This window comes from Streptomyces sp. DvalAA-43, assembly GCF_900091725.1.
In the GTDB taxonomy this organism is placed as follows: domain Bacteria; phylum Actinomycetota; class Actinomycetes; order Streptomycetales; family Streptomycetaceae; genus Streptomyces; species Streptomyces pulveraceus.
This window is the reverse complement of sequence record NZ_FMBW01000064.1, coordinates 1-55,835: the sequence shown is the minus strand read 5'-3', so window position 1 is coordinate 55,835 and position 55,835 is coordinate 1. Positions and strand designations below refer to the sequence as shown.

The following is a 55,835-nucleotide window of genomic DNA, read 5'->3' as shown; positions in this document are numbered from 1 at the left end:
GACCAGGCCAGGGTCACGTCGGCCGACAACCCGGGGGCCTTTCCGACGCTCGCGGCCGGTGGCGCCCCGTCGATCTGCGCCAGCGGTCCGGCCCTGGTGATCGCATCCACGGACGGAACACTCACCCGTCCCCGGGATCCGGTGCACCGCATCGCCGACGGTCACGAACCGCACGCGGTAGTCGGTGCCGTCCTTCGCCGTGCCCGGTATCGGCACATCCACCGGCAGCGACTCACCGGGCTGCACGGTGGCGCCGCGGGTGGGCGCGATCACCCGCTTCTCGCCGAACTGCGCTGTGACGGCGCTGAGCCGCGTCGGGCGGTCCGTGGTGTTGGTGTAGACGGCCCGCACCGCGTGCTTCCCGCCGGTGGTGAGTACATGGCCTGCGGTACCCGTGAGGGAGGAGCCGGTGATCTCGGCCACCGAGGGCGACGCCTTCCGACCACCGAAGTCCGCGCCGACCCGGAGCTCGCCGCGGACGCCCATCACCGTGTCGGGGCCTGCGCTCACCTTCACGGCCACGGCCACCGACGACATCGCGGGATCGTCACCTGCGGCTGCGCGATCGCCGTCCGCCATCCGTTGTCCGCGTCGGCGTGCAGGGAGCCGGTCATCGGCACATCGTTCAGGTTGTACAACTGCACGTCGACGGTGTTCGCCCCGTCCCCGGACAGCCGGTACCCCTGCGCCTTCGAGCCCGCACGCGCGGCATCTCCGTAGTGCTGGGCCACGACGACCCGCTGCGCGGGTGTGAGGGTGAGCGAGGACCGGGTCGACTTCACGGGGCGCAGGGCGGACTTCCCGGTCACCACCTGGGCGCCGTGCACCCTCAGATACGTGGGGTCGGGCTGGGCCTTGAGGTGGTACCGGCCGTCGGTCGAGGCGAGCTGGTGCTCGTTCCGACGATCGTTGTACGCGTCGCCTTGTCGGCACCGAGATCCAGGGTGACGTCGGTGGGATTCTCCGACCACAGCGCGATCACCTGGTCGTCGCCGTCGGCGAAGGCGAACGCGGTCACGCCTGCGGGAAGGCCGGGCAGGGTGCCCACGTAGGCGGCGTGTCCGAGGGCGGCCGTCATCGCGGACTCGGCGGTGAACGCCGCGTTGGGCGCCCAGTCACGGGTGAGCAGGCCGAAGAAGGTGCTGCCCTCGTTCAGCGGCGGCAGCGAGAAGGCGAACGGTTTGTCCACGCCCTGGCTGAGTGTGGTGAGGGTCGCGACCACGAAGCCGCGGGCCTGGGCGCGCTGTTGTTGCGAGGTCATCGGCTTGTGGCGTGGGGACCTGGAACTTGACCCCGCCTTCCGTGATCCACCGCTTCGTCGTCGCCCTGCCGTACGTGTTCACGAGGTCGAGGTGGGGCGGGATGCCGCCCCACGCGTTGGGCACCTCGGAGCCGTCGTCGGTGGCGTACAGATGGAAGGCGTGGATGTCGGCGTAGCTGAACACGTCGTTGCGCGCCCTCAGATCGGTGTACGGCTTGCGCTGTCCGGCGGTCCCGGCATCGGAGATCAGCGGCTTGCCCGGGGAGTCGTGGAATCCGATCGCGGCCGCCTTCATCATCGCGGTGTACTGGTCGGCGCTCTCGTTGCCGGAGCTGAAGGCGTTGCTGCCGGGAGCGTCCGCTTCGTTCCAGATCTCCCAGGCGTCGGCCTGAGGGTAGTTCGCCGCCGCCAGCGCGTACTTGTAGGCCGCCATGAGGTCTCAGGGCATCACGTCTTCCGGATGCTTCTTCGTCCACGCCGGGGCCGAGTGGTAGGCCGCCAGGAGGTTGATCCTCAGCGCGTCGACGCGCTGGTAGAAGTCCTTCATCGCGGACTCCCTCGCGAAGTCGAAGACGCCGGGCGACGGGTTGGTGCCGTCGTTCCAGGTCGTCCTGGCGCGGACCCAGGGGATCCCGCTGAGGCCCAGCCCCGCCGCGACCTCCTCCTGTCTGTCCGCGGGGATCGACCAACTGCCGACGGCGATACCGAAGGACGAATCGGTGAGTTCAGGGCGGTCGGCACGAGGTACGACCACGGCGAACTCGTGAACGAGGGGCGTTCCGCCGACGATCGACGCCTTGATGCGGTAGTGGCCGATGGGCAGTTTCCCGAGTGCCACCGGAACCCGGTCGGAACCGTCGGGGATGGCGACGGCCCCGGACGCCACCTCGGCGTCCCAGTAGTCGAGGACCTGATAGTCCACCGACGCCGACGTGTTGGGCCCGGCGTTGAGCCGGAGGTCCAGGGCGACGTCATTTCCCTTCTGGAACATGTCCAGAGGAGCCGTACTGTCGATCGAGGTCACCCGGAACGTCGTGGCCTCGAATCGGAGTCTGTCGATGTAGGTCATGTAGCGGGCGTCGTCGGCTCGGTGGCCGTCCACCGAGAAGGTGACCTTGTTGTCGCCCTGCTTGAGCCACACCGCACCGAGCGATGCCTGGCGGATCTCCGGGATCGAGGTGTTCGCGTACGTCGGGGTCGTCGCGTAGGGCTTGTCGTTGACGGTGACCGAGACGGCGGATGCCCAGGAGGCGTTTCGCAGCGGGCTCATGTCGGCTTTGAAGGTGTACAGCCCCGCGGACGGCGCGGGGACCGGGTATGTGGCGGTGTAGTGGCCGCCGGTGGGTTCGTCGGCCGTGAACGCTCTCAGGTACTTCCCGCCGGACGCGCGGGCATCGGTGAACACGGCCGGGAAGTTGGTCGATGCCGGGCTCTCCCCTTCGACGGAGATCACGCTGTCGGCCTGCGCCGGTGGCGCGGGCACGACCACCGGGGCGAGCGCCGCGACGGGCGTCAGCACCACCGCGAACGCTGTTCTCCGTGGTCTGGTACTTGGTCGGCTCTTGAGCGAGATCATGCTTCATCTCCTCGCTGGGGGAGGGACATTGATGGATGCCGCGACGGTACGAGAGCGTTCGACAGCGTCACTAGGGCCCGGTACGAGGTGGTTGCTTTCGATCGTCCGGGGGCGTCCGCAGTGGTGGCAGCAGGTCCATGGTCACCGTGAGCTCGGCTTCGGTGGCTGTGCGGGAGAGGTCGAGGACGTGGACCGGGACCGGCTCGCCCTCGGTAGGCCATCCGGTGCACGGTCGCTCTCCACCCTGTTCCGGCGAAGGTGAGGCGCAGCCCGGATCGGCTCCCCCGGATGACGGTTCCCTCGCCGTCGAGCTCGATGGGGAAGAAGGACACCAGCCGGTCCACGATCGCGAGCGGTCTGGATGCCGCGAACCGGTCGCGCAACCGCAGCGACGTGGCCGTCAGCCGGAGTTCGCGTTCGGCGATCTCCAGTCCTTCGACGTCGTACGCCGGGGAGAGGTCGCAGCGGAGCCGGGTGAGGCCGGGCTCGGCCAGCACGTCCCCGAGCCGTCGGCAGACCGCACACCGCGCGGTGCACGGCGAACCCGGCGTCCTCCAGCAGCACCGCGAGCCGCTCGGCGGCGCGGGTCTCGCCGAACGACGTCTCGGGATCGTCGTGCAACCGGTGGCTGAGCTCCAGAAGCCTGTCCTTGTACTCGTCGAGACGGGCGGCGACACGGTCGCGCAGCGACGGGTCGGTTGCGGGCATGGGGATCCTCCACTTGAAGCAGGCAGACCGAAATGGAAACTATTCGTTTCCTAAATCGCTCCCATGTCTACCCGCCACCCGGGAGGTGTCCAGGGCCCCGGTGCGTCTCAGGGGTGGTCGGCAGCGTCACGGCCGGACAACTCCTGCCGGAAACTCTCCGTTTCCCATTGACGTGAGGGGGTCGCGTGCCCCGAAATAGGAGGTCATGGCGAAGAGCACTCAGCGGCCGGTCGGCCGGCCCCGCAGCGAGGGCGTCCGGGACCGGGTCATCGGCGCGGCCGACGAGCTGCTCGCCGAGACCGGCTACCTCGGCATGACCATGGACGAGATCGCCGTACGCGCGAAGGTCTCCAAGAAGACGCTCTACCGCTGGTGGCCGCACAAGGCCGCGGTGACCGCCGAAGTGCTCGTCGCCCGTGCCGACGTGCGCGCCATTGCGGACCTCGGCGACACCCGCGCCGAACTGCTCGTGCTCTTCGGATACATCGACGACTTCACCCGCGCCCGCGACACCTTCACCCGGCTGTGCCTCACCGAGGCCGCGGCCGATGAATCCGGTGTCCTCCAGTCGTTCCTCGATGTCGTACTACGGCGCCGGGACCAGGCGCGAGCCGTCATGCAGCGCGGTATCGCCCGTGGTGATCTGCCCGCCGACATCGACGCCGACGCACTGCTCGACCTGTGGAACGGCTACTTCGTCTACCGGCGGTCCTTCCGCCCCGCGCCCGTGCACGAGGACACGGTGCGCCAGCTCGTCGACCTGGCTCTCGCGGGGCAGGTGCCGCGCCTGCCCCGCGAGGGCCGGGGCCCGCACGCCGTGGGCGGCTGACCCCGGCGCAAAGAGCGGAAGCCGCGGTCGGAGCCGGGCGGCCCGGCCCGCTGCGGCCGTGGCCGCCCGCGCCGCCCTCGATCAGCTCTCCTCGTCCTCCGCGCGACGCTCGCCCTCAGCCTGGGACGGCTGGGTGCGCCGGGTGGCGGGGTGTCGCTCCTCGGCCGGATCCCTGTCCTCGTCCAGCCTCTCGCCCTCGGCCTGCGACGGAGTCGAGTATTCGATGTTCTCCCTCATGGCCGCCTCCGTGGTCGGGATGCGTGCCTACAGGTCGAGCGTATCGCTTCCGTCCGGTCGGTGGTCCGGGCTGCCCGCGACGCCGGGGACCGTGGAAGTCATGTGCGCCTCGGCGTAGTGGGCGCACCCACCGCACCTGCTTGTCTATTGGTCGTACACTCAATAACATCGGGTTCATGACGTCAAGGGCTCAACGGCCGCGAAACATGACGCTCGCAGCCGACTGGAGCGGTTGACCCGTGACCGTAGGGGCGGCGGCCACTTCCGTACGTACCGCGACCGCACCCGCCGGCCCACCGCTCTCTCCGTATCGCCCACGACCCGCTCAAGGAGTACGCCCGTGCACCCCGGCCTCGTCCTGCTCTCCGCCCGCCTCCTCGATGTCGTCACCGGGGAGCTGCTCCCGCAGACCGCCCTGGCCGTGTCCGGGGGGCGGATCTCCGCACTCGACGACGACCAGCGGATCCGCGCCCTCGCGGGCCCCGCGACCACGGTGATCGACCTCAGGGGCGCCGTGGTGACCCCGGGGCTCGTCGACGGCCACATCCACCCGGTCATGGGCGCCGAGCTCACCCGGGGCCTGGACCTGTCCGGGTGCACCACTCTCGACGAGGTACGGCAGGCCCTGGCGCGGGAGATCCGGGCGCTGGCGCCCGGAGCATGGCTGCGCGGCTGGGGCCTGGACCCGAACGTCTTCGGGGACCGGCCCGTCGCGTCCGCCGCCCTCGGACCGGTCCTGGACGGCGTCCCCGCCCTCCTGCTGCTCTTCGACGCCCACTCCATGCTCGCCGGCCCCCGTGCGCTGGAGCTCGCCGGCGTCGACGGGCCCCGGCGGTTCGAGCAGTACGCGGAGATCGTCTGCGACGGAGCGGGCCGCCCCACCGGGCTCCTGCTGGAGGACGCCGCCTGCGAACTGGTCGAGCGGGCGGCACCGCAGGCCGACCCCACCGAGCGCCGCGCCGGCCTCGTCTCGGCGCTGCGCGAGCTGGCGGCCTCCGGGCTCACCGGCGGCCACGCCATGGACGCCAACGGCGACAGCCTGTCGCAGTACGCCGAGCTCGACGCGGCGGGCGAACTGCCGCTGCGTCTGAGGGTCGCCCCCTGGTGCCAGCCCGGAGCCGACGGCGGAGCCGTGGCCGAGCTCATCGAGCAGCAGGGCACCGGCGGCCGGCTGTGGCAGGTGGCGGGCGTCAAGCTCTTCATGGACGGCACCATCGACAACGGCACCGCCTGGCTGGAACGGCCCGACTGCCACGGCGAGTCCACCCATGCCTTCTGGCCCGACCCCGCGTCCTTCACCAGGATCATCGGCCAGCTCCACCGTGCCGGAGTGCCCACGGCCACCCACGCCATCGGCGATGCCGCCGTGCGCCATGTCCTCGACGCCGTGGAGAAGGCGACGAGTGCGGAGCACCGCGGAGTCCGCCACCGTGTCGAGCACATCGAGACCGTCCCCGACGACACCCTGCGCCGCTTCGGCGAACTCGGTGTCATCGCGTCCATGCAGCCCACGCACTGCTGCGACTTCACCCGCGCCGACCACACCGACAACTGGTCCCGGCGGCTCGGTGACGAGCGTGCCGCGCGGGCCTGGCGCTGCCGCGACCTGTGGGACTCGGGCACCACCGTCGTCCTCGGCTCCGACTGGCCCGTCGCCCCCTGCCACCCGCTCACGGTGATGGCCGGTGCCCGTCACCGCCGCCCCACCCGCGACCTCACCCAGCCCCCGCACGGCCCCGGCCAGGCGCTCACCGCACTCGAAGCGCTCCAGGCCATGACCCTCAACCCCGCCTACGCGGCGGGCGAGGAAGACCAGGCGGGGCGCCTGGCCATCGGCCACCGCGCGGACCTCACCGTGTTCGCCGAGAACCCCCTCGCCACGCCCGCGACCGACCTGGCGGGCCTGCCCGTCCTCCTCACCGTGGTCGACGGCCGCACCACCCACCGCGACACGGGCATGTGACGGCGCGAGGGGCGCGGCATTCCTCCTGATGCCCCGCCCCTCGCTCCGCGCGTTCACCCATTCGCCGCGGGCACACCCTGCGGGCGTACGGGACTTCATGGGCACGGACTAGCCGGGACGCCGTACGCCGATACGGTCGACGGCGCACGTCCCCGGGACGGAGGTGCTCTCGGCGCGTTGCCCGAGGTGGGTCAGACGGAGCGTGTTGGTCCCCGCCCGCAGGGGCACCTGGGCGAACTCCGGCTCGCCGTACGTCGCCACCGGGCTGTAGAGGTCGAGCGGCTCGCCGACCGTGGTGCCGTTCACCGACAGCCGGTAGACGCCCCGGGAATAGTGCCGCTTCACCCGCAACCGCAGGGTGCGCAGACCGGGTCCCGGCTGCTGGAACTCGACGGTCAGCGCATCACCCGTCGCGGCCGGAGTGAACAACAGACCGTGTCCGGCACCGCATTGGGCGTCGTCGAAGACCTCGGCGCGGCCGCCCGAGACGGTGTACGCGAGCTGCTCCGCCTCCGCCACCCAGTCCAGGGGACGTGGCGTCCAACTGCCGCCCGAGTCGCAGAGCACCACACGGGTACGGTCGGTGGCGGCCTCCGTGTCGGTGTAGGCGACCAGGCGGCCATCGCGCGAGAAGGCGGGATGGGGATGGCCGGGGTGGGCGGATCCCCAGCCCACCAGGCCGAGCGTACGCGGCGGGTGAACACCCGTCAGATCCACCAGGGCCACCGAGCCCACCTGCCCGCGCGCCGAACCGTTTCGGCCGTTGGTATCGGCCACGGCCCAGCGGCCGTCGGCGGAGATGTCGCAGTGGTTGTACGAGCCGTTCGCGCCCGAGGTGCCCGGCGCCAGCAGCCGGTCCGGCCGGTCGTCCGGGTGGATCAACCACAGCCCCGACGCGCTGCCGCCGATGGCCACGGCGAGGCAGCCGGTGTCGGCACCGGACTTCCACACCTCGTGGGTCCCGACCGGCACGCCCGAAGCGGCCTGGTCCCAGATCATCTTGCCGTGCGGCGCGTGGACCGGGTGCAGTGCCCAGGCGCGGATGTTGCCGCCGAGCGCATAGCCGATCCACTCGGGATCGTGGGCGCTGTACTGGAAGTGGGTGGCGAACACGCTCCCGGAGAAGACCTCCCGGACCCGGCCGCCCGTCAGTGCGATCTCCACCGCCGTGGTCGGTCCGGCGGTGATCGGTGCCGGGTAGTGGCTGCACAGAACCCGGTCGCCCGCGGGATGCAGATTGACGACGACGCTGAGCGCGCGGCCCGGCGGCGGTGAGTAGAGCTTGACGGGCGAGGGATCGGCCAGGTCGATCAGCCAGATCGCGTTCTCCGCGCAGGTGACGAGGCGTCCGGAGTGGATGTTCCACCAGACGAACGGGTTCCGGTCGTCAGCCGGGGTGGCGAACCGCGCCAGGAACCGCTCCTCGCCGGAGCGCAGATTCACCTCCCACAGGCTCGTGGCTCCGGTCTCCCGCTGGCCGAGAACGATGCGGTCGGCATCGACGAAGCCGTTGTGGGTGGGGTAGGTGAAGTAGCGACGCTGGTCGAACGAGCTGAGATGGCGCGGCTCGAACGATTCCTGGGCCGTGGCGGCACCGGCGGCGGCTTCGCTCACGGTCTCCGTCCCGGCGGTGAATCCTGCGGCCAGCACTGCCAGCCCGGCCATGCGGCCGAACCCTCTGCGGGTGATCTCACTCATGGCGTCCTCACTCATGCGTGCTCACGTGGGTGGCGCTCAGCTTCGGACCCGCCGATGGAGGAAGTCAAGGTACTAATACGAATTAGTAGAGGCAGGGGGTGGAGGCGGGGGTGTGCTGCGTGCCCTTGGCGGAGGCCCGATGTCACAGGTGGTGGATAGCCTTCGACGTATGGATCTTGGCCTGGCGGGACGACATGCGATGGTGACGGCGAGCACGGGCGGAATCGGTGCGGCGATCGCCCGGCGGCTCGCCGAGGAGGGGTGTGCCGTGCTGGTGCATGGCCGAAACCCGCTGCGTGCCGAGGAGGTTGCCGCGGAGCTGCGGGCCATCGGCGCGGTGGCCGATGTCGTGCTGGGAGACCTGGCCGATGACGAGGCCGCGGAGATGGTGGCCCAACAGGCCCGTGAATGGGGTGTGGACGTGCTGGTGAACAACGCCGGCCCGTTCGCCGAACACGACTGGGAGTCCGCGGAGCCGGCTGCCTGGCTGGCGGCGATGAACGGGAACGTCCTGTCCGCGGTGCGGATGATCCGGGCCCTGACGCCGGGGATGAGGGAGCGGGGGTGGGGGCGGGTCATCAACGTGGGCAGCCGCGCGGCGACGACTCCGCTGCCGAACATGGTCGAGTACGCGGCGGCGAAGGCGGCCGTGGTCAACATGACCACCAGCCTGGCCGGTCACCTCGCCGGGTCCGGGATCACGGCCAACACGGTGAGCCCCGGGGTGATCGTCACCGACGGCCTGCGGAAGATGTTCGAGGAGGGTGCGGCCGACCGGGGCCGGCCGGGGGAGTGGTCCGAGCTGGAGCCGCTGGTGGTGGCCGAGTACGCACCGAACCCGACGGGGCGGCTGGGTACCGCCGACGACATCTCGGCGGCGGTGGCGTTCCTGGCCGCCCCGCACGCCGGCTACATCAACGGGATCAACCTGCGCGTCGACGGAGGCATCGCCCTGGTCCCGTAATCGATTTGTACCGCCTGAGGAGTGGTCCGGCCGTGACGCCGGTGGTCGTGCTCGTGCGGGGCGTCCGTGGAGTCGCGGTGGCGCGGCGGGTGGATCTCGCCGCCTTCGCGGATGGACGGCCTGGCTGTAGCGCGGGTGTCGACTGTGCGCGGCGCCGGAGAGTTCGTCGGTGTGCGGGACGGGTCAGGGTGTGAGGGGGGACCGCTCCGGGGTCGCCCCGGATACTCGGGGGTCTGTTCCTCGGCAGTGTGGGGGACATGACTTCAACGCGCCTGTCACGAAGGGCCTTTACGGGCATCGCCATGTCGGGGGCGGCCGCGCTGGCCGCCGCCGCGGTGCTGCCCGCCCCCCGCGCCACCGCCTCTCCCCCGACCCTCCCACCGCTCGACCCCACGGCCCTGCGGGCGGTGATCGAGGAGCTGGAACACCCGCCGTCGACCGCGGCCCAGTTACGAGTCGGCGGCACGGCCGGCCAGTGGTACGGCACCTCCGGCGTGGCCGACATCAGGACCCGGCGACCGGTGACCGCACACGACAAGGTCCGGGTCGGCAGCATCACCAAGGCCTTCGTCGCCACGGTGGTGCTGCAACTGGTGGCCGAGGGCCGGATCGGGCTGGACACACCGGTGCGGCGCGTCCTCCCGGGGCTGCTGCCGGACCGGTTCGCCGCCGTCACCGTGGCGCACCTGCTGAATCACACCAGCGGGTTCCCGGACCACGTCGGCATCCCCGAACCGGCGACGGCGGAGGAGGTGTTCCGCCACCGCTTCGACCACTGGACCCCGCGGGAATGGGTGGCGACCGCGACGTACGGACCGCTCAAGTTCGCCCCGGGCACCTGCCAGGAGTACCGCGGCATCAACTACGTACTGGCCTCACTGATCATCGACAAGGTGACCGGCCGCCCGTACGACGAGGCCGTCGAGGCCCGTATCCTGCGCCCGCTGGGCCTGGCGCACACCGTGGTGCCCGGCGACGACCCGCGCGTCCACGGCCGCCATGTGCACGGCTACCTGGCGATGGCCGACGGCAGCCTGCGGGACATCACCACCTACGATCGGTCCCCCGCCCGGGGCGAGGGCGACATCATCTCCACCACGGGCGACGTCGACGGGATGCTCGCCGCGCTGTTCTCCGGCGAACTGCTCCCGCCGGAGCTGTCCGAGCTGCTGTTCACGCTGCCCCCGGACGACGTGCGGATGCTGGACGGCTCCCCGGCCCGTTACAGCACCGGATTGCAGCAGGCCACCGTCAACGGCGTCACCCTCTGGGGCAAGACCGGCGAGACGTACGGCTACAAGAACGCCGCGTTCTCCACCCGTGACCAGCGGCGTCGCTTCGTGCTCATGTACCACCCGACGTCCGCCCGCAACGGCGAGGAGAGCCGGATGATCGCTCGGGTCGCCGCCCTGCTCACCCGCGGGCCGGGCACCGAAGGCCCGTGACCAGTACACCCGATATGTCACCTGATCCGATCGCCGGTCGGCGCACGTGTCGGCGGGAGCGCCGCGCGGTGATCGTTACTCTGTTCTGCCCCGCCACATGGCGGGGCAGAACAGGGGTGGGACATGCACAGAAGAATCGCCGCGGTGGGAGCGGTTGCCGCCGCGGTCATGGTGGCGCCGGCCGCGCATGCGGAGGGACGCGGTGACATCCGGGTCACCAAGACCGTCGTCAATGACGGCGGCAATGTGATCGTCGGGGTCAAGGACGTCAAGCGATTCCCGATCACCCTCACGATCAAGGACAACTCGGGGGTGCAGAAGGTCAGTTCGGTGTCCGCGTTCAACCGGACCAATGGCCACGGACCGGTGGACCACCTCGGTACGACGTGCAAGAAGGTCAGCACGGCGACCTCCGTGTGCACCGCGACGATGCAGATCGACCCGGCGTGGATCGACTCCTACGGAAGCGGCAACAAGGGCTGGGACGCCGACGCCGTCGCGGGCGACTGGACGGTCAACGCCACCGTCCACGCCAATGACGGGGACTACTGGATCTCGGACAGCATCGCCTCGTTCAGGGTGAAGCGCGCCGCGACCCTGACCACCGACGCCTCGCCCGAGCCGGTACGGAAGGGCGGCACGCTCAGCGTCACCGGAAAGCTGTCGCGGGCCAACTGGACGGACCTGAAATACCACGCGTTCACCAAGCAGGTGGTGAAGCTCCAGTACAAGAAGCCGGGCGGCAGGTACAGCACGGTGAAGACCGCGACCACGGACAGCAAGGGCCACCTCCGTACGACGGTGAAGGCCACCGCTTCGGGCAGCTGGCGCTGGGCGTTCCTCGGCACGAACACGACCATGAAGGTCGTCTCGACGGGTGACGCCGTCACGGTGAAGTGACCTGGCGGCGGGCCGGGGAACCGGCCCGCCGGCGAATCACCGAACCACGGCGATCACGCGATGCGCCGTCGTTGTCGCCACCACGCCGCGTCCGTCCGTCAGGGCTCGATCGTCAGTACCTCGGTCACCGGACGGCGCGGCGTGCACGGCCCCTCGGGTCCGAAGCCGAGGCGCACGATCATCTGCGGGTATCCCGTGCCGAGGGCGGGGCCGCGCAGCCGGTGCCGGAGTTCCGGCCATTCGAGGGGCTGGGTCGCGAACGAGGCGACGAGCCCGTGGGGTACGGCGGTGAGCAGGACGCGTTCCAGGGCCTGACCGGCACGCAGCCAGTCCGCCGGGCGGTCGCGCGCGGTACGGAGCAGGGCGAGCTGCGGCCGGTCCTCGAACAGGGCATGGGCCCGGCCCGGGACGACGTCCGTGCCCGCGAAATCCCGGTTCATCGCTCTGCCCGACGCGTCGGTGGGGCCGAAGGCGTAGTCAGGGACGCCGTCGACCGGTGCCTCCGCCCTGGTGTCCCGGGTCCAGTAGCGCTGTTCCGCCTCCCTCGCCGGGTCGCTCAGATCGAATCCCTCGGCGTCCCGGATCAGCACGAGCACACGCTCCAGATGGTCCGGCGGCAGAAACGTGAATTCGACGCCCTCGCAGTGAGCCGCTTCGGTGAGGAGTGCGCGGACGTCGTCGGGGATCATCCGGTCGTCGAACGGATACCGGCTGGTGTGACGGCGCCGGATCGCGGGGTGCAGCGCGGCGAGGGCCGCATCCGTCGGCGGCACGGGTCCACCGGGGCCTTCGTCCAGGCGCACCGTCGCCACGAGGTCGGGATCGGCGGGGACGGGAAGCAGCGTGGTCACCGAGTCGAGGCCCCGGTGCGACGCCGACACCCGCAGATTCAGCAGCGCCGCGCCGCACCCCACGTGCAGGCCGCGAGTGGAGGGGTCGGCCTCGGGCATCTCACGGCCGAACTCCGCCCGGAGCGCGAGGGTCCGGTCGGCGTGCCGGTACCGGAACCGCCAGGGCTGGGCGTTGTGCATCGACGGTGCGGCGATCGCATCGGCGACCAGCGCCTTCAGCATCGTGTCGTCGAGCGGCTGTGCGGGCATCGCCACCTCCCTTATCGGAGCGCGCGGTTGTCCCTCCACCGTCGCACGTCCGGCAGGACCCGGCCCGGGACGTCCGGCCGGTCCGGTGCGCCGGCGCGGGAGGCGGCCAGCGCGGCCTCCGGGACCGGCGCGAGGGGGCTGGCCGCGTACGCGTCGGGGACCGTGCACGCCCGCAGATAGGCCGCGACGAAGGTCGTCGTACGAGCTCTCCAGCCCGGGGCGGTGCCGTTCGGGGTCCCCATCAGAGCGAGCCCTTCGCGTGCCGGGCCGCGGCCTCCGCCAGTCCTGTGATCAGGGGGTGCGGCCGGGTGCCGTCGCCGTGCAGCTCGGGCTGGAAGAGGGTGGCGAGAAAGAAGGGATGGGTCGGCAGCTCGGCTATACGGACCTCGCCCGCGTCGTCGGTGCCGGTGAAGCGCAGCCCGTGCGACCTCAGCAGGTCGAGATGGCGCGGATTGGGGCCGTAGTTGCAGTAGTAGCGCTCCACCGTGCGCTCGGCGCCCAGGAGTCGGGCCGCCCACGAGCCGTCGCCGAGCTCGATCGCACCCTCATGGCCGACCAGCGAACAGGCGAGCGGAATGAGCACCGCGTCCTCGGCGGCGGTCAGCGGCGCGTTCTCGCTGTGCCCGGCGTCCGCCAGGCCGCACACCGTACGGGCGTACTCCAGCAGGGCGTGCTGGAAACCCCCGCAGGTACCCAGAAAAGGAATGCCTTCCTCGCGGGCGGTACGGATGGCCGCGAGCGCCCCCGCCTCGCTGCGGTACGGGCTGCCGGGCAGCACCCAGACCGCGTCGAACCCGTCGATGCCCTCCGTGGCCTCCTGTGTGGGGATCCAGTAGGCGTCCAGGTCCAGGCCGTCGCGGGTGCGCAGGGAGTCGAGCAGAACGGGAACACGGGTGTGGGAGCGGACGGCCGGATCCCGGTCGCCGACCAGGGCGATACGTGCGGTGTGGGTCATGGCACCATCGAAGCGCAGCTTCCGCATCGCGTCCAACGATGATCAGTGCATCTGGTATCAGAGATACTGATACTCATGGATCCGCATCTGCTGCGTACCTTCGTCGCCGTCGTCGAGCACCGCTCCTTCTCCGCCGCGGCCCAGGCGCTGGGCTACACCCAGTCCGCCGTGTCCCAGCACATCGCGGCCCTGGAGAACGATCTCGGCACCCGGCTGGTGGAGCGCCGCCCCGTCGGGCCGACCACGGCGGGCGAACGGCTCATGGAGCACGCCGCACCACTGCTGCTCCGCCTCAACGCCGCCCGCGCCGATGTCGCCCGAGCCGGCCGGACGCCCCCTGCCGGGCTGACCCTCGCCTGCGGCCCCGTGGCCCTCACGCCCGCCGTCGCCGGGGAGCTGGCCCGTCTGCGCACCGACACCCCTGGACTCGCGGTGGACGTCCAGGTGCTCGGACGGGCAGCGGTGGCCCGAGCGGTGCTCACCGGCACTGCGGACCTGGGCCTGATCGACGGCGCGGCAGCCCCCAGCGACCCGCTTCCGGTGCCCGACGCGGCGCCCCTGACCGGCCTGGCCGTGGCCGAGCAGCCCCTCGCCGTGCTCCTTCCCACAGGTCACCCGCTGGAGCGCCGGGGCTCCCTGCGCCTCTTCGACCTCGCCGACGCCCACTGGATCGACGCCCCCGACACCGCCGTCCCGCTCGGCCAACTGCGCGCCGCCGCCAACACCGACGGGTTCCGCCCACGCGTCACGTACGGCGGAACCGATGTGCACGGCCTGGGGACGCTCGTCGCCGCGGGGCACGGACTGGCGGCGCTGCCCCTCTCCCTCACCGCCGCGCTGCCGGGCACGGCCGGTATCCGGCTCTCCGCCCCTCGCCTGGTCCACCGCACCGAAGTGCTGCACCCCGGAGCCCCGGCAGCCGCCGTGCGGGAGCTCGTCGCCAGGCTCACCGGCTGACGGCGCGCGGACGAACCCACGGACCCACGGGCGCGGACGCGGGAGGGGCGGGCGCCCGGACCCGGGTCAGCCGGTGCGGTCGATGAGGAAGGGGAGCAGGGCGAGGATCTCGCCGAGCGCGGCCGGAGCGAGCGGAACGCTCTCCAGGCTGCGCCGGGCGCTGTCCAACTGCCGGTGGGCCTCGGCCAGGGTGGCGGAACGCCCGCCGGCCTCCTCGACGAGCTCGGCCGCCCGCCGGGCGCCGGAGTCGTCGAGCGGGTCCCCGGAGCTCAGTAGTGCGGCGAGGCGGCGGGCGGCGGGGTGGTCCGTGGCCAGGGCCGAGAGGACCGGGTACGTCTTCTTGAGCCGGCGCAGATCGCTGTGCACGGGCTTGCCCGTGACCTCGGGGTCGCCCCAGATCCCGAGGAGATCGTCCACCGCCTGGAACGCCACCCCGAGGTGCCGGCCCGCCCGGCCGAGCGCGTCGACGGTCGTGGCCGGGGCACCCGCGAGTACCGCGCCCAGCCCCGCCGCGCAGCCGAGCAGCGCACCTGTCTTGTGCTCGGCCATCCACCGGTACTCGTGCGGCTGGACCGCCTCGGGCCCGTCCCACGGCCGGGACTCGAAGAGCAGGTCGTCGGCCTGGCCGCGGACCAGGTCGGCCAGCGTCCCGGCGAGCTGCCGGACCGCCGTCGCGGAGTACTGTCCGGGTGCGTCGGCCAGGGTCTGCACGGCCAGCGCGAAGAGCGCGTCACCCGCGAGGATCGCCGGGCCCGTTCCGTACGCCTTCCACACGGTGGCGCGCTGTCTGCGGGTCTCGTCGCCGTCCATGATGTCGTCGTGGAGGAGGGAGAAGACATGGATCAGCTCCACGGCGACCGCGCCGACCACCGCGTCGTCGGCCGGTGCCCCGGCGGCCTCGGCGCTGAGCAGGGTGAGGGCCTGGCGGACCCCCTTGCCCTGGGAGCCCGCGGCGGGGCTGCCGTCCGCCGCACCCCACCCGAAGGAGAAGGCGGCCATCTCCGCGTGCCACGGATGCAGACGGCGTACGGCCTGTGCCAGCGCCGGGCGTACCAGGTCGCGGCAGCGGGCGAGCACCTCCGGCGCCTCGGCCCGCTGGGTTGTGGGCGGTGGTGTCATCGTCGTCCGCTCTCCTCGGCCGTGTCGCCCGCGACCGGCGCCACACCGAGTTCGGCGTAGGCCTTGTCCACCATCTCCCGGGCATTGAGCAGACCGATCCGGTCGAGGGTGTGGCGCAACTCGTCGAGATCCGCCGCGGTCTCGGTCCGGTCGCGGCCGAGCCGGGCGAGCGATTTGACGAGACCGAGCCGGGCCAGGGCCTCGCCCCGGGGTTCGGTCATGGCACGGAACTCCGCGAGCGCGCCCTCGTACATCTCGCGCGCCTCCTCGTAGCGGCGGGCGCGGAAGAGGACGTTGGCGCGCATCTTGTGGTTGTAGGCGAGCGCACTGGACAACTTCATCTCGCGGCAGGTGAGTTCGGCCTCCGAGAGCAGGGCGAGGGCCCGCTCCGGGTCGTCCCGAAGGGAGATGATGTCGGCCATGCCGCGCAGGGCCCACGCCCGGCCTCGACGGTCGTCCGCGTTGCCGGCCAGCTCGGCCGCCTCCTCGAACATGGCCAGGGCCGTGTCGAGCGACCCCGTGTTGCGGTGGATCTGCGCGATTCCCTCCAGCGCCCACACGGTGTGACGCGCCTCGCCGCGCGCCCGTGCTTCGGCGAGCAGTTGTTCGTGCAGCGCGGCGACGGTCCGGTAGTCGCCCTGTATTCGGCCGGTCTCCGCGAGGCCGGCGAGGGAGTAGCCGCGGGCGACGATGTCCCCGCCGCGCTTGCCCATGTCGGCCGCGAGCCCCAACAGCCGGAAGGCGAGCCTGAGTTTTCCGCGCTGCCGGGCCAGCGTCCCGCCGCTCCACAGGGCCCAGGCCATCGCCCCGAGGTCATCGGCCGAACGGGCGGACCGATAGCTGGCCTTCCAGGCCAGATCGGCTTCCGCCACATTGCCGAGCCTGCGGTGTGCCTCGGCGACGGCGAGCCCGCAGCGGGCCACTTCCTGCGGTGAACCGGAGAGCTCGGCTTCCCTCAAGTGGCGTACTCCTTCCGCCAGTACGTCGGTGAGAGAGGAGTTCACCGACATCTTGGTGAGGGCGCCCTGGTACTCGGGCGCCAGTGCCTTGCTGTGCATGGGGGGCCTTTCGTGCGCGGCCGGATCGAGGTGGGAAGCCACCACTATGCACCCAATGTATACATGGGGTGCATAGTTACCTGGTGGGCGGACCCGGGTGCTCGTGGGGGTCGGGCGAGGCTTGTCGCTTGTGGCGAATCGCCTTGTTGTGGATCAAGACGACGGTCGTGCGTCCGAGGTTGCTCCATGGCCAACAGAAGTCGACATCGTCGGTGCGGCCGGGCTGCGGTCCGGCGGCCAATGCGCAGCCATCCGGTCAAATCCGACCCGGCATCGCCAACTCCACCCGAAACGCCACTGGATGTTAGCGGTTACTGTCGTGATCGACCGTCCTGGCCATAGTAAAAGACAGAAACATTTCAAGCCCCCTTGCGGCTCATAGCAATCGCTTACATGCTGGCGCGCAGCCCCGCAGTACCCCGATTCCGTTGATCCTCCTGGGAGTTTCCGGATGCGTCCTGCCCGAACACCGTTCACCACTCCGGCCCGTTCCGCCGCCGCTTCGCCACCCGTACGGAACGTGGGCCCGGCCGATACCGCTTCGGACGGCCCCGCCTTCCGTGCCACGAGCCGCCGGACGATCCTCGGCGCCCTGGCCGGTGCCGGTGCCGCGACCCTGCTCGGCGCGGGTTCCGCCGCCGCTCGGCAGACCGGGGACCAGGCCGTGGACCGGACCGGACGCGGCTTCGGGGACACCCTCCTGGTCAAGGCGTTTCCGGACGCCGAGACGGAGCGCATGCGGCTGGCCCGCGCCCTTCGGTCCAGCGATCTCGTTCCCACCGGCCGATACGCCCCGCCCGGCAGGCCCCTCTCCGTGACGGTCCGTCCGGCAGGCGGCCGCGTACCGGTGCTGCACATCGGCACCTTCGACTACTACAACACGGAGACCGCGCTCCAGGAGCCGCGCGCCATCCCGCTGCGTCCGGGCCGCAACACGGTCGCCGACGCCCACGGCGGCCCGGTCCATCTGAGCTTCGCAGGACAGGGGGAGCGTGCCGAGGTCACCTTCGGCTCCCGCACTCCGCGCATGGCCGTCTTCGAACTCGGCCGCACGAGCGAGGCCGCGTTCCAGAAGCAGCTCGACGAGAGGGCCGATGTCCCCTGGGTCGAGCTGATCACCGACCGGGCCATGCTCACCCTCACCCGTGAAGGCGCGCTGCTCTATCGCGACGAGGACCACGCCGCACTGATGGGGCTGTTCGACACCGTCATCGACAGCCATGCGCGCATCAGCGGTCTGGACGGCCGGGGGCGGATCAACCGCCCCAAGGCGGGCCGCTACCACTTCAACGAGGTCAGTGTGGTGCCCAGCGGGGTGGGCGCCTACGCCTGGCACGGATACAACGGCTTCCCGCGCGCCTACATGGACCGGCTGTGCACCGTGGCGGGCCTCGGCACCCGGGGCTGGGGGCTGTACCACGAGCTCGGCCATCTCCATCAGCAAGGCGCCTACCAGGCGGACCAGCTGACCGAGGTCACCGTCAACATCTACTCACTGGCCGCGCAGCGCACCCTCGGTCAGCCCTCCAACCTGCTGACCGCCGACCCGAAGACCGGGCTGAACCACTTCCAGACCGCACTGCCGAAGCTCGGCGCCGGCGGGGTCACCTACGAGAAAAGCTTCGGGGCGTACGAGAAGCTCGTCCCGCTGCGGCAGCTGGAGCTGGCGTTCGGCGAGGACTTCTGGCCGAGGCTGCACCGGCTGGTGCGCAGCGAGCACCAGCGCGACGCCCCGGTCGACGACTACACGCACGATCCCGTCATCAACGCCCGCCAGTACCTGGCCCTGGCGTCCTATGCCGCCCGTACCGCCGGATACGACCTGACCGACTTCTTCGTCCACCGGTGGGCCTTCCCGATCGACTCCGCGGGGGTCGCCGCACTCGCCGCGCTGGGACTGCCGAAGCCGCCCGTCGATCCCAGCACGCTCACCGGCTGATCAGTTCCGGCCCTGCGGCCGAGTCGGGCCGCAGGGCGTCAGGGGCCGAAAGACCGCATCGCCGTACACGTCACCAGTCGCAGTGGACCAGCCATAAGGAGATGACATGCGCACTGCAAGCACACGTCCCGGGACCCCCGTCCGCAGGCATCTGCGCCGCCTGACACGGTCGGGCACGGTCCTCGCCGCCACCACGCTGCTCGCCGTCGGCGCGGCGGGGCAGTCGTGGGCCTCCACGCCGATCCTCCGCTGGACGACCAACGCACCCACGCCCGTCACCACACTGACGCTGCCGATGGCCGTGGACTCCGCGCCGGACGCGTCCGGCATCTACTTCGCCTACTACACCACCCTGGAGAGCGGCACGCGCCCCTACGCGGGTTTCCAGCCGAAGCCCGTCGACGCGAACGGGACCCGCGTACTCCAGGCGGTCTTCAGCTCCTTCAACGCCGACGCCACGACAACCGACGACCACTGCACCTACGGGGCCGACGGCGGCGCCGGAGTGAGCTGTGCGGTCCGTTTCCCCTACACACCGGGGACGATGTACTCGCTGGTGCTCAAACGGGCCTCGGTGAGCGGAGCGACGCAGCTGATGACCGGGGACGTCGTCGAGACGGCGACCGGGGCGCCGGTGGCACACATCGGCAGTTTCGGGCTTCCGGCCGCGTCCGGCCGCTTCAAGAACGCCGACCAGGGATTCATCGAGCCCTACCTCTCGGCCGGCTGCGGCCAGCGGGTCACCGTCACCTACGGCAGACCGGTCGGTACCGAGGCAGGCGTGGCGCATACGGGCAGCCTCCCCACGGTCACCGATCCGTCCTCCGGGAGCTGTCTGAGCACCACCTCCCAGACCACGAGCCGGGGGCAGCAGGTCACGGTGGTGGGCGACGCGGCCGCGGCGGCACCGCCCACGACGGGCTGAACGGCCGAGTCCGGAACCACGACGCGTCCGATCCCCTGAACCACGACGCGTCCGATCGCCCGGAACCGGCCCCGGGCGGGTCGAGCCAGGGCGGGCCCGGCGGTCGGAGCACCCCCGGGCCCACGGCCGTGGCTCTTCCCGTGAAGCGGCATCGGCACCCACTGGCTAAGCTCGACGAGGGGTCCAGTACGGGACGGAGGCTCCCATGACGACGTTCGAACCGCGTGATGTGCCCCCTCGCCTCACCATCGGTGCGTTCATCCTGAACTCCGGCTTGGGCAAGCTGAAAGCCGACGCCGAGACGGCCGAGGGCGTGCACGGCATGGCCTGTGTCGCCTACCCGTTCCTGAAGAAGATCGAGCCCGAGCGGTTCACCCGGCTGCTCGCCTGGTCGGAGATCGCGGTCGGCGGAACGCTGCTCTCCCCCTTCGTACCGACCCGGCTGGCCGGGCTGGCGCTGACCGGTTTCTCCAGCGGCCTGGTCGGTCTGTATCTGAGGGTTCCCGGGATGCGGGAACCCGGAAGTCTCCGGCCCACCCAGAACGGCATCCCGCTGGCCAAGGACTTCTGGATGCTGGGCATCGGTCTCGGTTTCCTGGGCTCCGGGGGCCGCCGGTCACGCGCGGGCGCCTCCCGGTGCCCGTGGCACCGGCGCCGGGGCTGACACATCGGCCGGGACCGGACGGGCGCCGCCCCGTCCCAGGGCGGGCGGGTCCCGCACATCCAAGGAGGGATCATGAGCGAGTCCGACGAACTCCGCAGTCGCGTACAGCAGATGCGGGCCAAGGCGAAAGACCTGAAGGACGAGGCCGAGCGCGCCGCAGACCCCGACGAACGTCGGCGCCTGAAGGAGAAGGCCCGCCGGATCGAATCGGAGAGTGAGCAGGTCAGCGGCATGGCGAGCGGTGACATCTACCCCATGAAGTGAGACCGGCAGAACCCGGTCCCGTACCCCCGGTCCCGTACCGTCACGACTGCGTACGGGACCGGGGGAATGCCGACGGGTCCCGGACGTTGAACAACGGTGTGAGCTCAGTGATCGCATCCACCCGGTTCTCCGTCCTCGACCGTTCCCGCACCCGTGAGGGGCACGACGGCCCGGAGGCGCTGCGCGACTCGGTACGCCTCGCCGAGGAGGCCGAGGCGCTCGGCTACCACCGGTTCTGGGTGTCCGAGCACCACAGCGTGCCGGGCGTCGCCGGTTCGGCCCCGACCGTGCTGGCCGCAGCCGTCGCGGCCGCCACGTCCACCATCAGGGTCGGTACCGGCGGTGTGATGCTGCCCAATCATCGACCCCTCGTGGTGGCCGAACAGTTCGGTGTGCTGGAGTCACTGTTTCCCGGCCGCATCGACATGGGCCTCGGCCGCTCGGTGGGCTTCACCGACGGCATCCGCGGCGCACTCGGCCGGGACAAGTCGGCTGCCGAGGACTTCGCCGGGCAGCTCGGCGAACTGCTCGGCTGGCTGGACGGCACACAACGGGCCCATCCGCAGGTCCACGCCCTGCCCGCCGAAGGACTGCGGATACCCCCGTTCCTGCTGGCCACCGGCGAGGGCGCGGGCATCGCGGCCGCAGCGGGCCTGCCGCTGGTGGTCGGGGACCTCCGGGGCCGGGAGAAGCTGCTGAGCGCCGTCGAACGCTACCGCCGGGAATTCCGCCCCTCCTCCTGGGCCGCGGAGCCCTATGTGGTCGTGGCGGGCACCATCGCGCTGGCCGGGAGCGCGGCCGAGGCCCGCCGGATCCTGATACCGGAAGCGTGGTCCCTGGCCCATTCCCGGACCCACGGCGTCTTCCCGCCGCTCGCCCCCGCCGAACGGATCGAGGCGCGGACCATGACGGAGAAGGAACGCCGCCTCTACGAGAACGGGCTGCGCGGCCACCTCCACGGAACGGAGGAGGAAGTCGTCACGGAGCTCGAAACGGTCATCGGGCGGACGGGTGCCGACGAGGTGCTCGTCACGACGAGCACGTACGACCGCACGGCCCTGGTCGACTCCATGCGCCGACTCGCCCGGATCGCGCGACTGACCCCTCGGCGAGGAGCGTCCGACGTGTTCCTCTGAGGGCCCGGTCGGGGCTACGGGCGCCGTCCCTGCCGGCCCAACAGGGTTGTGGCGATGGCGATCTGGGCCGGTTCCAGAGCGGTCTTGCCGTCCTCGACGTCCCACAGCGCGTTCTGCAGGACACGGCCCAGCGTCCAGCCCGTCGCCCGCTGCCGGTCCAGGCCGAGCACCTCGGTCAGCTGGTCGAAGCGGCGGAGCACCGTGCGCGTCACGTCGCCGCTCGCCACCACCTCGGCCCAGCGGTTGTCCAGCGCGGGCAACAGCTCGAACCCGGGGTCGCCCGCCAGGGGTTCGGGGTCGATGGCCAGCCACGGTTCGCGCTGTCCGGCGAGGACGTTGTCGTAGTGCAGGTCCCAGTGCAGCAGACGGTCGCCCGGCTCGGGGAGGAGCTCGGCCACCGCGGAGGCGCAGGTGTCCACCAGTCGCCGTTCGGCGGGGTCGTGCAGCTGCGGTACGGCGCGAGGCGTCGCGTCGAGCATGGCCGCGGCGATGTCGGCCAGCTGCCGGAAGCCCGGTGGCGCGGCCACCGCGACCAGGCGGGCCATCAGCTCGGCGAGGATCCGTACGGCGGCCGTGTCGTCGGCCACCGTCGACAGCGGCCGCGCCGCGTCCAGCCGTTCGAGCAGCATGGTGCCGGTGTCCGGATCGTGGTCGAGCAGGCGCACCACCCCGACGCCGTCCCACACCCGCAGGCCCGGCGCGGCACCGATGTTGTCCTCGGTGACCTGCTGGAGCTTCAGCACCGCGGGCATCCCGTCGGCACGGGTCACCGGCAGCACGAGCGAGGCCATGCCGTGCGCTGCGGGACCGTCCGGCCGGAGGGTCCAGCGGTCGAGGAAGTCCGCGGCCAGTCCGGGCAGCGCGGCGATCCACGCCCGGCCGGACGCACCGCCGTTCGTACCGTAGGACGCGGCGAACGCGGCGGGGACATCGACGGGCATGCCACCACCCTACGCTGACGCCGAGACGCGGTTGCGGCCGTGGCCGGCGACCGGGGCGGGTGCGGGGCGTGGTGCGTGTCGATGGCCGGGGACGGGCCCGGCAGCGGCGATGGTGAAGGCATGAACAGTGCTGACCTTTTGACCGACGCGTTCACCCGCGTCCGGGAGACGGTGCACTCGGCGGTCGAGGGCCTCTCCCGCGCCGACCTCCACGCCCGTCTCGACGAGGACGCCAACTCGATCGGCTGGCTCGTCTGGCATCTCACCCGGGTCCAGGACGACCATGTCTCGGACGCGGCCGGTGTCGAGCAGGTCTGGTTCACCGAGGACTGGGCCTCCCGTTTCGATCTGCCCTTCGCGAAGGAGGCCACCGGGTACGGACACAGCAGCGCGGATGTCGCGTCCGTGCGGGTGGGCTCGGCCGAACTGCTGCTCGGCTACCACGACGCGGTCCACGAGCAGACCCTCGCATTCGTGCGCGGGCTCGACGACGGCGCCCTGGACCGCATCGTCGACGAGGCGTGGTCGCCGCCGGTCAGTCTCGGGGTGCGTCTGATCAGCGTCATCTCGGACGACTTGCAGCACGCCGGGCAGGCCGCCTTCGTCCGGGGTGCGCTGGAACGCCGGTAGGCCGGGTGCCGACGGCGGTCGGCCGGTCCGCCGGCCGGACTCCCTTGCGCGATCGGTAGGTTGGTCCCGACGGCCCGGCCGCAGCCGTGGCCCGATGCCCGGAGGGACGCACGTGGAAAGTGACATACAGGCACGCATCTCGGCGTATGCGATCGCTGTCGCCGGGGACCGGATGCTGCTGACCCGGCTCTCGGAGAGCTCCCCGGTCTTCCCGCCCGGACTGTGGCACCTGCCCGGCGGCGGCATCGACCCCGGTGAGCAGCCGCGGGAGGCGCTGGCACGTGAACTGTACGAGGAGACCGGCCTGGAGCTTCTCGACGCCCGGCTGGTGGACGCGCGCTCGTACAGCGCGCACCGGCTCGGCGTGAACTGGCACCTCGTGGGGCTCTTCTACCGGGTCGGCCTCGCACCCGGATCGCTCGCGGTCACCAAGGCCGATGACTCCACCTCCGACGTCGGCTGGATCCCGCTGTCCTCCTTGGAGGAATCACGGCTGTCGCCCGCGGCGATCGACGGTCTCGCGATGATCGGCGGACCGGAGGCGCGGACGTAGGCCGTCCGCCCTGTCGCTCCCCCGCCGCCCCGCCGTCCCGGTCCGGGGGAGGCCGCCTGCCTCCACCGGGCCGGGCCACGGCGGCGCCCGAAAACCGGATGAAGGCCGGACCGGCACGGTGATGGGATGGCGCGATGAGCAGCGACGCGCCGGCAGTGGTGGACCGAGGGCAGTACCCGGACGCGGTGACGCCCTGGGAGCGGGAGGACTGGCGGGCGGACGCCCTCGGATGGGCGGAGCGCGGTCTCGCCGCTCACGGGCTGCGCGAGACCGGGCCACGGAGGGTCCGGCTGCGGCCGTGGTCCGTGCTGGTGCGGATGTCCGTCGCGGGCGGCGACGCCGTGTGGTTCAAGGCCAACCCGCCCGCCAGCGCCTTCGAGGCGGGGCTGACCGGGGCACTGGCCCGGTGGGTGCCCGGGTACGTACTGACACCGCTCGCCGTCGACGCGGACCGGGGCCGGTCGCTGCTTCCGGACGGCGGCACGCTCTTCCGCGAGGCTCTCGACGCGGCGGCCCGTACCGCCGTCGACCCGCGTGCGTGGGAGGAACCGCTGCGGCAGTACGCCGGAGTGCAACGCGCCCTCGTGCCGTACGCCGACGCGATCGAACGGCTCGGCGTCCCCGGCGCGCGCACGGCCACGCTCCCGGAGGTCTTCGACCGGGTCGTCGCCGGGAACACCGCACTGGAGCCCGCCGAACGCACGGCCCTGCACGCGTTGCGGCCCCGGCTGGTCGGGTGGTGCGAGGAGCTCGCGGGCGTGGGCATCGCCGATACGCTCGACCACGCCGACCTGCACGACGGGCAGCTCTTCGCGCCGGAGCCGGGCCGTTTCACGTTCTTCGACTGGGGCGACGCGTCCGTCACCCACCCGTTCTGCAGCTTCCTCGTCCCCGCCCGTGCGGCCCGTGAGCGGTTCGGCCCCGAGGTGCTGCCCCGGCTGCGGGACGCCTACCTGGAACAGTGGACCGGTTCCGGCCGTACCACGGCCGAACTGCGGCGGGCGCTGAGCCTGGCCTGGCGGCTCGGCGCGATCGGCCGGGCCTGCTCCTGGGAGCGGCTCTTCCCCGGTGCGTCCGGCGCCGTGGGCGGGGCCGGACGCGGCGGGCGCACGCTGGCTGCTGGAACTCGCGGCCGAGCCGCCGCTGTAGGCACGGCCTCAGGCGTCGATACGCAGGCGGTCGGCGACGCCCCGGGGCACCGGATAGATCCGCTCGGGCGGAAGCAGCCGCTGGGCCTGCGCGGCCCGGCCGCTCTGCCGCAGCGCCGCGATCTTCTGGACCCTGGGCGTCAGGTCGGTGAGGCCGACGACCCACTCCTCGGCGAACGTGCGGATCAGACCGCGCCCCACCCCGACCTGGATGCTGTAGTGGTTGAGAGCGGCTCCCCGCAGCGTGCGTTCGGGATCCCACTGGACGTGCACGGGAGCCTCGGCTACAGCAGCCGGGGCGGCCGTCGTCAGCACGGCCCGGGAGAGCGCCTCCTCCCAGCCGGCCCGGGTGATCCGCACCGCGAGAATCCGCTCCTGGCCCGGCTTTTGTGCCCAGTTGCTGCGGTGCATGAGCCAGAGGAACGACGGCTTGATCCAGGTCATCCGATGGAACGAGAACGGCGCCACGAACCGGTTCGCGCGCACGGCCGGACCGGCGACCGCCGGTGAGTACGCCTGATAGACGACGATGGTCCGGGCATCGAAGTCGGCCCGTATGTGGTGCTGCGAGGTCATGCGCCAGAGATTTTCATCCGCCGGGTCGCGGAGCGATCGAATTTCCCTCCGGTGGAACCCCCCGAGTCCGGAACCACTGTGTCCATGCCCCGTCTTCGGTGCGGCGCACCGTCGCGAGGGCGGTTTTTCGTGCGCCGCGACCACTCGGAGCCGATCAGGCGCTGCCTAATGTTCCCTCACTCGGCGGCGGCGTGCCGCTCCCTCGGAGGTGACCATGGCCAGCACCGCAGGCACGGAGACCAGCAACGGAACGGCCCGCAGAACCAGGGCGGCGGCCGCGGTGGTCACGGTGCTCGGCCTGGTCGGCACCGCCTCCGCCTGCGGCGGCGACACGTCCGCGGGCGGTCCCGGCGGTTCGACGGTGGTGGTCGCCGTCGCCGGTGATCCCGGCAGCCTCAGTCCCACCACGTCGCTGGTCAGCACCGCGCTGGCGATGAACTCCTTCGCCTACGACACGCTCGTGCACATCGGTGCCGACGGCTCGCTGATTCCCGGAGTGGCCGAGCAGTGGTCCGCCACGACCACCTCGGCGACGTTCACCATCCGCCCCGGAGTCACCTGCGAGGACGGCTCGGCGCTCACCGCCGAGGACGTGGCCGCCGAGTACAACCACCTCGCGGATCCGAAGAACCAGTCGCCGATGCTCGGCCTCTCCGTCCCCGTCACCGCTGTGGCGAAGGCCGACAAGGCGGCCCGGACGGTCACCGTCACCACGACGAAGCCCGCCCCGTTCATCGTGCGGATGGCCCGGCTGCTGCCGCTGCTGTGCAGGAAGAGCCTGGCGACGCCGACCGCACTGGCCAGGACCACCGACGCCAGCGGCCCCTACCGGCTGACGGAGGCGGTCCCGGGCGACCACTACACCTATGTCAAGCGGGACGGATACACCTGGGGGCCCCGCGGATCCACCGGCGCGGACCTCCCCGGCAAGGTGGTCGTCAAGGTGGTCGCCAACGAGTCGACCGCGGCCAACCTCCTGATGGCCGGTCAGATCAACGTCGCCCTGGTCAACGGCGCCGACCAGGACCGGCTGGACGCCGCCAAGGTGAAGAACCGGAGCACGGAGGCGCTCTTCGGCCAGCTCCTGTTCAACCAGGCCGCCGGCCGTCCGACCGCCGAACTCGCGGTGCGCAAGGCCCTGGTCTCCGTACTGGATCTGAAACAACTGGGGAGCGTCGCCACCGGTGGGAAGGGCAAACCCCCGACCGGCATAGGCGAGAACGCCCCCACCCCCTGCTCCGGCGACACGGTGACGGGCAATCTCCCCGCCCAAGACACGGCGAAGGCGGCCGCCGCACTCACCGGGGCCGGCTGGACGAAGAGCGGGGGCACCTGGACCAAGGACGGCAAACCGCTCGCCGTGCAGCTCAGCTACGCGACCAACCAGGGCCCCCAGGTCGGCTCGGCGGTCGAACTGGCCGTCCAGCAGTGGACCTCCTTCGGCGTGAAGGCGACGGCGAAGCCCAGGGGCTCCGGCTCCATCGTCAGCACCCTCGCCGGCGGCGACTGGGACATCGCCTGGGCGCCCATCGGAGTCACGCTCCCCGACCAGCTGACCCAGTTCTACGACGGCCCGCCACCGCCGAAGGGCAACAACTTCGGCTCCGTCGTCAACCCCGAGTACCACCGGCTCGCCGCCCAGGCATCGGCCAGGCCCGGCGCCGACGGATGCGCCCTGTGGGCCGCGGCCGACGCCGCCCTGGTCAAGAACGTCGACATCGTGCCGGTCGTCAGCAAGGCGATCCGGTACTACGCCAAGGGCGTCACCTTCGAAGTGGACGGCAGCGGAATCGTCCCGAGCACCCTGCGCCGGAGCGCCGACTGATGGCGACGATCACCCTGGACTCCCTGGGGACAAGGGTCCGCAACCCCTGGATCGCCTTCGGCCTGCGCCGGACCTGGCGGCTGCTGGCCTCGCTCGCGGCGCTGGTCACGGCCGCGTTCGCGATGATCCATCTGATCCCCGGCGATCCGGTCCGGGCGGCTCTCGGCACCACCGCGGACCCGGCCCTGGTCGCCGCCCGCAGACAGTCGCTCGGCCTGGACCAGTCGCTGCCGAAGCAGTACGGCGACTTCGTCGTGAATCTCCTCCACGGCAGGCTCGGCGAGTCGATCGGCGCCCAGATGCCGGTCTCCGGGATCATCTCCGGCCGGCTCCCGGCCACCCTGGAGATCGCCGTCCCCGCATTCGTACTGATCCTGCTGATCGCCGTCCCCGTGGGCATGACGGCCGCGGTGCTGACCAAGGACGGCCGCAGACGGCGCGGTGAACTCGCCTTCACCGGGGTCACCGGGTTCCTGGGCGCGGTGCCCGAATTCCTGCTGGCGGTGGGCCTGACCGCGGCGTTCGCCGTGGCGTGGCCGCTCTTCCCGGTCGCCTCGCGGGGCGGTCCGGACTCCTACGTACTGCCGGTGCTGGCCCTGACCGTCGTACCGGCGGCGACGCTGTCGCGGATCGTCCGGGTGGAGACGCTGCGGGTGCTCGGCGAGGACTACATGCGCACCGCACGGGCGAAGCGGCTCCCGGCCCGGCTGCGCTATCTGCGGCACGCGCTGCCCAATCTGCTGACCTCCTCGCTCACCCTGGGCGGCCTGCTCTTCAGCTCGCTGCTCGCCGGCACCGTGCTCGTCGAGAACGTCTTCGCATGGCCCGGCCTCGGCACCACGATCGTCCAGGCCATCACCGAGAAGGACTATCCGCTGGTCCAGGGCGTCGTACTGGTCTACGGGGCGGCCGCATTGCTGATCACCTTCGTCGTCGACGTGGCCGTGGCCGTCGCCGACCCCCAGTCCACCGTCCGCGGGAGTTGACGATGCCTCATCACGACCATGACAGCTCGCTGCGGCACCGGCTCGGGCGCACGCTGCGGACACCGATCGGCATCACCGCACTCACGGCTTGTCTGCTGGTGGCGCTGGTCGCCGTCCTCGGCCCCGTACTGCTCGGCGACCGGGCCGCGCGGATCGACACGGACGCGATCAACCAGGGCAGCAGCGCCGCCCATCTGCTCGGCACGGACCAGCTCGGCCGGGACATCGCCGCCCGCGTCGTGGTGGCGACCCGGCTGACCCTGCGACTCACCCTGCTGGCCGCCGTGATCGGCGTCGGCGGCGGGCTGCTGCTCGGTGTCGCCCCGGCGGTCGTGGGCCGGCGCCTCGGCCGGCTGATCACCGCGACCGTCGGCGTACTGGTGGCCTTTCCCGGGCTGCTGTTCCTGCTCTTCCTCGCCACGATCTTCGGGGTGGGCAGCACCGGCGCGGTCCTCGCCGTGGGGCTGGCCATGGTCCCGCCCATGGCGCGGCTGGTGCAGAACCTGACGGCGTCGGTCGCGGGCTCCGACTACGTCGCTGCGGCCCGGATCCTCGGCGTGGGCCGGTTCAAGATGGTGGTACGCCATCTGTTGCCCAACATCGCCGAACCGTCGGTGCTCTTCGCCACCCAGGCGACGGGCGGAATCCTGGTCGCCTTCTCCGGCCTCTCCTTCCTCGGACTCGGCGTACAGCCGCCGCAGTACGACTGGGGGCGGCTGCTCAACGAACAGCTGAACCGCATCTTCGTGAACCCGGCGGCGGCCCTGGCACCCGGCGCGGCCGTGGTCCTGACGGGGCTGATGTTCGGGCTGGCCGGTGAGGTGCTCGCACAGGCCGGCGGCCGACGGGCGCCGCAGGCACCGGAACCGGCCCGGGGGCAGCAGCCGAACCCCTCCGAGGAACCGGCCACCGACGGCGACGGGGTCCTGGTCCGGGCGTGCGACCTGCGGGTGACCTTCCCCGGCGGGCGGCAGGCGGTACGCGGTATCTCGCTGGACATCGCCAGGGGCGAGGCGGTCGGCCTGGTCGGCGAATCGGGCTCCGGCAAGAGCCTCAGCGCGCTGGCCCTCGCGGACCTGGTGCCGCACCCGGGCCGGGTCACGGCCGGTACCCTCCGCTTCGACGGGCACGACCTGCGGGACGACCCCCGGCTCGGCACCGAACTGGCCATGGTCTTCCAGGATCCGATGGCCTCCCTGAACCCGGCCCTGCGCGTGGGCCGCCAGCTCGCCGAGGTGGCCGAGGTGCACCTGGGCGCGAGCCGCGCACAGGGCGCGGCACGCGCCGTCGACCGCCTCCGCGCCGTCCGCATCCCCGCACCCGAACGCCGCGCCCGGCAACGGCCGCACGAGTACTCCGGCGGGATGCGGCAGCGGGCCGTCATCGCGATGGGACTGATGGGGGAGCCGAAACTGATCATCGCCGACGAGCCCACCACGGCGCTCGACGTGGCGGTCCAGGAGCAGGTGCTCGACCTGCTCGCCGAGGTGCGCGAGGACTCCGGCGCCGCGCTGCTGCTGATCTCCCACGACCTCGCCGTCGTCGCCCAGGTCTGCGACCGCGTCCTGGTGATGTACGCGGGCCGGATCGTCGAGGACCTCCCGGTCACCGCACTTCTCGGCGGGGCCGCCCACCCGTACACCCGGGCACTGGTGGGGGCGGTCCCCACCATGACCACGGATCCCGGCACGGAACTGGCGACCATCCCCGGCAGGCCCCCGGAACCGGGGGAGACCGGCGGCGGATGCCCGTTCGCACCGCGCTGCGAACGCGCCCGGGAACGCTGCCACCGGACCGCCCCCGAACTCTCCGACTTCGGGCCGGACCGACAGGTCGCCTGCTGGTTCCCGGTCGGGACGGCAGCGGCCGGCGGGTCCGTCGCGGCCACGTCGTACGCAGCGGAGGCCACCTCATGAGCTCACTCGAACTGCGCGGGATCACCGTGCGCTACGGCCGGTTCACCGCCGTGGAGAACGTCGATCTGCTGGTGCCGGAAGGGACGGTGACCGGACTGGTCGGCGGGTCGGGGTCGGGGAAGTCGACCCTCGGCAAGGCCGTCGTGGGGCTGGCGCCGACCCGGTCGGGGCGCGTACTGGTCGACGGGGCCGACGCCGCACCCCGGCGCGGGCACAGCCCCGTGCAGCTGGTGTTCCAGAACCCGTACGCCTCGCTCGACCCGCGCATGAGCGTCGGCGCGTCCGTGGCCGAGGCACTGCCCGACGGGGTGAGCGGGCGCCGGACACCGGCCCGGGAACGCCGCGCCGCACGCGACGCCGAGGTGGCGCGTTTCCTCGAACTGGTCGGCATCGACCCCGCACGGGCCGTGCTCACCCCGGACGCACTCTCCGGCGGCCAGCGCCAACGGGTGGCCCTGGCCCGTGCCCTGGCCGCCCGGCCCGCCGTGCTGATCGCGGACGAGATCACCTCGGCCCTGGACGTCTCCGTGCAGGGCGCGGTGCTCAACCTGCTCCGCCGCCTCCAGCGCGAACTGGGCTTCGCGATGCTCTTCATCTCCCACAACCTCGCGGTCGTCCGCTACCTCTGCGACCAGGTCGCCGTGATGGACGGCGGACACCTCGTCGAATGCGGCCCCACCGACCGGGTGCTGGAGCGACCGGAGCACCCCACGACCCGGAACCTCATCTCCTGCGTACCGACCCTTGCCCTCGCCGAGGAGGCGTCATGACCCGACCACTGACGATCGAAGACCTGTACCGGTTCGAGATCCCGGGCGATCCCGCACTGTCCCCGGACGGCGAACGCGTCGCCTACACCCTGACCACCCAGGACGCCGACAACGACCGCGTGATCCGCTCGATCTGGGAAGTACGCGGCGGGGGCGGCCCGGCCCGGCGCCTCACCCACGGCCCGGCGGACACCGCGCCGCGCTGGTCCCCGGACGGATCGCGACTGGCCTTCCTGCGCGAGGGGCAGCTCCATCTGCTGTCCGCCGACGGGGGCGAGGCCGTCGCGCTCACCACGTCCGCCCGGTGCCCGGCCGGGGCGGGCACACCGGTCTGGAGCCCGGACGGTGCACGCATCGCCTTCGCGGCCCCCGAGACGTACCGCGCGAAGAGCGCACCGGTGGTCATCGACGCCCTCGGCTGGAAGGCGGACGGGGTCGGCCTGATCGGATCGCTCCGGACCCAGCTGTTCGTGGTGGAGGTGGCATCGGGCGAGGTCGTACAGGTCACCGAGGGCGACCGGCACGTCGGCCCGCCGAGCTGGTCGCCCGACGGCACCCGGCTCGCCTACCCGGCGCAGACCGGTCCGGACGCGGCTGTCCTCGGCCCCTCGGCCGCCCATGTCGTGGGGGTCGGGGAGCACGTGTCCGAGGCCCGCCGGGTCGGGCCCGCGGACGGGCTCGCCGGTCCGGTGAGCTGGTTCCCGGACGGGTCCGCACTGCTCGTCGTCGGCCGGACCTCGTTCGGCGTCGGCCACTCGGAGCTGCTGCGCCAGCCGCTGGACGGCTCCGTGCCGGTCTCCCTCAGCGCGGCCCTGGACCGCAACGTCATGGGCGGCGGCCCCGGCTACCCGGGTGCGCTGCCGCAGTTCCACGGTGACGCCATCGTGTTCTGCGCCCGCGACCGGGGTGCCACCCGGCTGTACCGGGTGGACGCGGCCGGGATCAGCGCCTCCCCGCTGCCCGCCGGCACCGGGGTCAGCGGATGCTCGGTCGTCACCAAGTCCGGGCGGGCGGCGGTCGTCGTCTCCGACGCCTCGCGCTTCGCCGAGATCGTGCTGCTCGACCTGGACGCCTGGACGTCCGGGGGCCCGGGCCTGCCGTCGGCCGGACCGCGGCCCGCGCGGCTCACCGGCCACATGGCCCGGTCGCTGCCCGGGGTCACCCTCCACCCGGTCACCGAACGCGAGTTCACCCTCGCGGACGGCACGGTCGTGCACGCCATGATCACCCGCGCCGCGGACACGCCCCCGGGCGGCCCGCTCCTGGTCGACGTGCACGGCGGCCCGCACAACGCCTGGGCCCCGCACTCCGATCCGGTCCACCTCTACCACCAGGAGCTGGCCTCACGGGGCTGGACGATCCTGACGCCGAACGTGCGCGCCAGCGACGGCTACGGCGAGGCGTTCTACACGGCCGCCCTGGGCGCCTGGGGCGAGACCGACGAACAGGACGTCCTGGAACCGGTCGCCGCCCTCGTCACCGAGGGGCTCGTCGACCCGACGCGGATCGCGCTCACCGGCTACAGCTACGGCGGCTATCTGACCTGCTGGCTCTCCGCCCGCAGCGACCTGTTCGCCGCCGTCGTACCGGGCGGCGTCCTGGTCGACCTGAAGAGCATGGCCGGCACCTCCGAGGAGGGCCACCTGATCGCCGGCCACGAGATCGGCGACCCGGCACGGATGGCGGAACTCTCGCCGCTCAGCCACGCCGACGCGGTCCGCGCACCCACCCTGATCCTGCACGGCGGCGCGGACGACACCTGCCCGGTGGGCCAGGCCGAGCAGTGGTTCCACGCGCTGCGCACCCGGGACGTGCCGGCCCGGCTCGTCGTGTACCCCGGCAGCTCTCACCTGTTCCTCCTCGACGGCAGGCCCTCGCACCGGGAGGACTACTCCCGCAGGCTTGTCGCATGGGTCACCACGCACACCACCCGCTGAACGAAACGGAATCGGAGCACCACATGACCGACACCACCGAGCTGTCAGCCCGCTGGACCACCCGGCTCACCGAACTCGCCGCCCGTCACTCCGTCCCCGGCGCCTCGCTCGCGATCCTGCACCGCGGGGAGATCGTCGCCGAGACCGCCGTCGGCCTGGCCAACACCGAGGCCGGGATCGAGGCGACCACCGACACCCTCTTCCAGATCGGCTCGATCTCCAAGGTCTGGACCACCACGGTGGCCATGGCCCTGGTCGACGAGGGCGTACTCGAACTGGACACCCCACTCGCCTCCGTACTCCCCGAACTGAGCCTGGTGAGCGATGAGTTGACCCAAGGCGTGACGATCCGTCATCTCCTGACGCACACCAGCGGCATCGACGGCGACCTCTTCACCGACACCGGCCGGGGCGACGACTGCCTGGAGAAGTACGCCGCCCTGCTGGGCGACGTACCCCCCAACCACCCGCTCGGCGCCACCATGTCGTACTGCAACGCGGGCTTCACCCTGCTCGGCCGAGTGCTGGAGGTCGTCACCGGCGTCCAGTGGGACGAGCTGATGCGCGAGCGGCTGTACCGGCCGCTCGGTCTGACACACACCGCGACCCTGCCGGAGGAGGTGCTGCGCTTCCGTGCCGCCATCGGGCACCTGGGAAGCCCGCCGGTACAGGCCCCGATGTGGGGGCTGATGCGCTCGGCCGGACCGGCCGGGCTGATCTGCTCCACACCGCGCGAGGTCCTGGAGTTCGCCCGGCTGCACCTCGACAAGGGCGTCACCGTCGACGGCACCAAGCTGCTCTCGGAGGAGTCCGTCGCCGCCATGCAGACCCCGCAGGTCGAGCTCCCCGACCCGCACGTCCTGGGCGACTCCTGGGGACTCGGCTGGTTCCTCGACACCTGGGACGGTCACCGGGTGTACGGACACGACGGCGGCACGATCGGGCAGAGCGCCTTCCTGCGCGTCCTGCCCGAGGCCGAGCTGGCGATCTGCCTGCTCACCAACGGCGGCGACACCCCGGCCCTCTACCGGGACGTGTACGCCGAGATCGTCCGGGAGCTGGCCGGGGTGACGATGCGCACCACCATCGAGCCCGCGACGGAGCCGGTGGCGGTGGACCCCGCCGACTACGTCGGCGTGTACCAGCGGCTCTCCAGCCGGATGGAGATCGTGGAGCGGGACGGCGGCCTGGTGATGCTGGACCGGGTCACCGGCCCCCTGGCCGAACTGGTCCCCGACACGGAGAAGGAGTACCGGATGCACCCCGTCGAGCCGGGCCTGTTCGTCGTGCAGCGGCCGGGGTCCGAGCTCTGGATTCCGGTCGTCTTCTACACGCTCGACGACGGCACCCCGTACATCCACCACGGTGTCCGTGCCACTCCCAAGGTGGGCTGACGTGCCCACGATCACCGCCGCCCTGGAAGCGGGGCTGCCTTCGCTGCTGGCCGACATCGAGGACCTGGTCCGCACCGAGTCGCCCAGCGGCGACCCGGCCGCCGTCGCCGACTGCGCCCGCGTCGCCGCCGGGATCGGCACCCGGCTGACCGGCGCGGCGCCCGAGTGGATCGACGGCTCGGGACGGCCCGCCCTGCGCTGGCGCTTCGGCTCCGGCGACCGGGTGCTCCTGCTCGGCCACTTCGACACCGTGTGGCCGGTGGGCTCCCTCGCCACCCACCCCTTCGAGGTCGCGGGGGGCCGGCTCACCGGGCCCGGCTGCTTCGACATGAAGGCCGGTGTGGCGCAGCTCTTCCACGCCCTGTCGGTGCTGGACGACCTGGACGGCGTCTCGGTGCTCCTCACCGGCGACGAGGAGATCGGCGCCCCCACCTCGCGGACCCTGATCGAGGCCGAGGCCCGCCGGAACCGGGCCGTCCTCGTCCTGGAGGCGAGCGAGGGCGGCGCGCTGAAGACCGCGCGCAAGGGGATCTCCGGCTACGAACTGACCGTCGCCGGACGCGCCGCGCACGCCGGTCTGGAACCGCACAAGGGGATCAACACCACCACCGAACTGGCCCACCAGGTCCTCGCGTTGTCCGCCCTCGCCGATCCGGCGGCCGGCACCACCGTGACACCGACCGTGGCCGCCTCCGGCACCACCCGCAACACGGTGCCCGACGCGGCCCGGCTGATGGTCGACGTACGCGTCGCGACGGCCGCCGAGCAGGATCGGGTGGACCGCGCGGTGCACGGCCTCCGGCCGGTGCTCGACGGGGCCTCGCTCACCTTCTCCGGCGGCCCGGACCGGCCGCCGCTGCCGACGAGTGCCTCGGCCGGGCTCTTCGCACTCGCCCGCGGCCTCTACGCGGAGCTGGGCCTCGGGACCCTGCGCGGCGTGGCGGTCGGCGGCGGCTCCGACGGCAATCTCACCGCGGGAGCGGGCACGCCCACGCTCGACGGCCTCGGGGCCGTGGGCGGTGGGGCCCACGCGGACGACGAGCATGTGACCGTCGCCGAACTGCCCCGCCGCGCGGCACTCGTGGCCTCCCTGGTGGCCTCGCTGACCGGCCCCGGCCGGGTGGAACCGTGAACGCCGCGCGGGCGGCCGCCGCGACGGCCGCCGCGGACCTGGCCGCACAGCGCGCCGACGTCACCATCAGGGAGCTGCACGGACTGGACGAGATGTACGAGGCCTGCCGGGTGCTGGACCGGATCTGGCGGCCCGACCCCGGAAACCCGCTGATCACCCCGGAACTGCTGCGGGTCTTCGCCCACTCCGGTAGCTATGTCGTCGGAGTCGAGCGGGACGGCCGGACGATCGGATTCTGCCTGGGCTTCCTGGCCAGCGCCGGACTCCACTCGCACATCGCCGGGGTCGACGACAGCGTCCGGGGCCGCAACGTCGGCTTCGCGGTCAAACAGCACCAGCGGGCCTGGGCGCTGGCCCGCGACCTCACCACCATCACCTGGACCTTCGACCCGCTGATCAGCCGTAACGCCTACTTCAACCTGGCCAAACTCGGCGCGGTGCCGAGCGAGTACCTGGCCGACTTCTACGGCGCCATGCGGGACGAGGTCAACGCCGGGACCGAGACGGACCGGCTGATGGTCCGCTGGGAGCTGACCGGCGCGCACGCCATCGCCTCCGCCGCGGGCACACCCCGCACCATCACCGTCGACGACGCGGGCGCCCGCGCCGTGGTCGGGCTCGACGCCAAACCCGACGGCAGCCCCGTCGTCGGGCGCCGGGACGGCGACACCGTCCTGGTCCGGATCCCGGCCGAGGCCGAGGAACTGCGCCGGACCGACCCGCCCCTGGCCCGCGCATGGCGGTACGCGCTGCGCGAGGTACTCGGCGGCCTGATGGCCGAGGGGCACACCGTCACCGGATTCACCCGGGACGGCTGGTACGTGATCGACAGACATCAGGAGACTCAGGCATGAAACTCGTCGGTGTGGAACTGCGCCGGATCGCGATGCCCCTGGTCGCACCGTTCCGGACCTCGTTCGCCACGATGACCACCCGGGAGATCCTGCTGGTCAGGATCGAGACCGAGGACCACGAGGGCTACGGCGAATGCGTCACCATGGCCGATCCGCTGTACTCCTCGGAGTACACCGCGGCCGCCGCGGACGTGCTGCGCGGCTACCTCGTACCCGCCCTCGCCGCCCTGCCGGCGCTCGACCCCTGGGCGGTCGCCCCGGCCCTGGCCGCGTTCAAGGGCCACCGGATGGCCAAGGCCGCGCTGGAGACCGCGGTCCTCGACGCCTGGCTGCGCTCCCACGACCTGTCGATGGGCCAGTGGCTGGGCGCTACGGCCGAACGGGTACCGGCAGGGGTGTCGGTCGGCATCATGGACTCGGTCCCCGCGCTGCTCGACGCCGTCGACGGCTATCTTTCCGAGGGCTATCGGCGGATCAAGCTGAAGATCGAGCCCGGCTGGGACGTGGCACCCGTGCGCGCGGTCCGGGAACGCTTCGGCGACGACGTACAGCTCCAGGTCGACGCCAACACCGCGTACACACTCGCCGACGCCGCACAGCTGGCCCGGCTCGACCCGTACGGGCTGCTGCTGATCGAGCAGCCCCTGGACGAGGAGGACATCAGGGGCCACGCGGCACTCGCCCGGCGGGTGCGCACCCCCATCTGCCTGGACGAGTCCATCGTGTCCGCCCGCTCGGCGGCCGACGCCATCGCGATGGGCGCCTGCTCGGTCGTCAACATCAAGCCGGGACGGGTCGGAGGCTATCTGGAGGCCCGGCGGATCCACGACGTGTGCGCCGCGCACGGCGTTCCCGTCTGGTGCGGCGGAATGCTGGAGACCGGTCTCGGCCGGGCCGCCAACGTCGCCCTCGCCGCACTGCCCGGCTTCACCCTGCCCGGCGACACATCCGCGTCCGACCGGTACTACCGGACCGACATCACCGAGCCGTTCGTCCTGCGCGACGGCCATCTCGACGTGCCGCGCGGACCCGGCCTCGGAATCTCCCCGATCCCCGGGCAGCTGGCCGAGGTGACCGCGTCGACGGAATGGATCGGCCGATGACCGGCCCCCGGGCGGACCGGGGGCCCGGACGGGTGCCCGTCCTCGCCGCGGACGATCTCCGATCAACTACCTTGTGACGATGACGGAGCAGCCACGGGCCGTGCTCGGACGGATCCTCAACGATCTCGGATCGACGCTGATCGAAGTGGTGGCCGGGGAAGCCGACCCGGCCCGCACCGTCAGCGGAGTGCTGATCCAGGACCCCCTGGACGAGCCGGCGAGGCTGCCCGGCGCGGTGGTGCTCGGTGTCGGTGTGTACGGCGCCGAGCAGGTCGCCGCCCTGGTCGACACGGCCGCCGGGCTCGGTGCGGCGGCCGTGGTGGTCCGCTCCCCGGTCCCGGTGGACGGACCCGTCTCCGAGGCCGCCGCCCGCACCGGCGTGACCGTGCTCGGCCTGACCCCCGGCGCCTCCTGGGCCCAGGTGGCCGCGCTGCTGCGGTCGCTGCTCGCGGTCGACGAACTGGGCACGGTGGGCGGCCCCGACGAGGCCGACGGCGCCGAACCGCTCGCCGGTGACCTGTTCGCCCTGGCCAACGCGACGGCCGGGCTGCTGGACGGCCCGGTCACCGTGGAGGACCGGGGCGGGCGGGTACTGGCGTTCTCCAGCCGACAGGACGAGGGCGACCACGACCGGATCGCGACCGTCCTGGACCGCCAGGTACCCGCCGAGAAACTGCGCGCCCTGGAGGAACGCGGCGCCTTCCAGGCCCTCTACCGGAAGGAGGAACCCGTCTATGTGGACGGCATCTCGGACAAGCCCCGGGTCGCGATCGCCGTCCGCGCGGGCGGCGAGATCCTGGGCTCGATCTGGGTCGTGGTCGACGGACCGCTGAGCGCGGACCGCACGCAGGCACTCCAGGAGGCGGCGAAGGTGGCCGCCCTGCATCTGCTGCGCCGCCGCACCGGCGAGGACGCCGAACGCCGGCTGCGCGCGGATCTGCTCGCCACGGTCCTGGAGGGCGGTACGCACGCACCGCAGGCCGCCGTACGGCTCGGCCTGTCCGCGCAGCCCGCCTGCGTACTGGCGCTCGCGGTGACCGGCGAGCTGTACGCGCCCGACCGGGTGGCCGCGGGCCACCGCGTCGCCGAGGCGCTCACCCTGCACCTGGCCGCGATCCACCCCCGTACCGCCACCGCCACCCTCGGCCCGGTCACCTACGCGGTCCTGCCCACGAGTTCGGACGAACAGGGGCTCCGGGTGGCCGAGGCGTTCCTCGGCCGCATAGGCGACAGGACGCCCGCCGTCATCGGAATCGGCCGGCTCGCCGCCCGCCCGGTGGAGCTGCGCCGCTCGCGCGCCGACGCGGACCGTGCGCTGCGGGTCCTCGGCTCCGGCCGTACGCAGCGCAGGGCCGCCCGGCTGTCGGACGTCTACGCGGCCTCGTTGCTGGAGGAGCTGACGGACCGGATGGCCGCCGAGGACGATCTGCCGGACGGCCCCGTCATCCGGCTGCGCGCCTACGACGCCCGGCACCACACGGCCCTCACGGACACCCTGGACGCCTGGCTGAGCACCTTCGGCGACGTACCTTCCGCCGCTGCCGCCGTCCACATCCACCCCAACACCTTCCGCTACCGGCTCAAACGGCTGGCCGTGGTCGCGGGCATCGACCTCGACGACCCGGAGGCGCGCTTCGAGGCCATGCTGCAACTGCGCCTGAGGCCACCGCACTCCTGAGCCGGGACACCGTCCTCCCGCGTCCGGGCCGGTCCGGGCGCCGTCCGGACGGAATGGTGCGAGAGTTCTCGGAGCACCGCGACACACCGATGTCCGCGGGTACGCGTGTCCGAACGACGACGATGGGACAGAATCCATGCCTCTCCAGGGAGAGTACGAGCCGAGCCCCGCGAAGTGGGTCCGCGATCAGGTCGAGCTGTTCGAGAGCTCCGGTGGCACCGAGGGAACCACGATGCGGGGCATGCCCGTCATCCTCCTCACCACCCGCGGGGCCAAGAGCGGAAAGATCCGCAAGACCCCGCTGATGCGGGTCGAGCACGACGGCTCGTACGCCGTGGTCGCCTCGCAGGGCGGCGCCCCCAAGCACCCCGTCTGGTACCACAACATCGTGGCCGACCCGCGGGTGGAACTCCAGGACGGCCCGGTCCGCCAGGACATGAACGCCCGCGAGGCCACCGGCGAGGAGAAGGCCCTGTGGTGGCGGCGCGCGGTCGAGGCGTTCCCCGACTACGCCGACTACCAGGCGAAGACCGAACGGCAGATTCCGGTCTTCGTCCTCGAACCGGCGGCCGAACAGCACTGACGACCGTCGCCGGTCTCCGCCGGAGCGCTCAAGGGCGCGGCCGACGTCCATCGCACGCGGGTCGCCGGAGCGGTGGGCGTCGTCGGCGGCTCCGGGCGGTGGCGTCCGGGGGCTCCCCGGCCGACCGGCCGACGCGGGACGTGGCCCCGGCCCACCGCCCGGTCCGGCGCCACCGGGCGGGAGACACGCCGATGCCCCCGTACGCGGCAAGTCCGGCCAGGGAACCCGGACAGCCGATCAGGACGAGCGCCCGCGCGGCCCCGGGCGCTCCAATGGAAGGGTGACCGCGCCCCCGGACGACTGCCTCGCGCGCAACGAGTGGCTCTGCGGGGCCTACCTCTCCAGCCGTCGCGAGATCCTCTGGGACGCCACCGTGCAACACCTCCAGCTCACCGTGGTCTCCGTGCTCATCGGACTGGCCCTCGCCGTTCCGCTCGCCCTCGCGGCGCGCCACCGGCGCTGGGCGGCGGGCCCCGTGCTCGGCGTGACGACCATCCTCTACACCGTGCCGTCGCTCGCCATGTTCTCGCTGCTGCTGCCGGTGTACGGACTCTCCGCCTCGCTCGTCGTCGCCGGACTGGTCCTGTACTCGCTCACCCTCCTCGTCCGGAACATCCTCGCCGGACTGCGCGCCGTGCCCGAGGAGACCCGGCAGGCCGCCCGCGGCATGGGGTACGGGCCCCTGCGGCTGCTGCTCGCCGTGGAGCTGCCCCTCGCCCTGCCCGCGGCCATGGCCGGACTGCGGATCGCGACCGTCTCCGCGGTCTCCCTGGTCACGGTCGGCGCGATCGTCGGGTACGGCGGACTCGGCAACCTCATCTACTCCGGGATGAACACCTACTTCAAGGCCCAGGTGCTCACCGCCTCCGTCCTCTGCGTCGTCATCGCCGTCGTCGCCGATCTGCTGCTCCTGCTCGTCCAGCGGCTGCTGACCCCATGGACCCGGAGACAGCCGTGAACACCCTGGCGGACGCCTGGTCCTGGCTCACCACCTCCGCGAACTGGTCCGGCGACGGCGGTATCTGGAACCGGCTGGGCCAGCACCTGTTCCTCACCGTCGTCTGCCTGCTGATCAGCTGTCTGATCGCGCTGCCCGTCGCCGTGGTCCTCGGTCACCTCGGCAAGGGCGGCGCGCTCGCCGTCAACCTCTCCAACATCGGCCGGGCCGTGCCCACCTTCGCCGTACTGGTGCTGCTCCTCCTCACCCCGATCGGCGGGTACGGCGAATGGCCGACCATCATCGCCCTGGTGCTCTTCGCCGTACCGCCGCTGCTCACCAACGCCTACGTCGGCATGCGGGAGGTCGACCGCGATGTCGTGCGTGCGGCCAGGGGGATGGGGATGACGGGCGGACAGCTGATGCTGGGGGTCGAGGTGCCGCTCGCCCTCCCGCTGATCCTCACCGGCGTGCGGATCGCCGCCGTCCAGCTCGTCGCGACCGCCACCCTCGCCGCACTGGCGGGCGGCGGGGGACTCGGCCGCATCATCACGGCGGGCTTCAACCTCGCCTCCACCGCGCAGGTGGTCGCCGGGGCGGTGCTGGTCGCGGCCTTCGCGCTGATCGTCGAAGGGCTCTTCGAGGCGGGCCGGCTGCTCGTCCCCGGCCGGTTCCGGGGCGGGGGATCCGGATGAGGCGACGGACCGCCGCCCCCGTGCTGGCGCTGCTGCTCTCGGCGGCCGGATGCGCCACCGGCCCCTCCCTGGAGAACCGGGGCGACGTCACCGCACCGCCGGGCGACAGCAAGCGGCTCACCATCGGATCCGCGGGATTCACCGAGAGCGATCTGCTCGCCCAGATGTACGCGCTGCTGCTGGACCGGGCCGGCTACTCCACGAAGATCATCTCCGTCACCAACCGGGAGATCTACGAACCGGCGCTGGAGAACGGCCAGATCGACGTCGTGCCGGAGTACGCCGCCACCTTCGCCGACTGGCTGAACGCCAGGAAGAACGGTGCCGACGCCACCCCGGTCGGTTCACCCGACCTCGCCGCCACCATGAAGGCGCTGCGCGCGCTGGCCGCGCCCCGTGGTCTCACCGTCCTCGACCCCGGGCGCGCCGTCGACCAGAACGCCTTCGCGGTCGCCGCCCGGTACGCGGCCGAGCACCACCTCAGAACCCTCGGTGACCTGGGCAGATCCCGGCTGCCCGTACGACTGGCGGCCGGTGACGAATGCGTGCGGCGCCCCTACTGCGCACCCGGGCTGAAGAAGACGTACGGCATCCGCATCACCGCCGTGGACCCCAAGGGCGTCGGAACCACGCAGGCCAAACAGGCCGTCCAGAAGGGTCAGGACCAGATGGTCCTGACCACCACGACCGATGCCACGCTCGACAGCTTCGGCCTCGTCCTGCTCGCCGACGACAAGCACCTCCAGAACGCCGACTACCTGGTCCCCGTCGTCAACCGGTCCCGGGCGGGCAGCGCGGGCGTACGCACGGCGCTGGGCAGTCTCAACACCGTACTGACCACCGCCGATCTGGCCCGGCTCAACGAGCAGGTCGACAGCTGGCGGCGGCTGCCCGAGGACGTGGCTCGCGACTATCTGGAGTCCAAGGGCCTCGTCCCGCGCGGCTGACCGCCGCCGCCCGCCGTCAGGCCCGCAGCCGTCCGGGCAGCCAGCCCAGCTGCACGGCCTCCTGGAACGGCCCGCCGCCCTCGTGATCGTTGAAGTCGTACACCTCGATGGTCTTGTCCGGGTGGGCGTAGGCGTTGAAGGCGGCGAAGACGGTCGAGGGCGGGCAGGTCATGTCCTCCAGCGCCGTCGAGAACAGCGCCGGTGCCCGCCCGCGCGCGGCGAAGTGCACCCCGTCGAAGTAGGAGAGCGTGGCCCGCGCCCGCTCGGCCCGGCCGCGGTGCGTCTTGAGGTAGTTGCCCACCTCGCGGTACGGGGTCCGGTCGGTGACGGTGAGGGCGCGGGGGAAGTCGCACAGGAACGGGACGTCCGGCGCGATCGCCACCAGATCGGGTATCAGCCCGCCCACGGCGAGCGTGATGCCGCCGCCCTGGCTCTCGCCGATGGCCGCGGTACGCGCCGCGTCGGCCAGCGGGTGCGAGCGCGCCGCCTCCACCGCACGCACCGCGTCGGTGAACACCCGCCGGTAGTAGTACGACTCCGGGTCCTCGATGCCACGGGTCATGAAACCGGGGTACGCCGGCGCGCTGCCCACCGGGTCGGCGGTGTCGCCGACGAGCCAGCCGCTGCCCTGGCCGCGGGTGTCCATCACGAAGTGGGCGAAACCGGCCGACGCCCAGAGCAGATGGGTGTGCGCCAGCCCCCGCCCGCCGCCGTAGCCGATGAACTCGACCACCACCGGCAGCGGCTCCGTGGTGCCCGCCGGGACGACGAACCAGCCCTTGACCGGGTGACCGCCGAAGCCCGCGAACGTCACGTCGTACACGTCGACGGTGCTCAGCCCCGTGCCGGCGCGCAGCTCGAAACGGGCGTCGAGGTCGTGGGACCGGGCCTCGTCGAGCGTCGTCGACCAGAACGCGTCGAAGTCCTCCGGCTCCACCGATCCGCTGCGGTAGTCGCGCAGCCGGTCGAGCGGAAGATCGAACTGGGACATGGGGGACCGCCTTCTTCACAGGGATGGTTGATCACACCGTACGGGGGCCCGCGGACGGTCCGGAGCGAGCCCTCCCGCGCAGGGAGGAGAAGCCGCCCGCACGGTGAAGAAGTTGTGCCCGACCTCTTGACCGATGCCCGGCCGACCCTCACAGTACTCGTTAATGCGCATTACTAATACGCATTAATCGATGTGAGGAGCCCTCGTGGAGGAACCCAGGAAGCGGGCCAGGCCCGGCCGTTCACCCGCACCGGCGGGCCGCACGGCCCGCCCGCGCCAGGCGGAGGTCGCACGGCTCGCCGGGGTCTCGCAGGCCACGGTCTCGCTGGTGCTCGCGGACAAGCGCGAGGGGCCCGCGATCTCGGAGGAGACCCGGCAGAAGGTCCTGGAGGCGGCCCGCAGTCTCGGCTACGTCCCCGACCCGGCGGCCCGCAGGCTCGCGGCGGCGCGCAACAACCTGCTGGGCGTGTTCAGCTTCACCGCGACGTTCCCGACCGATGTGCAGCACTCGTACTACCCGTTCCTGGTGGGCGTGGAGCGCGAGGCCGCGGAGCGCGGCTACGACCTGGTGCTGTTCACGGGGTCGAGCACCGGCGGCGCGGGGGCCGCCGGACCCGAAGCGCTGAGCCGGGTCCGCCTCGCCGACGGCTGCCTGTTCCTCGGCCGCCACGCACCGGTCCAGGAGCTGGGCCGGCTGGTCACCGACGGCTTCCCGGTGGTCCACCTCGGCCGCCGGGACGATCCGGAGGGCCTGCACTGGGTCGGCGCCGACTATGTGAGCGCCGCCCACGAGGTCGTCGACCACCTGGCCGCGCTCGGGCACCGGAGGATGGTGCTGATCCGCGAGGACGACGAGGCACCCGCCTCCACCGACCGTGAACACGGCTTCCTCAAGGGGCTGGAGACCGCCGGCCTGCACGGCGGACCCGAGACCGTCTTCCGTTCCGCGGACCCGGCACGCGACCTCACCCCCGAGCGGCTGCGGGGCTGGCTCGCCGACGGCGTCACCGCGTTCGTCGCCGAGGAGACCGACACCGGGGCCGCCTGGCGCGCCCTGCTCCGCGCCGTCGCCGACGCCGGGCTCGACTGCCCGCGCGACGCCTCCCTGGCGCTGCTGGGCAGTCCGCCCGCCGATCTCGCGGACGGCCCCGAACCCACCGGTTTCGACATCCCCCGCACCCGGCTCGGCGCCGCCGCCGTCCGCATGCTCGCCGCGCTGGTCGCGGGGGAGGAGGCCACCGAACCCCTGGTTGCCTGCGCCTTCCGGCCCGGCGCCACCTCGGGCCCACCACCGGCCGTCCACGGCCACTGACCAGCCTCACCCACAGCTCAAGGAGAACAGTGATACCCGAACCGGACATCCTCGTCGTGGGCGCCGGACTCGGCGGCGTCGCCGCCGCGCTCGCCGCCTGCCGCACCGGACGCACCGTCGTCCTCACCGAGGAGACCGACTGGATCGGCGGCCAGCTCACCTCCCAGGCCGTCCCCCCGGACGAGCACCCGTGGGTGGAGCAGTTCGGCACCACCGCCTCGTACCGCGGTCTGCGCGAAGGCATCCGGGCGTACTACCGCCAGTGGTACCCGATGCGTTCCGAGGCCCTCGCCCTCCCCGGCCTCAACCCGGGCGCCGGGCGCGTCAGCAAGCTCTGCCACGAACCGCGCGTCGCGCTCGCCGTGCTGGAGGCGATGCTCGCACCGCACCGGGCGGCGGGCCGCCTCACCCTGCTCACCGAGCACCGGGCCGTGGCCGCCGAGACGGACAACGATGTCATCCGGGCCGTCGCGCTGGAGAACCTCCGCACCGGCGACCGCACCACCGTCACCGCCCGCTATGTCGTCGACGCCACCGAGACCGGTGAACTCCTCGCACTCGGTGGTGTCGAGCACGCCGTCGGCGCCGAGGCGCGGAGCGAGTTCGACGAACCGCACGCCCCCGAACAGGCGCAGCCGCTCAACCAGCAGGGCATCACCGTGTGTTTCGCGCTCTCCCACCACGAGGGCGAGAACCACACCGTCGACCGCCCGGCCGACTACGACTTCTGGCGCTCCTACCGTCCCGGCTTCTGGCCCGGCCCGCTCCTCGGCTTCCAGGCGCCCGACCCCCGCTCCCTGGAATCCGTACCACGCACCTTCGTCCCCAACCCGGACGTCGACCCGCTCGCCGTCAGCGCCGACCAGAGCGCCGACGCGGGCGACAAGGAACTGTGGGGCTTCCGCCGCATCCTCGCCCGGGGAATGCACCGCCCCGGCGCCTTCGACTCCGACATCACGCTCGTCAACTGGCCGCTCAACGACTACTGGCTCAAGCCGCTGGTCGGCGCCGGGGACGAGGTCTCCGCCCAGGCGGTCGCCGAGGCACGGCAGTTGTCGCTGTCGCTGCTGTACTGGCTCCAGACCGAGGCCCCGCGCCAGGACGGCGGCACCGGATTCCCCGGACTGCGGATCCGCCCCGACATCACCGGCACCGACGACGGCCTGGCCAAGGCCCCGTACGTACGCGAGTCCCGCCGGATCAAGGCCGTCACCACCGTCACCGAGCACGACGTGGCGATCGACCTCGTCGGCCCGCACGGCGGGACCCGCCACCGCGACGCGGTCGGCGTCGGCAGCTACCGCATCGATCTGCACCCCTCCACCGGGGGCGACAACTACATCGACATCGGCTCGGTCCCGTTCGAGATCCCGCTCGGCGCCCTCGTCCCGCGCCGCGTCCGCAACCTGTTGCCCGCGGGCAAGAACATCGGCACCACCCACATCACCAACGGCTGCTACCGGCTCCACCCGGTGGAGTGGAACATCGGCGAGGTCGCCGGTGCCCTGGCCGCCCACTGCCTCACCGAGGGCGTCGAACCGCACCAGGTCCAGTCCGAGGACAAGCGGTACGAGGCGTTCGCCCGGCTGCTCGACCGCGACGGGGTCCAGCGCCACTGGCCCGACGTACGCGGCTACTGACGGTCCGTCCCGCACCCGTGGAAACGCCGGGTGGGACAGCTCCACCTGTCCCACCCGGCCCGCCCGCGCATCAACCCACCCGCACAAGGAGGTGCCCAGCCATGACCACCCACCGCATCCGCGTCGGTATCGACGTGGGCGGAACCTTCACCGACGCCGTGGCCGTCGACGCCACGACCCTCGAACTGCTGGGGCAGGTGAAGGTTCCCACCAGCCACCACCACGAGGACGGGGTCGCCCACGGCATCGTCGAGGCACTCGACCGGCTGCTGGAACAGACCGGCCGTGCCGCCGAGGACGTCGCGTTCCTGGCCCACGGCACGACACAGGCTACCAACGCCCTGCTGGAGGGCGATGTCGCCACCGTCGGACTGATCGGCATCGGAACGGGCCCCGGCGCCGTCCTCACCCGCCGGCTCGCCTCCCTCGGCAGGCTCGAACTCGCCCCGGGCAAGCGGCTCCCGCTCGCCTACGCCCATGTGGCCGACCCCGAGGACGCGGACGAGGTGCGCACCGCCGTCGACGCCGTCACCCGGGACGGCGCCCATGTCCTCGTCGCCAGCGAGCCGTTCGGCGTCGACCGGCCGGAGGGCGAGCGGGCGGTCCTCGAGGCGGCCCGTCCGCGCGGACTGCCGATGACGGCCGCGCACGAGATCACCTCCCTGTACGGGCTCGCCAAGCGGACCCGTACCGCTGTGGTCAACGCCGCGATCCTGCCGCGCATGCTGGCCACCGCGGACCTCGTCGACACCTCCATCACCAAGGCCGGGGTGCACGCGCCGCTGATGGTGATGCGGTGCGACGGCGGGGTGATGTCGCTCGACGAGATGCGCAGACGCCCGCTGCTGACCGTGCTCTCCGGCCCCGCCGCGGGGGTCGCGGGCGCACTGATGCGGGAACGCATCAGCGAGGGCCTCTTCCTGGAGACCGGCGGGACCTCCACCGACATCAGCGTCGTGCGCCGGGGCAAGGTCGCCGTCCGGCACGCCACCATCCTCGGCAAGACGTCCTACCTCTCCGCGCTCGACGTACGGACCGTCGGGGTCGGCGGCGGGTCCATGGTCCGGATCGGCGGCGGCAGGGTCGTCGGCGTCGGACCCCGCAGCGCGCACATCGCCGGACTGCCGTACGCCTGCTTCGCCACCCTGGACGAACTGCGCGACGCGCGCCTCACCACCGTCCGCCCCATGGCGGGCGACCCCGACGATTACGCCGTGATCGACGCGGCCGGCGGACGGTACGCGCTCACCATGACCTGCGCGGCCAACGCACTGGGCCGGGTGCCCGAGGGCGACTTCGCCCGCTGCGACCAGGACGTCGCCCAGGCCGCGCTGGCCCCGCTGGCCGCCGCGCTGTCCACCGATGTCGCGACCGCGGCCGCCCGGCTCCTGGACGCCGGTGTCGAACAGGTCAGGGCCGTGACCGACGCCATGATCCGCGACTACCGGCTGGAGAAGGACACCGCGGTGCTGGTCGGGGGCGGCGGGGGCGCCGCGTCCGTCACCCCGCACCTGGCCTCCGTCACCGGACAGGAGGGCCGGATCGCCCGGCACAGCGAGGTCATCAGCCCCATCGGTGTCGCCCTCGCCCTGGTCCGCGAGCAGATCGAGCGGATCATCCCGGGCGCCGGCCAGGAACAGATCCTCGCCGTCCGCGCGGAGGCCGAGGCGGCCGTCGTGGCCCAGGGAGCCGCCGCCGACGGCGTGGAGGTCGAGGTGACCGTGGACCCGCAGACCAGCACCGTCCGGGCGGTGGCCACCGGCGCCACCGAACTCCGCAACCGGGACCGCACCCACCGGGCCGACGAGCGCGAACGGCTGTGCGCCGCGGCGGCCAGCCTCAAGGCCGACCCGGCGGACGTGGACATCCTGGCCGCCACCCCCGCCCACACCGTCTACGGCACCGAGGTCCGGCGCCGCTTCCGCACCACCCGGCACCCGGTGCGGGTCGTCGACGCCGACGGTGTCGTCCGGCTGCACGCCCCCGACGCCCTGGTGGAGACCACCACCGTCGCCGCCGCCCCCGAGACGCTCGCCCGGCTCGTCGGCGAGGCCACCTCCTACGGCGACGGCGGGGTCCGCGCCCCCGCCCTGCGGCTGCTCATCGGCTCCCGCATCGCCGACCTCTCCGGCGTCCTGGACCCACAGCCGCTGCTCGCCCTGGCCCGCAGCGAACTCGGCACCCGCGCCGCCGACGAGCCCGTGATCGCCGTCGTGGAGGTACGGACATGACCGCGCCCCCCGACCTCGCCGCCACGGACGACATCGAATTCGGCGTGCGGCTCCTCGCGGCCACCCCCACCCACGAAGGACGCGACCGCGACCTGCTGCGCCACTGGGCCACCGTGGCCACGGAGTTCGGCGCCCGGCTCGGCCCCGTCCCGTCCCGCGCCCGCGTCGTCGAACGCGACGGCGGGCTGGCCCACGGCCTCCTCGCCCGCTACACCTCGCGCCCCGCCACCGTCGAGCTGTACACCGACACCCTCGCCCGCGCGGAGGCCCTGGTCGACGAGCGCGGCTGGCGCCACTGGTACCCGGCGGGCTCGGTGCGCGCAGCGGCCCTCGCCCACGAGGCCGTCCATGAACTGCTCCACCACGGCCCGGCGAAGGCGGAACTGAAACACGCCCTCGGCCATGTCGTGCTGCGCGCCGGACGCCGACGCCTGTACGGGCATGTCGCCGGGGCCGAGGAGATCGCCGCCCACGCCCACGCCCGCACCGTCTGCGGACTCGGCCGCAGCCCGCTGCTGCTCACCGCCGCACTGGCCACCGCCGACACGCACCCCGTCACCGCACCGCACGGAAGAGAGAAGTAACGCCATGGGCGTCGTCATCCTCCTCGTCATGGCGGCCGGTGTCGCCGCGATGCTCACCCGTAGACTCCCCACCGCCTTCGCGCTCGTCGTCCTGGCCGTCGTCATCGCCCTCGTCGCGGGCGCCCCGCTCACCGGCAAGGACAGCGTCCTGGACACGGTCCTCCAGGACGGCGCGCCCGCGCTCGCCGCCACCATGATCGCCATCCTGCTCGGCTCCTGGCTCGGCAAGCTCCTGGACGAGACCGGCATCGCGGGCACCCTCGTCCGCAAGATCGTCGAATTCGGCGGCGACCGCCCGGTCGTGGTGGCCCTCGGCGTCCTCGCCGTCTCCACCCTCGTCGGTACGGTGACGGGCTCCGCGCCCGCCGCGATGCTCGCCGGAATCATCGGCATCCCCGCGATGATCGCCGTCGGCATCCCCAAGGTCACCGCGGCCGGCACGATCCTCATGGGCATCGCGGCCGGAATGCCGTTCGAGCTCCCGGTCTGGCAGTTCTTCTCCACCGCGCTGGAACTGCCCGTCCCCACCGTGCGCGGATTCATGATCAAGCTGTTCCCGTTCGCACTGGCCGCCGCGGTCCTCTTCGTCCTGATCGAGTCCCGCCGGCGCGGCGTCGAACACACCTGGTCCGCCAAGTCCCTCGCGCCGAAGCCGCGTCCGGGCCGACGCGCCCGGCTCGGCGACGCCCCCTGGTACGCGCTGCTCACGCCGGTCGTCCCCCTGGTCCTGGCCCTCGGCCTCGATGTGGCCATCGTTCCGTCGCTGCTCGCGGGTGTGCTGTGCTGCCTGGTCACCACCACCCGGCCGCGCGAGATGAACAAGCGGCTGCTGCGCACCCTCTACGGTGGTTTCGAGGTGGCCGCCGCGCCGATCACCCTGTTCATCGCCATCGGCATCCTGCTCGCGGCCGTGAAACTGCCCGGTGCCATCGACGCGCTCGAACCCCTCGTCAAGGCGGTCAGCCCGCAGAACGCCGTGCTGTTCGTGCTGGTCTTCACCGTCCTGGTGCCGCTCTGCCTCTACCGCGGCCCGCTCAACGTCTTCGGTCTCGGCGCGGGTATCGCCGGTGTCCTGATCGCCGCCGGTATCTACCCCGCCACCGCGGTGCTGGGCCTGGCCACCTCGTACAACCAGGTGTTCGGCGTCGCCGACCCCACGAGCACCCAGACCGTGTGGAGCGCGCAGTACGCGGGCGTCACCCCGCAGCAGGTGATGGTGCGTACCCTGCCGTACGTCTGGGCCGTCGCCCTCGGCGGCTTCTGCGTGACCGCCGCCACCTACCTCTGACCCGGTCGCCCGGACCCCGTCCCGCCCGCGGGCGTCGCGCACACGCCGCCCGGGGGCGGGACTACGCGTCCGAGACCGAGTCGAAGCGCACCTCGTCCCGGCCCACGCCCCGCGCGTCCGCGTCGACCGAGCGGCGCAGCGCCTCATGGAGCTTGGCCGGGGTCAGTACGCCGAGGAACCGGGAGCCGTCCAGTACCGCGACCCATCCCGCGTCGTGCTGGAGCATCTCGCTGAACGCCTGCTTCAACGGGGCCCCGACCGGTACCCAGGCGTCCATCCTGCGGGCCAGTTCGCCGACCGTGCCGTGCTCACCGGCGATCCGCAGCGCGTCCGCCGCCACCCAGCCGTGCAGATCGCCCTCGCCGTTCAGCACCACGGCCCAGCGGGCGCCCGTGGCGCCCAGCCGTGCCGCCGCCGCGGCGACCGGCTCGTCCAGCCGGGCGACCGGCGGCTCCTCCAGGTCGTCCGGCTCGATGGTGGTGACCGAGAGCCGCTTCAGGCCCCGGTCGGCGCCGACGAACTCGGCCACGTACGGAGTCGCGGGGGATCCGAGGACGGCGCCCGGGGTGTCGAACTGCTCGATGCGCCCCGCCCCGTACACCGCGATCCGGTCGCCCATCCGGACCGCCTCCTCGATGTCATGGGTGACCATCAGGACCGTCTTGCGGACCGTCGCCTGGAGGCTCAGGAATTCGTTCTGCAGTCGCTCGCGCACCACCGGGTCGACCGCGCCGAACGGCTCGTCCATCAGCAGCACCGGCGGATCAGCGGCCAACGCCCTTGCCACCCCCACCCGTTGGCGCTGTCCGCCGGAGAGCTGCGCGGGGTAGCGGGAGCCGTACGTCGTCGGGTCGAGGCCCACCAGATCCAGCAGCTCGGCCGCCCGTTCGCGGGCCCTCGCCCGCTTCCAGCCGACCAGTGCGGGAACGGTCGCGGTGTTGTCGAGGACCGTGCGGTGCGGGAAGAGACCGACCTGCTGGATGACATAGCCGATCCGGCGGCGCAGCTTCACCGGGTCGACGCCGGAGATGTCCTCGCCGTCGACGAGGATCCGGCCCGAGGAAGGCTCGATCAGCCGGTTCACCATCATCATCGTGGTGGTCTTGCCGCAGCCGGACGGTCCGACGAGCGTGACCAGCTCCCCCTCGGCGACCTCGAAGGAGAGGCCGTCGACCGCGCTGGTGCCGTCCGGATACACCTTGCCGACCTGCTCGAACCGGATCATGCCTGCACGGTAGGGGGCGTCCGGGCGGTGCGCACACGGGCCGCGACCGTCCGTGTCACGGCCGTGTGCTGAACTGTCCGTGGCACATCTGATTCAGGAGCACCTTGTGAGCAGCTACCAGCACCCCGGCATCGTCTTCACCGACCGCTATTTCACGGTCCCGCTCGATCACAGCGATCCGGGCGGTGAGCAGATCGAGATCTTCGGCAGGGAGGCCGTGGCGAGCGGCAGGACCGGCGAGGAGCTGCCGTGGCTGGTCTACCTGGAGGGCGGGCCCGGCTTCGGCGCCCGGCGTTTCATCGGGGCGGAGGCCTGGCTGGGCCGGGCCGTGCGGGAATTCCGGGTACTGCTGCTCGACCAGCGCGGCACCGGCCTCTCCACCCCGGCCAACCGGCAGACCCTGCCGCTGCGCGGCGGCCCGCGCGAGCAGGCCGACTACCTCGCCCATTTCCGGTCCGACGCGATCGTGCGCGACTGCGAGCTGATCCGCCCGCAGCTGACCGGCGGCGAGCCGTGGACGGTCCTCGGCCAGTCCTTCGGCGGTTTCTGCGCCGTCCGCTATCTGTCGGCCGCCCCCGAAGGGCTCAGCACCGTCCTCATCACCGGTGGTCTGCCGTCCCTGGACGCGCACGCCGACGACGTGTACCGCGCCGCCTATCCCCGGATCGAGCGCAAGGTCGCCGCCCACTACGCCCGCTACCCGCAGGACGTCGAGCGTGCCCGGGAGATCACCGCGCACCTCGCGGAGCACCGCCCCGAAAGCGCCGGACACCGCCTGACGCCCGAGGGGTTCCAGTCCCTCGGCATCATGCTGGGCGGCGGCAATGGCAGCCACCAGCTGCACTACCTGCTGGAGAACGCCTTCGTCCGCACGCCGCTCGGCACCGAGCTCTCCGACACCTTCCAGGAGGCCGTGCGGGCCGCCACCTCGTTCGCCGGGCACCCGTTGTACGCGCTGATGCACGAGGCGATCTACGGTCAGGGCGGGCGGTCCACCGGCTGGTCGGCCGAGCGGGTCCGTGCCGAATTCCCGCAGTTCGACGCCGCCGAGGCGCTCAAGGGGGACGGACCGGTGCTCTTCACGGGCGAGAGCATCCACCCCTGGCACTTCGAGGTGGATCCGGCGCTGCGCCCGCTGCGCGAGACCGCCGAACTGCTGGCCGCCCGTGCCGACTGGGCGCCGCTGTACGACACCGAGCGGCTGGCGGCCAATCAGGTGCCGGTCGCGGCCGCCGTCTACCACGACGACATGTACGTCGACACGGAACACGCGCTGCGCACCGCGGCGTCGATCCGGGGGCTGCGCACCTGGGTGACCAATGAGTACGAGCACGACGGGCTGCGCGCGGGCGGCCCCCGGGTGCTGGACCGGCTGCTCGCCCTGGTCCGGGACGAGGCCTGACCGCTGCCACGACGGGAGGAGCCGGTCGCGCGGCGTGCGCGACCGGCTCCTCCCGCGTACGGAACGAAGGGCGTCAGCCCTGGAGGGCGTGGAGCGTGTCGTCCAGGCCGGCGGCCGACCGCGGGGCCCGGTTGTACGGAAGCTTCGACAGCGCGGCCGCCATGCCGCAGGTGTTGGTCACCGCGGAGAACACGAGACCGGAGCCGACGCCGGCGGAGATCCAGCGTGCCGCGGGGAAACGTACCCCGGCGAGCAGACCGGCCACCACGAGGGAACCGGCGGCGAGCCGGACCTGACGTTCCATCGGCCAGGTCGCGCGGGCCCCGGCGGGGTGGTCGAGACCGTGGCCCTCGCTCTCCCAGGCGGAGGTGCCGCCGGAGAGCGTCACGGCGTCGATGTCGGCGTCGGCGAGAATGTCGCAGGCCCGGGTGGAGCGGACGCCGGAGGCGCACACCACGAGCAGCGAACCACGGGCCGCGGCGGACTTCAGCGCGGGAACCGCCTCGGAGAGGCGGTCCAGCGGGACGTTCAGCGCACCGGGAACATGCCCGGAGGCGTACTCGCCGGGGGCCCGCACATCGATGACGGTGAACTCCGCGAGGCGGGCCGCGGCCTGGGCGGGGGAGAGGGAGACGGGGCTGGTCACGAGCAGTGTGTCCTTTCGTTCACCGGGGTTCGGGAGGGATGCGGTCCCCCTTCCCCGGTCAGGCTAGAATACCCCTTGGGGTATCAGGAGGAGGATGTTGTGGAACTCGACATGGCGGCCGACGAACTGAAATCGGTCCTCAACCGCCTTCGCCGCGCACAGGGCCAGCTCGCCGGGATCATCAGGATGATCGAGGAGGGCCGGGACTGCGAGGACGTGATCACGCAGATGGCGGCCGTGTCCCGGGCGCTGGACCGGGCCGGTTTCGCGATCATCGCGACGGGTCTGCAGCACTGCATGGCCGACGGCGGCCAGGAGCCGGCGGACCGCGACCAGATGCGGGCGCGGCTGGAGAAGCTCTTTCTCTCGCTGGCCTGAGCGGGCCGGGGGCGGTGCGCCGGTTCATGCCACGGCGTCGACGAGCATGAACACGGCCACGGCCAGCAGCACCGCGCCGAAGATCCGTTGCAGGGCGGCCACGGGAACCCGCGCGGCCAGTCGCTGCCCGTCCCAGGCGCCGAGCACCGCCGCCGCCGTGAACGGCGCGATGACCGCCCAGTCCAGCGTGGTGGGCGTGGTGAGCCGGGTGGCCAGCGCGGCCGTGGAGTTCACCGTGATGACCAGCAGACTGGTGCCGACCGCCTCGGCCATCGGCACGGCGACCACGGCGACCAGCGCGGGCACCACGAGGAACCCGCCGCCCACGCCGAGGAACCCGGTCACCGTGCCGAGTCCGGCGCCCGTCCGCGCGACCCGTCCGGCGGGCGGGGCGGCCGTGCTCGCCCCGGCCCGCGCCGCCGCCTCGCCCTTCGGGCGGAGCATCCGCACCGCGGCGACCGCCGCGAGCACGGCGAACCCGGCCGTCAGCACCCCGGCCGGTACCCGCGCCGACAGGGCCCCGGCGATCGCGGCCGGAACGATCCCGGCCGCTGCGAACAGGCCTCCGGTACGCCAGCGGACCCGGCCGTGGCGGGCGTGGGCGACCAGTCCGGTGAGGGACGTCGCGATGACGATGAGGAGCGCGGCGGTGGTGGCCGCGGCCGGATCGAAGCCGAGCAGGTAGATCAGCGCGGGGACGGCGAGCACACTGCCGCCGCCGCCCAAGCCGCCGAGCGCCAGGCCGACCAGCGCACCGGCGGCCGACGCCAGGATCAGGGTGTTCACGGGGCGGGGACGGTGAGGCGGAGTCCGGCCTGCGCCGCCGCGTCGAAACCGTCGTCGACGGCCACCGTCCCCCGCCCCGCCGCGTCCAGCATCGACGCGGCGATCGCCGCGCGCGTCCCGCCCGCGCAGTGCACCCAGACGACACCCGGCGGCACCTCGCCCAGCCGTTCCCGCAGTTCGTGCAGCGGGATGTGCACCGCCCCCGCGATCGCACCCGCGCGGTGCTCGGCGTTTCTGCGCACATCGAGGACCACCGGGTCCTCGCCCCGCTCCCGGGCCGCCGCCAGGCCCGCGAAGTCGGACCTGCGCGACGACCGCAGCTTTGATGCCGTGCCCGCCCAGTCCTCGGGGCCGCCGGTGGCCGCGGCGACCGGACGGCCCACGCCGACCCGGGACAGTTCCCGCTGGGCGTCCGCGATGTCGGCGGCGGTGCTCGCCAGGAGAGTGACCGGCTTGCCCCACGGGATCAGCCAGGCCAGATACGTCGCGAGCCGGCCCTCGCCCTCGAAGTTGAACGACCCGGCGACATGCCCTTCGGCGAACGCCACCCGGCTGCGCAGATCCACCACCCACTCGCCCGCGGCCAGCCGCCGGGCTATCTCCTCGGCGTCGGCCGGGTCGGGCGGGGTCAGATCCAGCGGGGCCGGTCCCGCGGCATTGGCCGGGCCCATGTGCGCGTAGTACGCGGGGACGTCGTCCAGCGCGGCGAGCAGCTCCGCGACAAAGGTGTCCACGTCCTTGACCAGCGCGTCGTTCCGCCCGCGTTCATCGCCGATCGTCGTGGCCGACCCCTCGGCCTGCGAGGACGAACAGAAGCTGCCGAAGCCGTGCGTGGGCAGCACGGGCACGGCGTCCGCGAGCTCATCGGCGAGCCGGTGCACGGAGGCGTGCTGGGCGCGGGCCAGTGCGGCGGTGAGCCGGGGCTCCACCAGATCGGGCCGGCCCACACTGCCGATCAGCAGCGAGCCACCGGTGAAGACGGCCACGTCGCGGCCCTCCTCCGCCAGCACGTACGAGGTGTGGTGCGGGGTGTGCCCGGGGGTGGCGAG

Annotated in this window: 53 protein-coding genes and 1 pseudogene (1 of these 54 running past the window's edge); 36 read left to right on the top strand and 18 right to left on the bottom strand. The window is 72.4% G+C overall.

Translation table 11 applies throughout. The annotated features are described in order from the left end of the window. The 3 genes from GA0115234_RS26130 to GA0115234_RS26120 all read right to left on the bottom strand — a co-directional run. A protein-coding gene (locus tag GA0115234_RS26130; RefSeq protein WP_161275664.1) for a sugar-binding protein crosses the window boundary here: on the bottom strand, positions 1–110 show its beginning. Its footprint begins 451 nt before the window's first position; the window shows 110 of its 561 coding nt (coding positions 1–110); its start codon is at positions 108–110; its stop codon lies beyond the left edge, outside the window. 402 nt (positions 111–512) lie between these two features. Then, complete coding sequence (locus GA0115234_RS26125; RefSeq protein ID WP_093546303.1) at positions 513–827, bottom strand: hypothetical protein; 315 nt, start codon at positions 825–827, stop codon at positions 513–515. Between the two features lie 2 nt (positions 828–829). Beyond that, positions 830–1,261 (bottom strand): hypothetical protein, encoded by a 432-nt coding sequence (locus GA0115234_RS26120; RefSeq protein ID WP_093546300.1) that lies wholly within the window; start codon positions 1,259–1,261, stop codon positions 830–832. Between the two features lie 254 nt (positions 1,262–1,515). Here GA0115234_RS26120 and GA0115234_RS42520 point away from each other — a divergent pair, with 254 nt between their 5' ends. Further along, positions 1,516–1,653 carry a hypothetical protein gene (locus GA0115234_RS42520; protein ID WP_161275663.1) on the top strand — a complete coding sequence of 46 codons (138 nt, stop codon included), beginning with the start codon at positions 1,516–1,518 and terminating at the stop codon, positions 1,651–1,653. A 47-nt stretch (positions 1,654–1,700) separates the two neighbouring features. On the opposite strand, the gene GA0115234_RS26110 is transcribed toward GA0115234_RS42520, so the two are convergent. Further along, positions 1,701–2,837, bottom strand: coding sequence for a hypothetical protein (locus GA0115234_RS26110; protein ID WP_141718482.1), 1,137 nt, complete (start codon positions 2,835–2,837; stop codon positions 1,701–1,703). A gap of 913 nt (positions 2,838–3,750) precedes the next feature. Here GA0115234_RS26110 and GA0115234_RS26105 point away from each other — a divergent pair. Further along, positions 3,751–4,374: a TetR/AcrR family transcriptional regulator gene (locus GA0115234_RS26105; RefSeq protein ID WP_093546292.1), complete on the top strand. Its 624-nt coding sequence runs from the start codon at positions 3,751–3,753 to the stop codon at positions 4,372–4,374. An 81-nt stretch (positions 4,375–4,455) separates the two neighbouring features. On the opposite strand, the gene GA0115234_RS42515 is transcribed toward GA0115234_RS26105, so the two are convergent. After that, positions 4,456–4,611, bottom strand: coding sequence for a hypothetical protein (locus GA0115234_RS42515; RefSeq protein ID WP_176729277.1), 156 nt, complete (start codon positions 4,609–4,611; stop codon positions 4,456–4,458). A gap of 340 nt (positions 4,612–4,951) precedes the next feature. On the opposite strand from GA0115234_RS42515, the gene GA0115234_RS26100 reads away from it, so the two are divergent. After that, positions 4,952–6,574 (top strand): amidohydrolase, encoded by a 1,623-nt coding sequence (locus GA0115234_RS26100; protein WP_093546289.1) that lies wholly within the window; start codon positions 4,952–4,954, stop codon positions 6,572–6,574. A 108-nt stretch (positions 6,575–6,682) separates the two neighbouring features. Here GA0115234_RS26100 and GA0115234_RS26095 read toward each other — a convergent pair whose 3' ends face one another. After that, the gene (locus GA0115234_RS26095; RefSeq protein ID WP_093546286.1) at positions 6,683–8,272 is read right to left on the bottom strand and encodes a hypothetical protein; all 1,590 of its coding nucleotides are present in this window, start codon (positions 8,270–8,272) and stop codon (positions 6,683–6,685) included. A gap of 169 nt (positions 8,273–8,441) precedes the next feature. Here GA0115234_RS26095 and GA0115234_RS26090 point away from each other — a divergent pair, with 169 nt between their 5' ends. From GA0115234_RS26090 to GA0115234_RS26080, 3 genes are all read left to right on the top strand, one after another. Beyond that, positions 8,442–9,236 (top strand): SDR family NAD(P)-dependent oxidoreductase, encoded by a 795-nt coding sequence (locus GA0115234_RS26090; RefSeq protein WP_093546283.1) that lies wholly within the window; start codon positions 8,442–8,444, stop codon positions 9,234–9,236. A 257-nt stretch (positions 9,237–9,493) separates the two neighbouring features. Beyond that, on the top strand, positions 9,494–10,681 hold the full coding sequence (locus GA0115234_RS26085) for a serine hydrolase domain-containing protein (protein WP_093546280.1): 1,188 nt from the start codon (positions 9,494–9,496) through the stop codon (positions 10,679–10,681). Positions 10,682–10,804: 123 nt separating this feature from the next. After that, positions 10,805–11,581, top strand: a complete 777-nt coding sequence (locus GA0115234_RS26080) for a hypothetical protein (protein ID WP_093546277.1) — start codon at positions 10,805–10,807, stop codon at positions 11,579–11,581. Positions 11,582–11,679: 98 nt separating this feature from the next. Here GA0115234_RS26080 and GA0115234_RS26075 read toward each other — a convergent pair whose 3' ends face one another. From GA0115234_RS26075 to GA0115234_RS26065, 3 genes are read right to left on the bottom strand one after another with little or no spacing between them, the layout of a single operon-like run. Next, positions 11,680–12,681, bottom strand: coding sequence for an Acg family FMN-binding oxidoreductase (locus GA0115234_RS26075; RefSeq protein ID WP_093546274.1), 1,002 nt, complete (start codon positions 12,679–12,681; stop codon positions 11,680–11,682). Positions 12,682–12,692: 11 nt separating this feature from the next. Next, positions 12,693–12,923, bottom strand: coding sequence for a hypothetical protein (locus GA0115234_RS26070; RefSeq protein ID WP_093546271.1), 231 nt, complete (start codon positions 12,921–12,923; stop codon positions 12,693–12,695). Beyond that, positions 12,923–13,636, bottom strand: coding sequence for a CTP synthase C-terminal region-related (seleno)protein (locus GA0115234_RS26065; RefSeq protein ID WP_093546815.1), 714 nt, complete (start codon positions 13,634–13,636; stop codon positions 12,923–12,925). The genes GA0115234_RS26070 and GA0115234_RS26065 overlap by 1 nt, the downstream gene beginning before the upstream one ends. Positions 13,637–13,711: 75 nt before the next feature. Between GA0115234_RS26065 and GA0115234_RS26060 the strand changes: the two genes are divergently transcribed. Next, positions 13,712–14,593 carry a LysR family transcriptional regulator gene (locus tag GA0115234_RS26060; RefSeq protein WP_093546268.1) on the top strand — a complete coding sequence of 294 codons (882 nt, stop codon included), beginning with the start codon at positions 13,712–13,714 and terminating at the stop codon, positions 14,591–14,593. Between the two features lie 66 nt (positions 14,594–14,659). Here the strand turns inward: GA0115234_RS26060 and GA0115234_RS26055 are convergent, their stop codons facing one another. Together GA0115234_RS26055 and GA0115234_RS26050 are read right to left on the bottom strand one after the other, a co-directional pair. Continuing rightward, the gene (locus GA0115234_RS26055; RefSeq protein WP_093546264.1) at positions 14,660–15,712 is read right to left on the bottom strand and encodes a polyprenyl synthetase family protein; all 1,053 of its coding nucleotides are present in this window, start codon (positions 15,710–15,712) and stop codon (positions 14,660–14,662) included. Continuing rightward, positions 15,709–16,770, bottom strand: a complete 1,062-nt coding sequence (locus GA0115234_RS26050) for a tetratricopeptide repeat protein (protein ID WP_093546261.1) — start codon at positions 16,768–16,770, stop codon at positions 15,709–15,711. Before GA0115234_RS26050 ends, GA0115234_RS26055 begins: the two co-directional genes overlap by 4 nt. Before the next feature lie 451 nt (positions 16,771–17,221). On the opposite strand from GA0115234_RS26050, the gene GA0115234_RS26045 reads away from it, so the two are divergent. The 5 genes from GA0115234_RS26045 to GA0115234_RS26025 all read left to right on the top strand — a co-directional run bounded on the left by GA0115234_RS26045 (position 17,222) and on the right by GA0115234_RS26025 (position 21,698). Beyond that, positions 17,222–18,709, top strand: coding sequence for a M60 family metallopeptidase (locus GA0115234_RS26045; protein ID WP_093546258.1), 1,488 nt, complete (start codon positions 17,222–17,224; stop codon positions 18,707–18,709). Positions 18,710–18,815: 106 nt separating this feature from the next. Continuing rightward, positions 18,816–19,634 carry a hypothetical protein gene (locus GA0115234_RS26040; RefSeq protein ID WP_093546256.1) on the top strand — a complete coding sequence of 273 codons (819 nt, stop codon included), beginning with the start codon at positions 18,816–18,818 and terminating at the stop codon, positions 19,632–19,634. 205 nt (positions 19,635–19,839) lie between these two features. After that, positions 19,840–20,298 (top strand): hypothetical protein, encoded by a 459-nt coding sequence (locus tag GA0115234_RS26035; protein ID WP_093546253.1) that lies wholly within the window; start codon positions 19,840–19,842, stop codon positions 20,296–20,298. 72 nt (positions 20,299–20,370) lie between these two features. Next, positions 20,371–20,562, top strand: a complete 192-nt coding sequence (locus GA0115234_RS26030; RefSeq protein WP_093546251.1) for a DUF6381 family protein — start codon at positions 20,371–20,373, stop codon at positions 20,560–20,562. A 98-nt stretch (positions 20,563–20,660) separates the two neighbouring features. After that, positions 20,661–21,698: an MsnO8 family LLM class oxidoreductase gene (locus GA0115234_RS26025; protein WP_176729276.1), complete on the top strand. Its 1,038-nt coding sequence runs from the start codon at positions 20,661–20,663 to the stop codon at positions 21,696–21,698. 14 nt (positions 21,699–21,712) lie between these two features. Here GA0115234_RS26025 and GA0115234_RS26020 read toward each other — a convergent pair whose 3' ends face one another. Next, the gene (locus GA0115234_RS26020; RefSeq protein WP_093546245.1) at positions 21,713–22,639 is read right to left on the bottom strand and encodes an aminoglycoside phosphotransferase family protein; all 927 of its coding nucleotides are present in this window, start codon (positions 22,637–22,639) and stop codon (positions 21,713–21,715) included. Between the two features lie 120 nt (positions 22,640–22,759). Here GA0115234_RS26020 and GA0115234_RS26015 point away from each other — a divergent pair, with 120 nt between their 5' ends. The 3 genes and pseudogenes from GA0115234_RS26015 to GA0115234_RS26005 all read left to right on the top strand — a co-directional run. Beyond that, entirely contained in the window at positions 22,760–23,269 is a 510-nt protein-coding gene (locus GA0115234_RS26015) for a mycothiol transferase (protein WP_093546812.1), read from the top strand. A gap of 112 nt (positions 23,270–23,381) precedes the next feature. After that, positions 23,382–23,822 carry an NUDIX domain-containing protein gene (locus GA0115234_RS26010; protein ID WP_093546242.1) on the top strand — a complete coding sequence of 147 codons (441 nt, stop codon included), beginning with the start codon at positions 23,382–23,384 and terminating at the stop codon, positions 23,820–23,822. 134 nt (positions 23,823–23,956) lie between these two features. After that, positions 23,957–24,727: pseudogene (locus tag GA0115234_RS26005) on the top strand (aminoglycoside phosphotransferase family protein); the annotation flags it as partial. Positions 24,728–24,979: 252 nt separating this feature from the next. Here the strand turns inward: GA0115234_RS26005 and GA0115234_RS26000 are convergent. Further along, complete coding sequence (locus GA0115234_RS26000; RefSeq protein WP_093546240.1) at positions 24,980–25,546, bottom strand: DUF4291 domain-containing protein; 567 nt, start codon at positions 25,544–25,546, stop codon at positions 24,980–24,982. A 214-nt stretch (positions 25,547–25,760) separates the two neighbouring features. Here GA0115234_RS26000 and GA0115234_RS25995 point away from each other — a divergent pair, with 214 nt between their 5' ends. The 14 genes from GA0115234_RS25995 (at position 25,761) to GA0115234_RS25935 (ending at position 42,303) form a co-directional block, all read left to right on the top strand. Further along, positions 25,761–27,371: an ABC transporter substrate-binding protein gene (locus GA0115234_RS25995; RefSeq protein ID WP_093546237.1), complete on the top strand. Its 1,611-nt coding sequence runs from the start codon at positions 25,761–25,763 to the stop codon at positions 27,369–27,371. Continuing rightward, complete coding sequence (locus tag GA0115234_RS25990) at positions 27,371–28,357, top strand: ABC transporter permease (protein WP_093546234.1); 987 nt, start codon at positions 27,371–27,373, stop codon at positions 28,355–28,357. The genes GA0115234_RS25995 and GA0115234_RS25990 overlap by 1 nt, the downstream gene beginning before the upstream one ends. Positions 28,358–28,359: 2 nt before the next feature. Beyond that, positions 28,360–30,273, top strand: coding sequence for a dipeptide/oligopeptide/nickel ABC transporter permease/ATP-binding protein (locus GA0115234_RS44145; RefSeq protein ID WP_093546231.1), 1,914 nt, complete (start codon positions 28,360–28,362; stop codon positions 30,271–30,273). Beyond that, the gene (locus GA0115234_RS25980; RefSeq protein ID WP_093546228.1) at positions 30,270–31,043 is read left to right on the top strand and encodes an ABC transporter ATP-binding protein; all 774 of its coding nucleotides are present in this window, start codon (positions 30,270–30,272) and stop codon (positions 31,041–31,043) included. Before GA0115234_RS44145 ends, GA0115234_RS25980 begins: the two co-directional genes overlap by 4 nt. Continuing rightward, a complete protein-coding gene (locus GA0115234_RS42875; RefSeq protein ID WP_202554183.1) occupies positions 31,040–32,980 on the top strand; it encodes a S9 family peptidase in 1,941 nt (646 codons plus the stop codon). Before GA0115234_RS25980 ends, GA0115234_RS42875 begins: the two co-directional genes overlap by 4 nt. Before the next feature lie 23 nt (positions 32,981–33,003). Continuing rightward, positions 33,004–34,374 carry a serine hydrolase domain-containing protein gene (locus GA0115234_RS42870; protein ID WP_237541754.1) on the top strand — a complete coding sequence of 457 codons (1,371 nt, stop codon included), beginning with the start codon at positions 33,004–33,006 and terminating at the stop codon, positions 34,372–34,374. A gap of 1 nt (position 34,375) precedes the next feature. After that, positions 34,376–35,506 carry a M20 family metallopeptidase gene (locus GA0115234_RS25970; protein ID WP_256088818.1) on the top strand — a complete coding sequence of 377 codons (1,131 nt, stop codon included), beginning with the start codon at positions 34,376–34,378 and terminating at the stop codon, positions 35,504–35,506. After that, complete coding sequence (locus GA0115234_RS25965) at positions 35,503–36,360, top strand: GNAT family N-acetyltransferase (protein WP_093546225.1); 858 nt, start codon at positions 35,503–35,505, stop codon at positions 36,358–36,360. Before GA0115234_RS25970 ends, GA0115234_RS25965 begins: the two co-directional genes overlap by 4 nt. Next, on the top strand, positions 36,357–37,463 hold the full coding sequence (gene menC, locus GA0115234_RS25960) for an o-succinylbenzoate synthase (protein WP_093546222.1): 1,107 nt from the start codon (positions 36,357–36,359) through the stop codon (positions 37,461–37,463). Before GA0115234_RS25965 ends, menC begins: the two co-directional genes overlap by 4 nt. A gap of 79 nt (positions 37,464–37,542) precedes the next feature. Further along, the gene (locus tag GA0115234_RS25955; RefSeq protein ID WP_093546219.1) at positions 37,543–39,141 is read left to right on the top strand and encodes a PucR family transcriptional regulator; all 1,599 of its coding nucleotides are present in this window, start codon (positions 37,543–37,545) and stop codon (positions 39,139–39,141) included. Between the two features lie 136 nt (positions 39,142–39,277). After that, positions 39,278–39,724 carry a nitroreductase family deazaflavin-dependent oxidoreductase gene (locus tag GA0115234_RS25950; protein WP_093546213.1) on the top strand — a complete coding sequence of 149 codons (447 nt, stop codon included), beginning with the start codon at positions 39,278–39,280 and terminating at the stop codon, positions 39,722–39,724. Between the two features lie 280 nt (positions 39,725–40,004). Then, positions 40,005–40,682 (top strand): ABC transporter permease, encoded by a 678-nt coding sequence (locus GA0115234_RS25945; protein ID WP_093546210.1) that lies wholly within the window; start codon positions 40,005–40,007, stop codon positions 40,680–40,682. Then, positions 40,679–41,356: an ABC transporter permease gene (locus GA0115234_RS25940; RefSeq protein WP_093546207.1), complete on the top strand. Its 678-nt coding sequence runs from the start codon at positions 40,679–40,681 to the stop codon at positions 41,354–41,356. The genes GA0115234_RS25945 and GA0115234_RS25940 overlap by 4 nt, the downstream gene beginning before the upstream one ends. Next, a complete protein-coding gene (locus GA0115234_RS25935; RefSeq protein ID WP_093546205.1) occupies positions 41,353–42,303 on the top strand; it encodes an ABC transporter substrate-binding protein in 951 nt (316 codons plus the stop codon). The genes GA0115234_RS25940 and GA0115234_RS25935 overlap by 4 nt, the downstream gene beginning before the upstream one ends. 16 nt (positions 42,304–42,319) lie before the next feature. Here the strand turns inward: GA0115234_RS25935 and GA0115234_RS25930 are convergent, their stop codons facing one another. Next, positions 42,320–43,294, bottom strand: coding sequence for an acetylxylan esterase (locus GA0115234_RS25930; RefSeq protein WP_093546202.1), 975 nt, complete (start codon positions 43,292–43,294; stop codon positions 42,320–42,322). A 205-nt stretch (positions 43,295–43,499) separates the two neighbouring features. Here GA0115234_RS25930 and GA0115234_RS25925 point away from each other — a divergent pair, with 205 nt between their 5' ends. The 5 genes from GA0115234_RS25925 (at position 43,500) to GA0115234_RS25905 (ending at position 50,349) form a co-directional block, all read left to right on the top strand. Then, positions 43,500–44,606 (top strand): LacI family DNA-binding transcriptional regulator, encoded by a 1,107-nt coding sequence (locus GA0115234_RS25925; protein ID WP_093546199.1) that lies wholly within the window; start codon positions 43,500–43,502, stop codon positions 44,604–44,606. Positions 44,607–44,635: 29 nt separating this feature from the next. Continuing rightward, a complete protein-coding gene (locus GA0115234_RS25920) occupies positions 44,636–46,246 on the top strand; it encodes an FAD-dependent oxidoreductase (RefSeq protein ID WP_093546196.1) in 1,611 nt (536 codons plus the stop codon). 101 nt (positions 46,247–46,347) lie between these two features. After that, on the top strand, positions 46,348–48,477 hold the full coding sequence (locus GA0115234_RS25915) for a hydantoinase/oxoprolinase family protein (RefSeq protein WP_093546192.1): 2,130 nt from the start codon (positions 46,348–46,350) through the stop codon (positions 48,475–48,477). After that, positions 48,474–49,061 carry a hypothetical protein gene (locus GA0115234_RS25910; RefSeq protein WP_093546189.1) on the top strand — a complete coding sequence of 196 codons (588 nt, stop codon included), beginning with the start codon at positions 48,474–48,476 and terminating at the stop codon, positions 49,059–49,061. The genes GA0115234_RS25915 and GA0115234_RS25910 overlap by 4 nt, the downstream gene beginning before the upstream one ends. Before the next feature lie 4 nt (positions 49,062–49,065). Continuing rightward, positions 49,066–50,349, top strand: coding sequence for a TRAP transporter large permease subunit (locus tag GA0115234_RS25905; protein ID WP_093546186.1), 1,284 nt, complete (start codon positions 49,066–49,068; stop codon positions 50,347–50,349). 61 nt (positions 50,350–50,410) lie between these two features. Here the strand turns inward: GA0115234_RS25905 and GA0115234_RS25900 are convergent, their stop codons facing one another. Next, positions 50,411–51,574, bottom strand: coding sequence for an ABC transporter ATP-binding protein (locus GA0115234_RS25900; RefSeq protein ID WP_093546184.1), 1,164 nt, complete (start codon positions 51,572–51,574; stop codon positions 50,411–50,413). Between the two features lie 106 nt (positions 51,575–51,680). On the opposite strand from GA0115234_RS25900, the gene GA0115234_RS25895 reads away from it, so the two are divergent. Continuing rightward, positions 51,681–52,976 carry an alpha/beta fold hydrolase gene (locus tag GA0115234_RS25895; protein ID WP_093546181.1) on the top strand — a complete coding sequence of 432 codons (1,296 nt, stop codon included), beginning with the start codon at positions 51,681–51,683 and terminating at the stop codon, positions 52,974–52,976. Positions 52,977–53,049: 73 nt separating this feature from the next. Here the strand turns inward: GA0115234_RS25895 and GA0115234_RS25890 are convergent, their stop codons facing one another. Then, a complete protein-coding gene (locus tag GA0115234_RS25890) occupies positions 53,050–53,622 on the bottom strand; it encodes a rhodanese-like domain-containing protein (RefSeq protein WP_093546178.1) in 573 nt (190 codons plus the stop codon). Between the two features lie 99 nt (positions 53,623–53,721). Here GA0115234_RS25890 and GA0115234_RS25885 point away from each other — a divergent pair, with 99 nt between their 5' ends. After that, positions 53,722–54,000 (top strand): metal-sensitive transcriptional regulator, encoded by a 279-nt coding sequence (locus GA0115234_RS25885; RefSeq protein WP_093546175.1) that lies wholly within the window; start codon positions 53,722–53,724, stop codon positions 53,998–54,000. Between the two features lie 24 nt (positions 54,001–54,024). Here the strand turns inward: GA0115234_RS25885 and GA0115234_RS25880 are convergent, their stop codons facing one another. Together GA0115234_RS25880 and GA0115234_RS25875 are read right to left on the bottom strand one after the other, a co-directional pair. Next, the gene (locus GA0115234_RS25880; protein WP_093546171.1) at positions 54,025–54,786 is read right to left on the bottom strand and encodes a sulfite exporter TauE/SafE family protein; all 762 of its coding nucleotides are present in this window, start codon (positions 54,784–54,786) and stop codon (positions 54,025–54,027) included. Next, a partial coding sequence (locus GA0115234_RS25875) for a rhodanese-like domain-containing protein (RefSeq protein WP_107405813.1) occupies positions 54,783–55,835 on the bottom strand: 1,053 nt, incomplete at its 5' end. The genes GA0115234_RS25880 and GA0115234_RS25875, both read right to left, overlap by 4 nt.

What these genes read in the sequence shown, in the direction of transcription:
- GA0115234_RS26120 (WP_093546300.1), bottom strand. Translation starts at nt 1,261, where the DNA reads ATGACCTCGCAACAACAGCGCGCCCAGGCCCGCGGCTTCGTGGTCGCG.
- GA0115234_RS26110 (WP_141718482.1), bottom strand. Translation starts at nt 2,837, where the DNA reads ATGATCTCGCTCAAGAGCCGACCAAGTACCAGACCACGGAGAACAGCG.
- GA0115234_RS26105 (WP_093546292.1), top strand. Translation starts at nt 3,751, where the DNA reads ATGGCGAAGAGCACTCAGCGGCCGGTCGGCCGGCCCCGCAGCGAGGGC.
- GA0115234_RS42515 (WP_176729277.1), bottom strand. Translation starts at nt 4,611, where the DNA reads ATGAGGGAGAACATCGAATACTCGACTCCGTCGCAGGCCGAGGGCGAG.
- GA0115234_RS26095 (WP_093546286.1), bottom strand. Translation starts at nt 8,272, where the DNA reads ATGAGTGAGATCACCCGCAGAGGGTTCGGCCGCATGGCCGGGCTGGCA.
- GA0115234_RS26090 (WP_093546283.1), top strand. Translation starts at nt 8,442, where the DNA reads ATGGATCTTGGCCTGGCGGGACGACATGCGATGGTGACGGCGAGCACG.
- GA0115234_RS26085 (WP_093546280.1), top strand. Translation starts at nt 9,494, where the DNA reads ATGACTTCAACGCGCCTGTCACGAAGGGCCTTTACGGGCATCGCCATG.
- GA0115234_RS26080 (WP_093546277.1), top strand. Translation starts at nt 10,805, where the DNA reads ATGCACAGAAGAATCGCCGCGGTGGGAGCGGTTGCCGCCGCGGTCATG.
- GA0115234_RS26075 (WP_093546274.1), bottom strand. Translation starts at nt 12,681, where the DNA reads ATGCCCGCACAGCCGCTCGACGACACGATGCTGAAGGCGCTGGTCGCC.
- GA0115234_RS26070 (WP_093546271.1), bottom strand. Translation starts at nt 12,923, where the DNA reads ATGGGGACCCCGAACGGCACCGCCCCGGGCTGGAGAGCTCGTACGACG.
- GA0115234_RS26065 (WP_093546815.1), bottom strand. Translation starts at nt 13,636, where the DNA reads ATGACCCACACCGCACGTATCGCCCTGGTCGGCGACCGGGATCCGGCC.
- GA0115234_RS26060 (WP_093546268.1), top strand. Translation starts at nt 13,712, where the DNA reads ATGGATCCGCATCTGCTGCGTACCTTCGTCGCCGTCGTCGAGCACCGC.
- GA0115234_RS26055 (WP_093546264.1), bottom strand. Translation starts at nt 15,712, where the DNA reads ATGACACCACCGCCCACAACCCAGCGGGCCGAGGCGCCGGAGGTGCTC.
- GA0115234_RS26050 (WP_093546261.1), bottom strand. Translation starts at nt 16,770, where the DNA reads ATGCACAGCAAGGCACTGGCGCCCGAGTACCAGGGCGCCCTCACCAAG.
- GA0115234_RS26045 (WP_093546258.1), top strand. Translation starts at nt 17,222, where the DNA reads ATGCGTCCTGCCCGAACACCGTTCACCACTCCGGCCCGTTCCGCCGCC.
- GA0115234_RS26040 (WP_093546256.1), top strand. Translation starts at nt 18,816, where the DNA reads ATGCGCACTGCAAGCACACGTCCCGGGACCCCCGTCCGCAGGCATCTG.
- GA0115234_RS26035 (WP_093546253.1), top strand. Translation starts at nt 19,840, where the DNA reads ATGACGACGTTCGAACCGCGTGATGTGCCCCCTCGCCTCACCATCGGT.
- GA0115234_RS26030 (WP_093546251.1), top strand. Translation starts at nt 20,371, where the DNA reads ATGAGCGAGTCCGACGAACTCCGCAGTCGCGTACAGCAGATGCGGGCC.
- GA0115234_RS26020 (WP_093546245.1), bottom strand. Translation starts at nt 22,639, where the DNA reads ATGCCCGTCGATGTCCCCGCCGCGTTCGCCGCGTCCTACGGTACGAAC.
- GA0115234_RS26015 (WP_093546812.1), top strand. Translation starts at nt 22,760, where the DNA reads ATGAACAGTGCTGACCTTTTGACCGACGCGTTCACCCGCGTCCGGGAG.
- GA0115234_RS26000 (WP_093546240.1), bottom strand. Translation starts at nt 25,546, where the DNA reads ATGACCTCGCAGCACCACATACGGGCCGACTTCGATGCCCGGACCATC.
- GA0115234_RS25995 (WP_093546237.1), top strand. Translation starts at nt 25,761, where the DNA reads ATGGCCAGCACCGCAGGCACGGAGACCAGCAACGGAACGGCCCGCAGA.
- GA0115234_RS25990 (WP_093546234.1), top strand. Translation starts at nt 27,371, where the DNA reads ATGGCGACGATCACCCTGGACTCCCTGGGGACAAGGGTCCGCAACCCC.
- GA0115234_RS44145 (WP_093546231.1), top strand. Translation starts at nt 28,360, where the DNA reads ATGCCTCATCACGACCATGACAGCTCGCTGCGGCACCGGCTCGGGCGC.
- GA0115234_RS25980 (WP_093546228.1), top strand. Translation starts at nt 30,270, where the DNA reads ATGAGCTCACTCGAACTGCGCGGGATCACCGTGCGCTACGGCCGGTTC.
- GA0115234_RS42875 (WP_202554183.1), top strand. Translation starts at nt 31,040, where the DNA reads ATGACCCGACCACTGACGATCGAAGACCTGTACCGGTTCGAGATCCCG.
- GA0115234_RS42870 (WP_237541754.1), top strand. Translation starts at nt 33,004, where the DNA reads ATGACCGACACCACCGAGCTGTCAGCCCGCTGGACCACCCGGCTCACC.
- menC (WP_093546222.1), top strand. Translation starts at nt 36,357, where the DNA reads ATGAAACTCGTCGGTGTGGAACTGCGCCGGATCGCGATGCCCCTGGTC.
- GA0115234_RS25955 (WP_093546219.1), top strand. Translation starts at nt 37,543, where the DNA reads ATGACGGAGCAGCCACGGGCCGTGCTCGGACGGATCCTCAACGATCTC.
- GA0115234_RS25950 (WP_093546213.1), top strand. Translation starts at nt 39,278, where the DNA reads ATGCCTCTCCAGGGAGAGTACGAGCCGAGCCCCGCGAAGTGGGTCCGC.
- GA0115234_RS25935 (WP_093546205.1), top strand. Translation starts at nt 41,353, where the DNA reads ATGAGGCGACGGACCGCCGCCCCCGTGCTGGCGCTGCTGCTCTCGGCG.
- GA0115234_RS25930 (WP_093546202.1), bottom strand. Translation starts at nt 43,294, where the DNA reads ATGTCCCAGTTCGATCTTCCGCTCGACCGGCTGCGCGACTACCGCAGC.
- GA0115234_RS25915 (WP_093546192.1), top strand. Translation starts at nt 46,348, where the DNA reads ATGACCACCCACCGCATCCGCGTCGGTATCGACGTGGGCGGAACCTTC.
- GA0115234_RS25910 (WP_093546189.1), top strand. Translation starts at nt 48,474, where the DNA reads ATGACCGCGCCCCCCGACCTCGCCGCCACGGACGACATCGAATTCGGC.
- GA0115234_RS25905 (WP_093546186.1), top strand. Translation starts at nt 49,066, where the DNA reads ATGGGCGTCGTCATCCTCCTCGTCATGGCGGCCGGTGTCGCCGCGATG.
- GA0115234_RS25900 (WP_093546184.1), bottom strand. Translation starts at nt 51,574, where the DNA reads ATGATCCGGTTCGAGCAGGTCGGCAAGGTGTATCCGGACGGCACCAGC.